Annotated in this window: 54 protein-coding genes (1 of these 54 running past the window's edge); 13 read left to right on the top strand and 41 right to left on the bottom strand. The window is 41.7% G+C overall.

All coding sequences use genetic code 11. The annotated features are described in order from the left end of the window. The 4 genes from WC743_RS22720 to WC743_RS22705 all read right to left on the bottom strand — a co-directional run. Positions 1–363 carry the 5' portion of a TlpA family protein disulfide reductase gene (locus WC743_RS22720; protein ID WP_373015853.1) on the bottom strand. 132 nt of this gene lie to the left of the window's left edge, so 363 of the gene's 495 nt are visible here — the first part of the coding sequence; it begins with the start codon at positions 361–363; its stop codon lies off the left edge, out of view. Between the two features lie 33 nt (positions 364–396). Next, positions 397–1,413, bottom strand: coding sequence for a Gfo/Idh/MocA family oxidoreductase (locus WC743_RS22715; RefSeq protein WP_373015852.1), 1,017 nt, complete (start codon positions 1,411–1,413; stop codon positions 397–399). 41 nt (positions 1,414–1,454) lie between these two features. Continuing rightward, complete coding sequence (locus WC743_RS22710) at positions 1,455–3,893, bottom strand: zinc-dependent metalloprotease (protein ID WP_373015851.1); 2,439 nt, start codon at positions 3,891–3,893, stop codon at positions 1,455–1,457. Positions 3,894–4,007: 114 nt separating this feature from the next. Beyond that, positions 4,008–4,589, bottom strand: coding sequence for a DUF4142 domain-containing protein (locus WC743_RS22705; RefSeq protein WP_373015850.1), 582 nt, complete (start codon positions 4,587–4,589; stop codon positions 4,008–4,010). 145 nt (positions 4,590–4,734) lie between these two features. Between WC743_RS22705 and gcvH the strand changes: the two genes are divergently transcribed. From gcvH to WC743_RS22680, 5 genes are all read left to right on the top strand, one after another. Further along, a complete protein-coding gene (gcvH, locus tag WC743_RS22700; protein WP_373015849.1) occupies positions 4,735–5,115 on the top strand; it encodes a glycine cleavage system protein GcvH in 381 nt (126 codons plus the stop codon). After that, positions 5,115–5,510: a VanZ family protein gene (locus tag WC743_RS22695; protein ID WP_373015848.1), complete on the top strand. Its 396-nt coding sequence runs from the start codon at positions 5,115–5,117 to the stop codon at positions 5,508–5,510. Before gcvH ends, WC743_RS22695 begins: the two co-directional genes overlap by 1 nt. 413 nt (positions 5,511–5,923) lie before the next feature. Further along, positions 5,924–6,139, top strand: a complete 216-nt coding sequence (locus tag WC743_RS22690; RefSeq protein ID WP_373015847.1) for a ferrous iron transport protein A — start codon at positions 5,924–5,926, stop codon at positions 6,137–6,139. Between the two features lie 11 nt (positions 6,140–6,150). Beyond that, positions 6,151–8,262 carry a ferrous iron transport protein B gene (feoB, locus tag WC743_RS22685; RefSeq protein ID WP_373015846.1) on the top strand — a complete coding sequence of 704 codons (2,112 nt, stop codon included), beginning with the start codon at positions 6,151–6,153 and terminating at the stop codon, positions 8,260–8,262. An 87-nt stretch (positions 8,263–8,349) separates the two neighbouring features. Continuing rightward, positions 8,350–8,964, top strand: a complete 615-nt coding sequence (locus tag WC743_RS22680) for a SprT-like domain-containing protein (RefSeq protein ID WP_373015845.1) — start codon at positions 8,350–8,352, stop codon at positions 8,962–8,964. Here the strand turns inward: WC743_RS22680 and WC743_RS22675 are convergent. From WC743_RS22675 to WC743_RS22665, 3 genes are read right to left on the bottom strand one after another with little or no spacing between them, the layout of a single operon-like run. Beyond that, positions 8,961–9,524 (bottom strand): zeta toxin family protein, encoded by a 564-nt coding sequence (locus WC743_RS22675; protein ID WP_373015844.1) that lies wholly within the window; start codon positions 9,522–9,524, stop codon positions 8,961–8,963. The two genes, WC743_RS22680 and WC743_RS22675, sit on opposite strands and share 4 nt — an antisense overlap. Beyond that, positions 9,524–9,778, bottom strand: coding sequence for a hypothetical protein (locus WC743_RS22670; RefSeq protein WP_373015843.1), 255 nt, complete (start codon positions 9,776–9,778; stop codon positions 9,524–9,526). The genes WC743_RS22675 and WC743_RS22670 overlap by 1 nt, the downstream gene beginning before the upstream one ends. A 12-nt stretch (positions 9,779–9,790) precedes the next feature. Then, on the bottom strand, positions 9,791–11,767 hold the full coding sequence (locus WC743_RS22665; protein WP_373015842.1) for a thiamine pyrophosphate-dependent enzyme: 1,977 nt from the start codon (positions 11,765–11,767) through the stop codon (positions 9,791–9,793). Positions 11,768–11,825: 58 nt separating this feature from the next. Between WC743_RS22665 and WC743_RS22660 the strand changes: the two genes are divergently transcribed. Next, positions 11,826–12,680 carry a DUF4198 domain-containing protein gene (locus tag WC743_RS22660; protein ID WP_373015841.1) on the top strand — a complete coding sequence of 285 codons (855 nt, stop codon included), beginning with the start codon at positions 11,826–11,828 and terminating at the stop codon, positions 12,678–12,680. Positions 12,681–12,723: 43 nt separating this feature from the next. Here WC743_RS22660 and WC743_RS22655 read toward each other — a convergent pair whose 3' ends face one another. The 13 genes from WC743_RS22655 to pdxA form a co-directional block, all read right to left on the bottom strand. Further along, positions 12,724–13,272 (bottom strand): dihydrofolate reductase family protein, encoded by a 549-nt coding sequence (locus WC743_RS22655; RefSeq protein ID WP_373015840.1) that lies wholly within the window; start codon positions 13,270–13,272, stop codon positions 12,724–12,726. Positions 13,273–13,282: 10 nt separating this feature from the next. After that, positions 13,283–14,668 carry a LutB/LldF family L-lactate oxidation iron-sulfur protein gene (locus WC743_RS22650; RefSeq protein ID WP_373015839.1) on the bottom strand — a complete coding sequence of 462 codons (1,386 nt, stop codon included), beginning with the start codon at positions 14,666–14,668 and terminating at the stop codon, positions 13,283–13,285. 867 nt (positions 14,669–15,535) lie between these two features. After that, positions 15,536–17,101, bottom strand: coding sequence for a M28 family peptidase (locus tag WC743_RS22645; RefSeq protein ID WP_373015838.1), 1,566 nt, complete (start codon positions 17,099–17,101; stop codon positions 15,536–15,538). An 18-nt stretch (positions 17,102–17,119) separates the two neighbouring features. Continuing rightward, on the bottom strand, positions 17,120–17,557 hold the full coding sequence (gene rpiB / locus WC743_RS22640; RefSeq protein WP_373015837.1) for a ribose 5-phosphate isomerase B: 438 nt from the start codon (positions 17,555–17,557) through the stop codon (positions 17,120–17,122). A 57-nt stretch (positions 17,558–17,614) separates the two neighbouring features. After that, the gene (tatC, locus tag WC743_RS22635) at positions 17,615–18,472 is read right to left on the bottom strand and encodes a twin-arginine translocase subunit TatC (protein WP_373015836.1); all 858 of its coding nucleotides are present in this window, start codon (positions 18,470–18,472) and stop codon (positions 17,615–17,617) included. An 81-nt stretch (positions 18,473–18,553) separates the two neighbouring features. Then, the gene (accC, locus tag WC743_RS22630; protein WP_373015835.1) at positions 18,554–19,888 is read right to left on the bottom strand and encodes an acetyl-CoA carboxylase biotin carboxylase subunit; all 1,335 of its coding nucleotides are present in this window, start codon (positions 19,886–19,888) and stop codon (positions 18,554–18,556) included. A gap of 90 nt (positions 19,889–19,978) precedes the next feature. Next, complete coding sequence (gene accB / locus WC743_RS22625; protein ID WP_373015834.1) at positions 19,979–20,440, bottom strand: acetyl-CoA carboxylase biotin carboxyl carrier protein; 462 nt, start codon at positions 20,438–20,440, stop codon at positions 19,979–19,981. Positions 20,441–20,605: 165 nt separating this feature from the next. Next, positions 20,606–21,595, bottom strand: coding sequence for a beta-ketoacyl-ACP synthase III (locus WC743_RS22620; RefSeq protein ID WP_373015833.1), 990 nt, complete (start codon positions 21,593–21,595; stop codon positions 20,606–20,608). A 4-nt stretch (positions 21,596–21,599) separates the two neighbouring features. Then, complete coding sequence (plsX, locus tag WC743_RS22615; RefSeq protein ID WP_373015832.1) at positions 21,600–22,538, bottom strand: phosphate acyltransferase PlsX; 939 nt, start codon at positions 22,536–22,538, stop codon at positions 21,600–21,602. 17 nt (positions 22,539–22,555) lie between these two features. Continuing rightward, the gene (rpmF, locus tag WC743_RS22610) at positions 22,556–22,747 is read right to left on the bottom strand and encodes a 50S ribosomal protein L32 (RefSeq protein WP_373015831.1); all 192 of its coding nucleotides are present in this window, start codon (positions 22,745–22,747) and stop codon (positions 22,556–22,558) included. 17 nt (positions 22,748–22,764) lie between these two features. Continuing rightward, the gene (locus WC743_RS22605; protein WP_373015830.1) at positions 22,765–23,286 is read right to left on the bottom strand and encodes a DUF177 domain-containing protein; all 522 of its coding nucleotides are present in this window, start codon (positions 23,284–23,286) and stop codon (positions 22,765–22,767) included. 178 nt (positions 23,287–23,464) lie between these two features. Beyond that, positions 23,465–24,649, bottom strand: coding sequence for a DUF5009 domain-containing protein (locus WC743_RS22600; RefSeq protein WP_373015829.1), 1,185 nt, complete (start codon positions 24,647–24,649; stop codon positions 23,465–23,467). A gap of 80 nt (positions 24,650–24,729) precedes the next feature. Continuing rightward, complete coding sequence (gene pdxA, locus WC743_RS22595) at positions 24,730–25,785, bottom strand: 4-hydroxythreonine-4-phosphate dehydrogenase PdxA (RefSeq protein ID WP_373015828.1); 1,056 nt, start codon at positions 25,783–25,785, stop codon at positions 24,730–24,732. A gap of 239 nt (positions 25,786–26,024) precedes the next feature. Here pdxA and rsmA point away from each other — a divergent pair, with 239 nt between their 5' ends. Further along, positions 26,025–26,804 (top strand): 16S rRNA (adenine(1518)-N(6)/adenine(1519)-N(6))-dimethyltransferase RsmA, encoded by a 780-nt coding sequence (rsmA, locus tag WC743_RS22590; RefSeq protein ID WP_373015827.1) that lies wholly within the window; start codon positions 26,025–26,027, stop codon positions 26,802–26,804. Here the strand turns inward: rsmA and WC743_RS22585 are convergent. From WC743_RS22585 to WC743_RS22565, 5 genes are all read right to left on the bottom strand, one after another. Beyond that, complete coding sequence (locus WC743_RS22585; protein ID WP_373015826.1) at positions 26,801–27,388, bottom strand: hypothetical protein; 588 nt, start codon at positions 27,386–27,388, stop codon at positions 26,801–26,803. The genes rsmA and WC743_RS22585 overlap by 4 nt on opposite strands. Positions 27,389–27,448: 60 nt before the next feature. Then, positions 27,449–28,009, bottom strand: coding sequence for a hypothetical protein (locus WC743_RS22580; protein ID WP_373015825.1), 561 nt, complete (start codon positions 28,007–28,009; stop codon positions 27,449–27,451). Between the two features lie 346 nt (positions 28,010–28,355). Continuing rightward, the gene (locus tag WC743_RS22575) at positions 28,356–28,715 is read right to left on the bottom strand and encodes a TM2 domain-containing protein (RefSeq protein ID WP_373015824.1); all 360 of its coding nucleotides are present in this window, start codon (positions 28,713–28,715) and stop codon (positions 28,356–28,358) included. A gap of 203 nt (positions 28,716–28,918) precedes the next feature. Then, on the bottom strand, positions 28,919–29,254 hold the full coding sequence (locus tag WC743_RS22570) for a DUF2752 domain-containing protein (RefSeq protein WP_373015823.1): 336 nt from the start codon (positions 29,252–29,254) through the stop codon (positions 28,919–28,921). After that, entirely contained in the window at positions 29,247–29,663 is a 417-nt protein-coding gene (locus WC743_RS22565) for a DUF4199 domain-containing protein (protein ID WP_373015822.1), read from the bottom strand. The genes WC743_RS22570 and WC743_RS22565 overlap by 8 nt, the downstream gene beginning before the upstream one ends. Positions 29,664–29,800: 137 nt before the next feature. Between WC743_RS22565 and mfd the strand changes: the two genes are divergently transcribed. Next, on the top strand, positions 29,801–33,151 hold the full coding sequence (gene mfd, locus WC743_RS22560; RefSeq protein WP_373015821.1) for a transcription-repair coupling factor: 3,351 nt from the start codon (positions 29,801–29,803) through the stop codon (positions 33,149–33,151). A gap of 135 nt (positions 33,152–33,286) precedes the next feature. On the opposite strand, the gene hpt is transcribed toward mfd, so the two are convergent. Next, positions 33,287–33,826: a hypoxanthine phosphoribosyltransferase gene (hpt, locus tag WC743_RS22555; protein ID WP_373015820.1), complete on the bottom strand. Its 540-nt coding sequence runs from the start codon at positions 33,824–33,826 to the stop codon at positions 33,287–33,289. A gap of 60 nt (positions 33,827–33,886) precedes the next feature. Between hpt and WC743_RS22550 the strand changes: the two genes are divergently transcribed. After that, complete coding sequence (locus tag WC743_RS22550; RefSeq protein WP_373015819.1) at positions 33,887–35,116, top strand: M16 family metallopeptidase; 1,230 nt, start codon at positions 33,887–33,889, stop codon at positions 35,114–35,116. 21 nt (positions 35,117–35,137) lie between these two features. After that, positions 35,138–35,710 carry a peptide deformylase gene (gene def / locus WC743_RS22545; RefSeq protein WP_373015818.1) on the top strand — a complete coding sequence of 191 codons (573 nt, stop codon included), beginning with the start codon at positions 35,138–35,140 and terminating at the stop codon, positions 35,708–35,710. A 137-nt stretch (positions 35,711–35,847) separates the two neighbouring features. Here the strand turns inward: def and WC743_RS22540 are convergent, their stop codons facing one another. The 4 genes from WC743_RS22540 to WC743_RS22525 form a co-directional block, all read right to left on the bottom strand. After that, positions 35,848–36,825, bottom strand: a complete 978-nt coding sequence (locus tag WC743_RS22540; protein ID WP_373015817.1) for an IS110 family transposase — start codon at positions 36,823–36,825, stop codon at positions 35,848–35,850. A gap of 411 nt (positions 36,826–37,236) precedes the next feature. After that, on the bottom strand, positions 37,237–37,872 hold the full coding sequence (locus tag WC743_RS22535; protein ID WP_373015816.1) for a hypothetical protein: 636 nt from the start codon (positions 37,870–37,872) through the stop codon (positions 37,237–37,239). 109 nt (positions 37,873–37,981) lie between these two features. Further along, on the bottom strand, positions 37,982–38,260 hold the full coding sequence (locus tag WC743_RS22530) for a NifU family protein (RefSeq protein WP_373015815.1): 279 nt from the start codon (positions 38,258–38,260) through the stop codon (positions 37,982–37,984). Between the two features lie 25 nt (positions 38,261–38,285). Further along, a complete protein-coding gene (locus tag WC743_RS22525) occupies positions 38,286–39,374 on the bottom strand; it encodes an Mrp/NBP35 family ATP-binding protein (protein ID WP_373015814.1) in 1,089 nt (362 codons plus the stop codon). A gap of 122 nt (positions 39,375–39,496) precedes the next feature. Here WC743_RS22525 and WC743_RS22520 point away from each other — a divergent pair, with 122 nt between their 5' ends. Together WC743_RS22520 and WC743_RS22515 are read left to right on the top strand one after the other, a co-directional pair. Beyond that, on the top strand, positions 39,497–41,752 hold the full coding sequence (locus WC743_RS22520) for a transglycosylase domain-containing protein (RefSeq protein WP_373015813.1): 2,256 nt from the start codon (positions 39,497–39,499) through the stop codon (positions 41,750–41,752). A gap of 236 nt (positions 41,753–41,988) precedes the next feature. After that, a complete protein-coding gene (locus WC743_RS22515) occupies positions 41,989–42,354 on the top strand; it encodes a PleD family two-component system response regulator (RefSeq protein ID WP_373015812.1) in 366 nt (121 codons plus the stop codon). Between the two features lie 96 nt (positions 42,355–42,450). Here WC743_RS22515 and WC743_RS22510 read toward each other — a convergent pair whose 3' ends face one another. Next, a complete protein-coding gene (locus WC743_RS22510; RefSeq protein ID WP_373015811.1) occupies positions 42,451–44,562 on the bottom strand; it encodes a M56 family metallopeptidase in 2,112 nt (703 codons plus the stop codon). Next, positions 44,559–44,921, bottom strand: a complete 363-nt coding sequence (locus WC743_RS22505) for a BlaI/MecI/CopY family transcriptional regulator (RefSeq protein ID WP_373015810.1) — start codon at positions 44,919–44,921, stop codon at positions 44,559–44,561. The genes WC743_RS22510 and WC743_RS22505 overlap by 4 nt, the downstream gene beginning before the upstream one ends. A 93-nt stretch (positions 44,922–45,014) precedes the next feature. Between WC743_RS22505 and WC743_RS22500 the strand changes: the two genes are divergently transcribed. Further along, positions 45,015–45,173, top strand: coding sequence for a hypothetical protein (locus WC743_RS22500; protein WP_373015809.1), 159 nt, complete (start codon positions 45,015–45,017; stop codon positions 45,171–45,173). 71 nt (positions 45,174–45,244) lie between these two features. On the opposite strand, the gene ligD is transcribed toward WC743_RS22500, so the two are convergent. The 9 genes from ligD to WC743_RS22455 form a co-directional block, all read right to left on the bottom strand. Continuing rightward, positions 45,245–47,980, bottom strand: coding sequence for a DNA ligase D (ligD, locus tag WC743_RS22495; RefSeq protein WP_373015808.1), 2,736 nt, complete (start codon positions 47,978–47,980; stop codon positions 45,245–45,247). A gap of 99 nt (positions 47,981–48,079) precedes the next feature. Next, positions 48,080–48,475 (bottom strand): VOC family protein, encoded by a 396-nt coding sequence (locus tag WC743_RS22490; RefSeq protein WP_373015807.1) that lies wholly within the window; start codon positions 48,473–48,475, stop codon positions 48,080–48,082. Between the two features lie 33 nt (positions 48,476–48,508). Next, positions 48,509–48,955, bottom strand: coding sequence for a nuclear transport factor 2 family protein (locus WC743_RS22485; protein ID WP_373015806.1), 447 nt, complete (start codon positions 48,953–48,955; stop codon positions 48,509–48,511). A 146-nt stretch (positions 48,956–49,101) separates the two neighbouring features. Then, positions 49,102–50,292, bottom strand: a complete 1,191-nt coding sequence (locus WC743_RS22480; RefSeq protein ID WP_373015805.1) for a threonine synthase — start codon at positions 50,290–50,292, stop codon at positions 49,102–49,104. Positions 50,293–50,356: 64 nt separating this feature from the next. Beyond that, the gene (locus tag WC743_RS22475) at positions 50,357–51,982 is read right to left on the bottom strand and encodes a M28 family peptidase (RefSeq protein ID WP_373015804.1); all 1,626 of its coding nucleotides are present in this window, start codon (positions 51,980–51,982) and stop codon (positions 50,357–50,359) included. A gap of 182 nt (positions 51,983–52,164) precedes the next feature. Next, positions 52,165–54,357: a PQQ-binding-like beta-propeller repeat protein gene (locus tag WC743_RS22470; protein ID WP_373015803.1), complete on the bottom strand. Its 2,193-nt coding sequence runs from the start codon at positions 54,355–54,357 to the stop codon at positions 52,165–52,167. A gap of 25 nt (positions 54,358–54,382) precedes the next feature. Beyond that, positions 54,383–55,522 (bottom strand): bile acid:sodium symporter family protein, encoded by a 1,140-nt coding sequence (locus WC743_RS22465; protein WP_373015802.1) that lies wholly within the window; start codon positions 55,520–55,522, stop codon positions 54,383–54,385. A 42-nt stretch (positions 55,523–55,564) separates the two neighbouring features. Next, entirely contained in the window at positions 55,565–56,500 is a 936-nt protein-coding gene (locus WC743_RS22460; protein ID WP_373015800.1) for an RraA family protein, read from the bottom strand. Positions 56,501–56,517: 17 nt separating this feature from the next. Next, positions 56,518–57,671, bottom strand: a 1,154-nt coding sequence (locus WC743_RS22455) for a mannonate dehydratase (RefSeq protein ID WP_373015799.1), incomplete at its 5' end; no start/stop codon positions are given.

Genomic DNA, 57,671 nt, shown 5'->3' with positions numbered 1-57,671 from the left:
ATACGTTGGGTACTCGGTACCAATTGTAACGTTTGGATATTTAGCCAGGTTATAAGTCTTCTTAAAATCTTTTAACAATTTTAAGTACGGATACTCGGTACGGGTAAACGCTATTAATACTACCTGCATCTTTTTTAGCTCATTCATCTTTGGTCTCAAATCATTCATTAAATGCTGGCAGTGGGCGCAATCCGGCGAAAAGTAAATGATCATTACCGGTTTATCCCTTTTCAGATCTGTATATGATTTGTAAACACTATCCGATGTCAATATCTTATACTGTGGAATAATTGGCGGTATATTTTGTGCCCTTGAGCAGCCTGCAACAATAATAAGGCTAAGTGCAAATAGTAGTCTTTTCATTTCTTTGAGTGTAAACATTGCTAATATAAATATTTAAGCCTCTAACATTTCTAACTGCCAGGCAATATGTTCTTCTGTTACAGGGAATAACGCATTATTGCGTATTGTATGATACACAGCATCAAATATTTGATTGTAATCTCCTTTATGTGATGGTACCGGCTCAATATTTTTTTCATTATCAATACCAACGGTTGTTAATATCCCCTCGTTTCCGGCTGGTTCAATGCCGTATCCGTCATCGGTTGGCATCATGCCTTTATCCAATTGTGCTTCCTGCACATCGCTGCGGTTTTTTATAAAGCTCCCCGTTGTGCCGTTTACAACAAAACCCGGGGTTTCGCCTGCTATTAATAATCCCGAAGTTAAATATACATTCAACTGGTTTGGATACATGAGGTGATAGTGAAAATAATCGGGCACTTCAGATCCTTCACGATAAATACCTGTTGTTTTATTGAATGATAATGGCCGGCCAAATAAAGCTATCGCGTTATCTATTAAATGCGCGCCCAAATCATACACCAATCCATTGGCAGGCATTTCCTTTGATTCTTTAAACGTTTTTACACCTATCGCGGCTTTATATCTATCTAACCTGAAAGAAACTTCTATCAGGTCACCCAACCGGCCACTTTCAATAACTTCTTTGGTTGAGAAAAATCCGCTGTCGTAACGGCGGTTATGGTATATCATTACGTGCTTGTTAAGCTCGCGGCCAATGTCAAATAATTGCTTAACCTCGGCAGATGTTGCTGTAGCCGGTTTTTCTATTAATACATGCTTACCCGCTTGCATTGCGCGTATAGCATACTCCAGGTGTGTATAGTTGGGGGTATTAACAATAATAAGTTCTATCTCTTCATCATTCAGCAATTCTTCTATTGAGTTGTAACTGATTATATCCGGATAGGTATTCGCAGCTTTTTTTTCATGGCGTTCAACAACGGCCTTTAAAGTAAAGCCTGGATTTGTATGAATGAATGGCGCATGAAAGATCCTGCCCGACATACCGTAGGCCATTAAGCCTGTAACTATTGGTTTTGACATATTATATTTGTTCTGCCTCCTTGCGGGAGAGTGTTTAATTATTAATAATCTATCTGGTCATCCGTCCCTATCGGCGAACCATCAGGCATGTTTAAAGGCGGAGCCGGTTGAAACTTGTCCGGTGTTTTTTCAAACAGGTTTATTTGCGATAAGCCAAACATAAGGTTTGCCTTTGTACTGCCTGTTGATGTCTTTGAGGCATCCTGCATGTATTTTTTCAACTCATCAATTTGCAACAGCGCTATGCTCCTTACATTTTCGGCCGCGTTAGTATTAGCCGCTAACGTTAACAACTGCTTTAAAGTTAAATTGTTCACCATGCGTTGCAGTTCGCCCTTATAACCGGCTGGTTGCGGCGCTTTCCAGGTTTGTGCAATTAGCTTATTTAAAACAGGTAATAAACCGGGCTGCGCGTTATCCCTTGATTGATATTCAATTAACCGCGCTGCACGCTGAGGCTGTAACATAAACGACAGCGTAGTGCCGGCAGCAGATTCCGCAGCGGCTATTGGGTCAAACGTTAAACCGGTTCTTGATTTGAAGGTTTCCCTGGTACGCGGGTAACCTGTAGCCCGTGGCGGTATCATGGCTATCAGTTTTTCGGGTAGTGCCAATGCATTTGGTTTTATGGTAGCTACTAAAGCATCAAAGGCTTTCCATTGCTCGGCAGGCGATACAAATTTAGTGATGGTTTGTCCATCATTCTTTAGGGCAAATGTATAGTATAAACCACCCAACACCTTTGAAGTGGCCTCTACCTGGTAGCGGTGCATCAGGTATACCGGCACCAATACTTCTTCAAGGGTTGCCATAGGCGCATCCTGCCTTATCGCTTTTGCAGAAAAATTATCCAGCACATGTTTACGTAAGATCATTAACCGGTTCAGTTCATCCGCAGCATTGTCGCCGCTATCCCACAAATGGGCAAACGGGTGGGCGCCTCCGGCAGCGCGGGCATCTGCGTCAGATATAAACTGGTAACCTTGCTTTATCGTTTCGGTAATAATTCCCTTTAAAGCATCATCTTCATTAACACCTTTTGCAAAATCCTGGTATCCGTAAAGTATCGCTCTTTTATCATATGCACCAATTTCGGCTTTATAAGCTTTGCTCAAATCAATGGTTCCGTCCGCATTCAGGCTAACTACCGGCGGCGGATAATCCATAACTGATGCCCGGTCTTTAACACTCGCTGCAAAATTATGCTGCAGACCAAGTGTGTGCCCAACCTCATGTGCAGATAACTGGCGCAAGCGGGCAATTGCCAGTTTCATCATTTTATCGCTTACCGGTTTGCCATCCTCATAAGGCTGCACCAAACCTTCGGCAATTAAAAAGTCCTGCCTGTCGCGCAGTGAGCCTAATGATACTTGTCCTTTAATGATCTCACCCGTACGAGGGTCAGTAATTGAACCGCCGTATGACCAGCCCCTTGTTGAACGGTGGATCCATTGGATGATATTATACCGGATATCCATCGGGTCGGCGTCTTCAGGTAAAAGCTTCACCTGGAAGGCGTTCTTGTAACCCGCTGCCTCAAATGCCTGGTTCCACCATGCAGCACCCTCTATCAGGGCACTGCGCACCGGCTCCGGCGCGCCACGGTCAACATAATAAACAATGGGCTTTACCGGCTCACTTATAGCTGCAGCAGGGTCTTTCTTTTCCAGTCGATGACGAACTAAAAACCTTTTTGTAATGGGTTCGTCAATTGGCGTGGCGTAATCCATATAGTCCATATTAAAGTACCCGGCACGCGGATCAAACTTGCGGAGCTTAAAGTTATTATCCGGAAGTTTTACAAATGAATGGTGCATACGCACAGTAACCGCGTTAGCGTCTGGCGTTACAGAATTTATTTCATTGCCCTTGCCTTTACCGGCTAAAGTTACAATGGCTTCAAATTCACTATTATCAGGAAAGCTTTTTGTATTGGGCAGATAGATAGCCGAACGGCTCTCATCGGCACTATAGCTGCCCTGATTATCGTTACTAAGCCTGTCGGCAATTTTGTGGCTATCGCGAAGCAAAAATGAAGTGATATCTATTAATGTTTTATCCCCTTCTGTAGCTACAGCAGTAAACCCGTATATGGCAGATTGTGCAAAGGCCTCCTCTACCGAACGGCGCTCATCAGCATTGTTGCTGTTGGCGCGGAAATTATAGTTAGGCTGTATCAATAATACCTTGGGGCCTATTTTTATGAATTTTACAATGCGGCTGTCGCCTATCTGCCCGCGGTCTAATCCCAAATCGTTTGATCCCACACCTGCCGGTAAGGAGTTTACGTAAAGGAATTCCTTATTAAACCCATCTATTTCCAGGAAAACTTTACCTAATTTATCGTCCCAGTAAAAATTAAAATAGCCGGAGTATTTAGCTAGCCCCTGTATTTTTGTTTGTATATTATCTGCTTTTTGGGCCTTGAGTAAGTGAGCGCAAAAAAGCATTAAAAATAGGAGCAGTACATGTTTTTTCATAAAGCTTAGGGTAAGTTTCCCTAAAAATATCGTTTTAAGCGGCCTTATGCAAATTCATTAAATAAAAAAGGGATAAGCGTTAACTTATCCCTTTTAAATAACATTATCCAAAGTTTATTTCATGCTTTTTTGGATAGCTTCAATTTTAGCCAAATGCGCTTTAACTACCGGTAAGGTTTTAGTGGCAAAAGCCATTAAATCTGTGTCTTTGCAGTTTTTAGAACCATCTTCTAACATGGCAGCGACTTTTTTATGCCCGTCAACCATCGCGTCAACATATGCTTCATCAAACGCTTTACCTGCTTTTGCAGATATATCTGCTGCCTTTTTCTGGTGTTCTTCATCGGGCGCTACGGGCAGGGTAATATTCTTAGTTTTAGCAATAGCCGCTAACTCTTCGTTAGCCTTACTGTGGTCCATAACCATCATACTGCCAAAATCTTTTACTTGCGGATTGGTAGCTTTTTCGGCTGCTATTTTACCTAATGCAACTTCGGCCATACCTGCATTAGCAACATCTGTTGCAAATTTTGCATCCTTTTCGTCAACCGCAATACCGGTGGCTCCTGTTGTGGTTGTGTCTTTAACAGCATTTACACTGTCTGCAGAATCTTTACTGTCTTTGGCTGCATTATTACAAGCCTGGAACGCTAACGCTGAAAGCGCTATCATTACCGCGAAACTTAATTTTTTCATCTGTAGGTTATTTTTTGGTTTTTATAGTTAACAAATTTTCTGTCTTTTGGTTTCGCCGGCTACCTTCTATGTATTAGTTTAAATTGATGCAATTATTGTTATACCTTAAACTTTTATTATTTTTGAACACATAAAATTTAACAATATGAATTTTCCTGCAGACTTAAAATATACAAGCGACCACGAGTGGATAAGAATTGAAGGCGATGAAGCTTACATTGGTATAACCGAATTTGCCCAGGGCGAGTTAGGCGACATTGTTTACATTGATATTAACACCGTAGGGCAGGAAGTTGCTAAAGAAGCTGTTTTTGGCACTGTTGAAGCTGTTAAAACGGTGTCTGACTTATTTATGCCGTTAAGCGGAACTATTTTAGAAGTTAATAAATTGCTGGATACACAGCCCGAGCTGGTAAACTCTGACCCATACGGCGATGGATGGATGGTGAAAATCAGCATTCAGAATATTGCGGATGCAGAGGGGCTTTTATCTGCCGATGCTTACAAAGGTGTAATTGGCGTTTAATGACCCCTAAATATAAATATTACGGGCCCGCTATATTGTGGGCCTTATTTATTTTAATAATTTGCTCCATACCAATGGGTAAGGCTGGCGAATCGCCCCGGTTTTTTCCGGGTTTTGATAAACTGGTACATTGCGGCCTTTTTGCCGTGCTGGCCGTTTTGTATTGTGCAGGGAGTATCAGAAGATGGAACACACGTACCATTCGTATTGAAATAGCTATAAAAAATACGATTGTGCTGATCAGTTATGGCGCTTTGATAGAAATGCTGCAAAAGTATTTTTTTACATGGCGCTCCGGCAATTGGGACGATCTTTTTGCTGATACAATAGGTGCTTGTATAGGTATATTTGGTGTATTAATAACCGCAAATGCTATTAACCGTGATGAAAACTAAACTTATTCTTTCGGGCTTATTTATAGCCGTTGTATTATCCTCATGCGGACTGTTTAAAAAGGACTGCAATTGCCCTCATTTTGGTAAAATAAATACCGCACAACAAACTTTGCATTCCGCAGCATGAAAATTGTTCCAAATACTTTAACTGAAAACTGCCTCCTCCCACCGGGGCGTTCACGTTCACGGCCGTGAACACCCGTTTGTATAAATAAATAGTTGATAAACAGGTAGTTGATAAATTAGCTACTGACAATATCGCGCCACCACATTTATGATTTGTAGCTGTTATATTTGCGTTTTTCCCAATCATATTAAAGTTTACAAACCACAGACGTCACTGATTAATTTAGCAGTCGTTCTTATTTGGATTTAATACAAATAAGGTTACATTTGTGTTCAAATTAATGCAAATGACGCTTTCACAGCTTGAAGTAGGAGAAATAGGTATAGTAAAAGAATTTACTGATCTTGAAATGTCTGTTAAATTGATGGAAATGGGCTGCCTTCCCGGTGAAGAAGTAAGGGTTTCACGCATAGCTCCGCTGGGTGATCCTATTGCTATCCACGTATCAGGCTACCAATTAAGCTTGCGTAAATTTGAAGCTTCAACCATAATTTTGCAGTAGTACTTTAGCCATTGAAAGCTGATATAAGGGTAGCGCTTATAGGCAATCCCAACACCGGTAAATCCACTCTCTTTAATGCCTTAACTGGCTTAAACCAAAAAATAGGAAATTTTCCGGGTGTTACTGTTGATAAAAAAATAGGCTATAGCCAACTACCTGATGGCCGCAAAGCCGAAATCATTGACCTTCCGGGTACTTATAGTTTATATCCTAAAAGCAAGGATGAATCCATTGTGTTTTCTGTACTGGCCGAAAAGTCTACAGAGCTTACACCAGATCTGATCGTTGTTATTTTAGATGCTACCAATCTGAAACGCAATTTGTTGCTTTACACGCAGGTTGCCGATCTTAAGATCCCGGTGATCATAGCCCTCAATATGATAGACCTGTCTAAAAAGTCGGGAATAACCATCAATATTGATCTGCTTGCTAAAAAACTGGGGGTACCGGTAATACCAATATCTGCCCGGAAGCTGGAAGGAATTACTGAGTTGAAAAGCGCGATATCTTTTGCCAATAAATTTGCCTTACAGCAGGATAGCATTGATATTAACGTTATAGCGCCCGAACTTATAGAAAGTATTAGTAGGGAAATAAATACCGACAACCCCTATTTTGCACTGCAACTGGCGCATCAGCATGAAAACATTGCTTTTTTGACCCCTGCAGAAAGCGACCGGATAGAAGAGCTGGAAAAAGAGCACTCTTTTCACTCACAAAAAGCACAGGCTGCCGAAACAATTGCACGTTATAGTTACATAAATGACGTGTTGTATGATACCGTTAAAACCCCTGCAACCGCACATGACGAAACCCACAGCAATAAAATAGATAAGGTTCTTACCCACCGGATATTTGGCTTTATTATTTTTCTGGGTGTATTGTTATTTATGTTCCAATCTATATTTGCCTGGTCAGAATATCCTATGTCGCTGATTGAGGACCTGTTTGTTTGGATGGAAGGCGGTTTACGAAATTTATTGCCCGGTGGCCCGTTAACCGACTTGCTGATTGATGGCGTAGTTGCCGGATTAAGCGGCGTTATGGTATTTATCCCTCAGATTGCTATATTATTCGCCTTTATTTCCATATTAGAAGATACCGGTTACATGTCACGCGTTACCTTCATGATGGACAAGATCATGCGCAAGGTGGGATTAAATGGTAAATCGGTAGTACCACTGATAGGTGGTTTTGCATGCGCGGTACCATCCATCATGAGCACCCGTACCATTGAGAACTGGAAGGACAGGATGATCACTATTATGGTAACGCCCTTAGTAGCTTGTTCGGCCCGTTTACCTGTTTATACCTTACTGATAGCGCTGGTTGTGCCCAACCGGAATGTGTGGTGGATCTTTAACCTGCAGGGCCTGGCCCTAACCGGTATGTACCTGCTGAGCCTGGTATCGGCAATAGTGGTAGCTTATGTAATGAAATATATATTAAAATCGCGCGAGCGGGGTTATTTTATAATGGAGCTGCCTGTTTACCGCATGCCAAGGTGGAACAATGTATTATTTTCCATGTATGAGCGTGCAAAAACATTTGTGCTGGAGGCCGGTAAGGTGATCATAGCGGTATCCATCATTCTGTGGGTGCTGTCATCCTATGGGCCGGGCAACCGCTTTGAAAATATTGACCAAAAATACCAGCAACCGCAATACACTAAAACCGTTAAACCAGACGATCTGAAACGGATCATATCTTCAGAAAAGCTTGAAAATTCATATGCCGGGGTTTTAGGCCACGTAATAGAACCGGTAATTAAACCCTTAGGGTTCGATTGGAAAATAGGCATCGCCTTAATAACTTCATTTGCAGCCCGCGAGGTATTTGTAGGCACCATGGCTACCATTTACAGTGTTGATGGCGATGCAGACAGGATAGAATCTGTACAGGAAAAAATGCGTAATGCTAAAAACCCGCAGGGGAAGCCGGTATTTAGCCTGGCTGTAGCCTTTTCACTAATGATGTTTTACGCCTTTGCCATGCAATGTGCCAGTACTGTTGCCGTTGTTTACCGCGAAACCAAAGACTGGCGCTGGCCTGCAGCCCAATTTGCTTACATGACCGTGCTTGCTTACGGGGCCGCTTTTTTGGTGTACAATCTTTTGAAGTAAAAGGCAAAAGGTTTTTATCGATTTCACTCCCCCTTTCAACTTTTAACTTTCTACTTTAAACCACTATATTTGACGCAGAGGTAAAAATTGGATAAAGTAAAAGTATTAGAAAAATATCTTCCGCCTGATGCGGCACCACTTATTGGCCGCTGGATAGACTACTTTAAATGCGAATTTAAAATTTCACGTAATCGTAACAGCAAATTTGGCGATTACCGTGCGCCGCATTCCGGCAAGGGGCACCGCATCTCGGTAAACTTTGACCTTAACCCCTACGCTTTTTTGGTGACCACCGTACACGAGTTTGCTCACCTGCATACCTGGAACGAGCATAAACAAAAAGCAAAGCCCCATGGCACTGAATGGAAAAGCAATTTTAAAAAAATGATGCAGCCCTTCTTTGAGAAAGAGGTTTTTCCGCCGGATGTAAAGCATGCAATTACCAGTTACTTAAATAACCCTGCGGCCTCCAGTTGTTCTGATCTTACGTTGTACCGCTCACTGCGTAAATACGATGCCCCAAAAGAGTCTGTACATACGGTAGAGAAACTACCTATTAAAGCTGTATTTAAGTTAAAAGACGGTCGCGTGTTCCGCAAGGAAGAAAAACTGCGCAAGCGTTATAAATGTGTGGAGATAAGCAGCAAGCGCATTTATTTATTTAGCCCCGTTGCTGAAGTGGAATTGGTAGAGGAGGGTTAAAATAATTCTTTATAAAAAGGATGGTTATCATGCTTGACATTAAGCCATGAAAGTTTCCCATTATTAAAAATTGCAACCCTTGAACGTTTTGAACCCGAATTATCAAAAAGATAGGCGCGGTCAAACAAGTTGATATGTTTAATTAAATTGGCTTTGCTTTTATCGTACCTTCTTATTAAATCTTCTAATTCAACATTGTGTCCCATATTTGTTTTTCGTTCTTCAACACGGATAACGTTATCTAATATTGATTGAAGGGCAACGTAATATAAAACAGTTTCATAACCCATTGACCTGGCTAATATTATATCACGGATTTCTGAATTCCCCGAAAAGGTTGTTTCAAAAGCAAGATCTGAGTTCTCTTCAATTGCAGTATGTCGCTTTTCTAATGCAACTCTTGCGGCTTTTACATGAAATTGGTAGCCGCCAAACTCATTTAAAGCGATGCTGTCCGGATTGATAACATCCGTTTTGATTCGGCCTCGTTGAATTAAATGTGAGGTAAGGGTTGTTTTGCCGGAGCCGTTAGGCCCCCCTACTACAACTACTGATGGCATTATAAAGCGTTTAAAGGCCTGATGGTTTCTTCCAGTAAACGAAGATCATCCGTTAGTTCCTTTTTTACGATGAACTTTGCACCACTTGTATACTCTTTTACAAAGAGGTTTCCTTCCATAGTTTCAGGATATTGTTCATCACGATAGAAAATGGGTATGCCTGCTTTAAGCATTTGTTCGGCCCCCCAGCCTGCACCCTCATCAATAACTCTCTGATTAGGGTCTTGCGCGTATATTTCTTCTAACGTCAGCATATGCTAAGATACTTAAAATTTCAATAAAGTGTCCATCATCTCTTCTAAACGGGCTTTTGCCATAAACTGGTCTTCAAGGGCTTTATTCATGGGGATGGCGGTATCCAAACTGGCGCAGCGCATAACCGGGGCATCTAAGTGCTGGAAGAAGTGCTCGCCAATGTAAGCCGCTATTTCACCACCAAAACCACTGGTTAAGGTGTCTTCATGCAGTATCATTATTTTTGATGTGTTCTTTACGGTCTTCTCAACCGCTTCTTTGTCCCATGGCTGCAGGCTGCGCAGGTCTAATATTTCAATAGAATATTCCGGGTGGTTCTCTGCATATTCCACAGCCCAGTGTACACCTAACCCGTAAGTAATTATACTGGCCCTGGTGCCCCGCTTAACTAAATTAGCCTTACCAATTTCTACATAATAATCATCATCGGGCACGTTGCCTGATATACTCCGGTACAAATACTTATGCTCAAAGTATATCACCGGGTTAGGGTCATCTATAGCGGCCATAAGCAGCCCCTTGGCATCATCCGGCGATGATGGGTAAACCACCTTCAGTCCCGGTGTTTTAGTGAACCACGCCTCGTTACTTTGCGAATGGAAAGGCCCTCCTCCTGAACCGCCGCCAGTGGGCATCCGTATTACTACATCAACGTGCTGCCCCCAGCGGTAATAGGTTTTGGCAAGGTTATTTACTACCTGGTTAAAGCCGCTGCTTACAAAATCGGCAAACTGCATTTCAACAATGGCCTTATAACCGTTTATAGAAAGCCCCATAGCAGCCCCTATAACGCCCGATTCACATATTGGTGTATTGCGCACCCGTTCTTTACCAAATTCATCTATAAAACCCTGCGTTATCTTAAATGCGCCACCATATTCAGCAATATCCTGGCCCATTATAACCAAATTACTATGCTTACGCATGCTTTGCCGCAACCCATCGCTTATGGCATCAATATATCTCTTGCTGGTTAACACATCAGACACCTCATACTGGGGCATATTATATAACCTGTACATACTGCTCACTTCTGTTTCAGCATACGGTATTATATCCGGTTCTTTGAAAACCTTTTCCACCTCAGCATCTATCAGGGTAGTGATCTCATTACGTAGTTCAGGAATCCATTCCGGCCTCAGCACCTGTTCATCCAGCAAAAACTTTTCAAAACAATCCAGCGGGTCTTTCTTTGCCCATTCATCAAACAAATGCTGCGGAACATATTTAGTGCCGGATGCCTCTTCGTGTCCACGCATGCGAAAAGTCATACACTCTATAAGTACCGGCCGCGGATTTTGGCGCAGATCTTTCGCCAGTTCATTTATAGTATGGTAAACCTCAAGAATATTATTACCATCAATACGCCGGCCCTCAATGCCATAACCTATGGCTTTATCAACAAGCGAGGCACAACGGTATTGCTCATTAACCGGGGTTGAAAGGCCGTAGCCGTTATTTTCAATCAGGAATATTACCGGCAGGTCCCAAACTGCGGCTATGTTTAAAGCCTCATGAAAATCGCCCTCACTGGTAGCACCCTCCCCTGTAAATACAAGTGTGACCTTTTTTCTATCGCTTAGCTTATCGGCAAGTGCAATACCATCGGCCAAAGCCATTTGTGGCCCCAGGTGAGATATCATCCCTATGATCTTGTATTCCTGCGTGCCGAAATGGAAAGAGCGGTCGCGGCCATTAGTAAAGCCGGATGCCTTACCCTGCCATTGCCCCATCAGGCGTGCAATAGGGATATTACGGGAGGTAAACACTCCCAGGTTGCGGTGCATGGGTAAAATATATTCGTCGGCATTCATGGCCATAGTAGCGCCAACAGCAATAGCTTCCTGGCCAATACCCGAGAACCATTTGCCAATACGGCCCTGTCGCAACAGGATCAACATTTTTTCTTCGATAAGTCGCGGCAGCAATAATTTCTTATAGAAACTAATCAAACCGTCATTATCTATCGTTTTCCTGTCAAAAATCATCGCATAAAGCTAAGAAGTTTTTAAAACTTTGTATGTTTGGACAATCATCACTATTACCATGAAGCACGCTTATCTTAAAATATCTATAGTGTTATCAGCAATAGTGCTTTTAGCATTTGCTCCTGATACATTCTTACTTCCCGAAAGCTTTTATTTACACAAGGGAGATAAGCTAAGCCTGCATGTTTTAACGGGCACTAACTTTGCTAAAGAAGGTGAAAATAAGTATAGTTCTGTAAATACGGTGAAATTCAATATTTACGAAGGTTCAAAAAAAACCGATCTAACCAAAATAGCCAAAGATAGCGCGGCACCGGTAATTAGTTACCCGCTAAACAACAACGGCTTGGGAATGATTGAAATGAACAGCAAAGCCGAAGTTAACGATGTACCCCGTGACCAGTTTGTAACCTATTTGGGCGAACAGGGTTTTGATAACCTGGCCGACAAGCTGAAAAACAGCAACAGCCTTTACTTTACCGAAAAAACGACCCGTTATTTAAAAACACTTTTTACAGTAGATAACCCAGGCGGTAACATTTACGAGAAGGTAATGAATAACGATTTTGAGATAACGCTTAAACAAAACCCTTACAAGAAAAGTTATGGCGAGGATATAACCGCATTAATAAATTACAAGGGGAAACCGCTAAAAAATAGTCCGGCTTATTTATACATTAAAACCGCATCTGGCAATGTGTACCCGCAAAAGTTTGATACTGATGCTGCAGGGCTCATCTATTTTACGCTGAGCCGCGATGGAATTTATATGATCCGCTGTGTACACATAGAAGAATCAACCAGTAAGGATGCTGATTACGAGACAACCAGCACATCATTCACTTTTGCCTTCAGTAACCAAAACGAAATGCCCAATACTTACAAGGAATTTGGTTTCGGCAACAAGCACTAAGCTTATGAGGTTAGTGCAAACTTGTTTTAACTGATCAATTGCCTTATAACAAGTTCGGCATTTCCATATCTAACTTTGGCTTGATTGTATAAGTTGCCTGCAATAAGCCTGTGGAATAGCTTTTATGATCAAGCAAAACAAGATCAACCCTGTCTTTTAGATCGTTGAACAAAGCCTTCCCCTCGCCTAATAGTATAGGGTGGATGGATAATAGTAACGTACTTAAAAGGTTTTTATTCATAAATGCGCTAACCATTTCAGCGCCGCCAAACAACCAGATGTTTTTACCAGGCTCTTTCATTACCCGGTCAACTACCTCATCAAATTGAGCCGACTTTACCACTTCCACATTGGGGTTGTGTTCTTGATTTGTTAAGGTATCTGAAAAAACGTAGATCTTTTTAACCGGGTACATACTGGTATCAGAACTTATAAGATCATAGCTTTTACGGCCTATAAAAATGGTATCTATGTTACTAAAAAAATCTTTCATCCCATAGTCCTGATCGGCAAGGCACCAATCATATTCGCCGTTTGGGCCTTCAATAAATCCATCAAGGCTTACAGCCACATTCAAAATAATTTTTCGCATAAGTTAGTAATTATCCTTCTGTTTTATCCCGCTCTTTCCATTGCTGGCTGAATGACTTCTCGGCTACATCCGGCATCTCTTTAAAATGGCCCCATGAGCTTTTGAAGAAAGTCCTCATGAAAAAGTTTTTTGCTTTCCCGCCAAAAAAATCGGTAAGGTTACGCTTAAGCATTCCTTTTTTCCATAGTGCCCATCCCCATTTTTCCTTTTTAGTAACCAGATCCTGGCGAACCGCATCGCGGCGGTTAAGCAACAGCATTTTATGGATGTCTATCTTAACAGGGCATACTTCGGTACATTTCCCACACAAGCTTGATGCATAACTTAGGTGTTTAAACTCTTCCATGCCGCGCATGTGAGGGGTTATAATAGAGCCAATAGGCCCACTGTAAGTCGTCTCATACGTATGGCCTCCAATGTTCTTATACACGGGGCAAACATTCAGGCAGGCACCGCAGCGGATACAATACAGGCTTTGCCGCTGTTCTTTTTGGGCAAGCAGGTTAGTACGGCCATTATCTAACAGCACCACATACATTTCTTCGGGGCCATCCGTTTCATTGGGTTGGCGCGGGCCGCTTAAAATGGTATTATAAACAGTCAAATTTTGCCCCGTACCATGGGTTGACAGCATTGGCCAAAACAGGTCAAGGTCGGTAATTGATGGGATCAACTTCTCAATACCAACAACCGTTATTTGTATTTTAGGAAACGACGTTGTTAAACGGGCATTCCCCTCATTTTCGCTGATGGCGATACTTCCGGTATCGGCAATAATAAAATTAGCACCGGTAACACCTACATCGGCTTTCAAATACTTCTCACGAAGCAGTTCCCGTGCTTTTTGGGTAAGCTGCTCGGGTGTGGCATCTATAGGGGTACCAAAACGCTCGTTAAACAGTTTGGCTATATCCTCTTTAGACAGGTGCATGGCCGGGGTAACAATATGATATGGCTTTTGCCCCAACAGTTGCACTATGTATTCGCCCAGGTCACTTTCTAATGATTCAATGTTGTTGCTCTCTAAAAATTCATTCAAATGAATTTCTTCGGTTGCCATTGATTTAGATTTGATGACCGTTTTAGCACCGGCTTTATTAATGATGTTCAGGATCTCGCGGTTAGCTTCTGCAGCATCATTAGCCCATATTACTTTACCGCCGCGCTTTTGGAAATTAGATTCAAACTCAGGCAAAAACTTGTCGAGGTTTTCCATCACTTTCCATTTAATGGCGTGACCTTTCTTCTTGGCGTTATCCAGGTTTATTATTCTTGCTAAACCCCGCTCAACAGCGTTATCATACTTATCAATATTGTAATTGATAATGCGGCGATGATCCATCTCGAACGCCTTTTGCTCTGAGGCTACCAAAAACTCTTCTGCGGCATTTACCATGTATGCGAAATTAAACAAACCAATTTAGTTTTTAACAATGAGTTAAAAATACAATGCTTAATTTTTAGAATATTAGGCAAATAGGCGATTTTCGGTGAGGACACCGAAAAAGAGAATATTCCTAATTTTTGGCAAGAACAGCGAGAAAGAGAGGATTCCTGATTTTCGGCGACATCATCAGAAAAAAGAATATTTCCGATTTCCGGCGACTTCATCAGAAAAAAGAATATTCCCCGGTGGCGGTGTCCTCACCCCCACTCTGTATTGAAATTTTATTATATATTATTGCCACTTTGCTAACCTAAAGTAAGTCGGCGATTTTCGGTGAGGATACCGAAAAAGAGAATATTCCTAATTTTCGGCAAGAACAGCGAAAAAGAGAGGATTCCTGATGTTCGGTGAGGACGCCGAAAAAAAGAATATATCCCGGTGGCGGTGTCCTCACCGCCACTCTGTATTACCTGATATGCAAGTAGGCGATTTTCGGTGAGGACACCGAAAAAGAGAATATTCCTGATTTTCGGCAAGAACAGCGAGAAAGAGAGGATTCCTGATTTTCGGCGACATCATCAGAAAAAAGAATATTTCCGATTTCCGGCGACTTCATCAGAAAAAAGAATATTCCCCGGTGGCGGTGTCCTCACCGCCACTCTGTATTGAAATTTATTTCTAAACAATAAAAGCGGCCGTAAGCCGCTTTTATTGTTTAGAATTAATGTATTATCACCACCTTGCAACCAAAAAGCAAGTCGGCGATTTTCGGTGAGGACACCGAAAAAAGAGAATGTTTCTGATTTTCGGTGAGAACACCGAAAAAGAGAATATCCGGATGGCGGTGCCCTCACCGCACTCTGTATTCCGTTATTATTACTTTGCAGGTGCCGGTGATTTGGCATCAACTGCAGGGCGGGTAGCACGGTTGGCCAGTTCCCAACCGGTATAAAATACCAGCTGTGCGCGTTTAGCCAACAGCGGGAAGTTAATTTTGCTAACCTCATCGCCAGGTTGGTGATAATCGGCATGTACACCGTTAAAATAAAATATAATAGGCACGCCGTAACGGGCAAAATTGTAATGATCTGAACGATAGTAAAAACGATTTGGATCATTGATATCATCATACTTGTAATCCAGTTTCAATTTAGTATAAGTATTATTAGCGTCCTCACCAATCTTATGCAAATCGCTGCTTAACATGGCAGAACCAATTGGATATACATAATTGGCAGAATCCGGGCTGTTCTTATACTCTTCTCCAACACGACCGATCATGTCTATGTTCAAATCGGCAATGGTGTTAGCCAGTGGGTAGATAGGATGATCGGTATAGTACTCAGATCCTAACAAACCTTTTTCTTCGCCAACGTTACCCAGGAACAATACACTACGTTTAGGGCCATGTCCGTCTTTTTTAGCCTGAGAAAATGCACGGGCTATTTCCAAAACACCGGTAGTACCTGATCCATCGTCATCAGCACCGTTGTTTACTTTATCAGCAGATCCGGGTTTGGTTAAACCAATATGATCATAGTGAGCAGAGAATACCAATACCTCGCTTTTTAGCTTAGGATCAGATCCTGGCATAAAGCCAACTACATTAACCGCTTTAACGTCTTTCTTTTCGGTATTAAATGCAATAGTAGCGGTTGATTTAATTACTGCAGTTTGTTTACCTGCTGCTGAAGCTGTTTTTAACTCATCATAAGTTTTACCTGTTGGCTTAACCAATGCATCGGCAACGGCTGTTGTAACGTTAAATAACGGTGCCAGTGCATTTGCTGCAGTTTCTTTCTTGATAGATAAGCTGCCAGTACCCTGGCTACCACCAAAACGCCTAAGTAAAGCGCCAAGTTCGCCGTTAGCCGCTAAAATAGCAGCCGGGTTTTTTGCGCGTAAAGCCTTAACAATAGCCGTACGTGCGTTTGACATGCGGTAGCTGGTGTTCGTTTTTTTACCTTCTTCCGGTTTATCTTCGTTTATCCATAAAACAATTTTCCCGGTAATATCCGTTCCGGCTAATTCAGCTTCGGTACCATAGCCTACAAACACGATATCTGTAGCAGCTATCTTTTTGTCTTCAAAAGAACCTTGCAGGAAAAAATCTTTCCATGCAGCAAATGCTTGTCCGTTTACGCTGAAGTCGGTTATTTTAAGTGAATTTTGAGTAAGAGGAACATCGAAAAAGTAAGTCCCGTTAACAGGTGCTTCCAAACCTAATTTCTTAAACTCGCCGGCTATGTAGTTAGCGGCCTTTTCTGCACCCGGTTTACCGGTTTCGCGTCCTTCAAACTCGTCTGATGCTAATATGCTCAAGTGTTTTTTGGCATCATCAGCAGTAATTAATTTTGCGTACTTAACTGCAGTGGCATTCTGTTGCGCACAGGCATTCATGGTGAAGCCCAATGCAGTTATCCATAATGGTAGTCTCTTCATTTATTTTAATTAAGGTTATTAACAACTTATTTTATCAACGCGCCTTTCGTGGCGGCCGCCTTCAAATTCTTCGCTCAAAAATATTTCAATAGTTTTTTTTGCCTCCTCAATGCTCATGTGGCGGGCAGGCAGGCAAAGTACATTGGCATTGTTATGCGTACGTGCGGGTATAGCCAATTCATGTTTCCAGCAAATGGCAGCACGAATATTCTGATGTTTATTGGCCGTCATAGCTACGCCGTTGGCGCTGCCGCAAAGCAGTATGCCAAAGTCAACATCGTGGTTCTCAACAGCTAAAGCTACCGGGTGGGCAAAATCCGGATAATCGGCAGATTCAGTTGAGTAGGTTCCAAAATCATGGAAAGTGATGTAACCATCAAACATGCCTAATATGGCTTGCTTATAATCGAACCCGGCATGGTCTGCACCTATGGCTATCTTCAATCCCTTTTTCATCAATTCAAATTTATAATATTTATAGATTGACGAAGGTAAAGATTTTGTTGGATTTGTCTAAGCAGCGTTCTCGCGGGCTAATTTTCTTCTCTCAACTACACCGGCAACCAGGATACCCACCTCGTAAAGGATAAAGAGCGGGATACTTACTACCGTCATGGTCATCATATCAGGCGTAGGAGTAACAACGGCAGCAATGATCAGGATAACTACAACCGCATATCGACGGGTTTCACGCATAAATTTTTGCGTTAGTATACCTAAAGAAGATAAGACATAAACGATTATAGGCAATTCAAATACAACCCCGGTTGCCAGCGTTAGGGTAGCTACCGATGATAAATAAGAATCGACAGAGAATTTATTTTCGATTGATGAACTAACAGTAAAACTCGACAGGAAATTGATTGACTCCGGTGTGATCACATAGTAACCAAACAAAACCCCTAATACAAATAAGCCTGTAGCATATGCAACAAAGCCCCTGGCAGCTTTGCGTTCTTTTTCGTGCAGTGCGGGCTTAATAAAACGCCAGATTTCCCATAATAAATAAGGGAACCCGGCAGTAATACCTACCAATAATGCCGAATTGATCATGAGCGTAAACTGCCCGGCCATTTCGGTATTAAGCAGGCTAATATTAATCTTGGTGATACAAAAACCGTCACGATGCAGCCAATCACCTAAACGGCATAACATACGATAAGTCCAGAAGTCGGGCTTGCTTGGGCCCATGATAATGGTATCGAATAAAAAATCGTAAAAGTAAAATGCTAACGAAGTAAAAATAACAATAGCAACTGCCGAGCGTACCAGGTGCCATCTTAAGGCTTCCAGGTGGTCAAAAAATGACATTTCGGCCTCCATGGTCTGGCCCTTTTCTTTGATCGCCTTTATTAATTTGTTCTCGCTCATTGCTTATGTTAAATATCACCCTCTGTGTTAACGACGGAATGTTATTTACGTTGTTTATAACCCGGAAAGTTTTCTTAAATTTTAATATTCAAAGGTTTCCATAAACTTGGTAGTAAAATTACCGGCCCTAAAGTTAGGATCTTTCAACAACTTTAAATGGAATGGAATGGTTGTTTTAACACCTTCAATAACAAATTCACTTAAGGCACGCTCCATTGTTGCTAAAGCCTCTTCGCGGGTTTGCGCCATACAAATTACCTTAGCTATCATTGAATCATAGTTAGGCGGTATTACATAGCCGCTATATACATGTGTATCTACACGTACACCATGGCCACCCGGCGAATGGAAGTTTGTTATTTTACCCGGTGAAGGGCGGAAGTTGTTTGCTGGGTCTTCGGCATTTATGCGGCACTCAATGGCATGCATGGTTGGCTCGTAGTTTTTACCTGAAATAGGTATACCCGCTGCAACTTTAATTTGTTCTTTTATCAGGTCGAAATTAATTACCTCTTCGGTAACCGGGTGCTCTACCTGGATACGGGTGTTCATTTCCATAAAGTAGAAGTTACGGTCTTTATCAACCAAAAACTCTACCGTACCGGCACCTTCGTATTTTACCGCTTTTGCACCTTTAATAGCAGCTTCGCCCATACGTTTACGCAGTTTATCTGTCATAAAAGGTGATGGTGCTTCTTCAACCAGCTTTTGGTGACGGCGTTGTATAGAACAATCACGTTCAGATAAATGGCAAACCTTACCATACTGATCGCCTACTACCTGTATCTCTATATGGCGTGGATCCTGTACATATTTTTCAAGGTATAGGCCATCGTTACCAAAGGCCGCGCCCGATTCGGCACGTGCGCTATCCCAGGCATTTTCAAACTCTTCGTCTTTCCAAACAATGCGCATACCACGGCCACCACCACCGGCGGTTGCCTTTAATATAACGGGGTAGCCAATTTTATTAGCGATGGTGATGCCTGATTTAATATCAGCTAACAAGCCTTCCGAACCCGGAACAATTGGCACGCCGGCCTTTTTCATGGTCTCTTTAGCCGAAGCTTTGTCGCCCATTTTATTTATCTGATCTGCGGTAGCACCAATAAACTTGATACCGTACTCGGCGCAAATGGCAGAGAACTTTGCATTTTCAGATAAAAAGCCATAACCCGGGTGTATAGCATCCGCATTGGTTAGCTCTGCAGCTGCAATAATGTTAGGGATATTTAAATAAGAATCGCGGCTTGGTGGCGGGCCAATACATACGGCCTCATCTGCAAAACGCACATGCAGGCTATCACGATCGGCGGTTGAGTATACAGCTATGGTTTTGATACCCATTTCCTTACAGGTGCGAATAATTCGCAGGGCAATTTCACCTCTGTTAGCTATTAATATTTTCTTAAACATGTCTGTTTTAGTTAGTGGTTGATTAGGTTAAGTGGTTGATTGAGCTTAAAAACCACTCACCAATAACCATTCAACTTAATCAACTAACAATTACTTGGGTTCAACTAAAAATAAAGGCTGGTCATATTCAACCGGTGATGCGTTATCAACCAATATTTTTACAATACGGCCTGATACTTCTGACTCTATCTCATTAAAAAGCTTCATGGCTTCAATAATGCAAAGTACACTACCTGGGGTAATTTCATCGCCTACGTTTACAAATAATGGTTTTTCTGGTGATGCTGAGCGGTAGAATGTACCAATCATGGGAGATTTAATGGTAACGTATTCTGTGGTATCAGCTATAGCGGCAACAGGGGCCAAAGATGGTAAAGCTGTAGGTTGTGGCGCAGATGCCGCTGCCAATGGTACCGGTACTGTAGCGTTTACATACGTTGGCGCGTCATTGGTTTTGATAGTGATCTTAAAGTTTTCTTGTTCAATAGAAACTTCGTTTACGCCCGATTTGGAAACAAAGCGTATAAGATCCTGAATCTGTTTAATATCCATAATAAGCGATAATTGGTTTTGGATAAAAGTATTTATAAATATGCAAATGTGCAGATATGCAAATGTGCAAATGATTTTTAATGAATTATATTATTTAACATGTACAATTTTAAGATGTTTTAAATTAAAATCTGCATATCTGCATATTTAAAATCTGCACATCTATTAATAGGCCCATTTTAAATAGATGGCCCCCCAGGTAAACCCACCGCCAAAGGCAGCTAAAATCAGGTTATCCCCTTTCTTAAATTTGCTTTCCCACTCCCATAAACATAATGGTATTGTACCATTGGTAGTATTACCGTAACGTTCAATATTTACAATAACTTTATCGGCGCTAACGCCTGTACGGTTAGCAGTAGCATCAATAATACGTTTGTTAGCCTGGTGTGGAACCAGCCATGCAATATCATCGGCAGTAAGGTTGTTACGCTCCATTACTTCGGCAGCAACATCAGCCATGTTGGTTACAGCAAATTTAAACACTGCCTGGCCTTCCTGATAAGCGTAGTGTTCTTTAGCAGCAACAGTTTCATGTGTTGCCGGGTTTATTGACCCGCCCGCTTTTTGGTATAATAAGTGTGAGCCGGAACCATCACTTTTTAAAATGGAATCCATTATGCCATAGCCCTCTGTATTAGGCTCTAACAATGCACAACCGCAGCCATCGCCAAATATAATACAGGTAGCGCGGTCTTCGTAATTTACTATTGACGACATTTTATCGCCACCAATTACCAGAACTTTTGAGTGTTTGCCACTCTCAATAAACTGTGCACCGGTAGCTAAACCAAACAAAAACCCAGAGCAAGCTGCCTGCAGGTCATATCCCCACGCGTTTGTAGCTCCTATTTTATGTGCAAGTATGTTAGCCGTAGCCGGGAAAGTAAGATCGGGGGTGGTTGTACAAAAAATGATCAGATCAATTTCTTCGGCAGAAATGCCTCGTTTCTTTAGCAGTCCCTCAACAGCGGGTACTGCCATGTCTGATGTACCAAGGCCTGCGCCTTTAAGTATTCTGCGCTCTTTGATGCCTGTACGGCTGGTTATCCACTCGTCATTAGTGTCAACCATTGTTTCAAGCTCCTGGTTAGTTAGCACATACTCGGGCACGTAACCATTTACAGCGGTAATAGCAGCATGAATTTTACTCATATTTTTACTGAAAAGCCTGTTTAATTTTATCTATAAGATTGGTCTCAATCATGTTCTTTGATAAAAGCACCATATTCTTTATAGCTTCCGGACTGGATATACCGTGACCAACAACAACCGGCGCGTTTACCCCAAGTATTGGGCTGCCGCCATATTGCTCATAGTTGAAACGGTCAAAAAACTCGTCGTTGAATTTCTTCTTTAACGAAATAACATAGAAAGATTCGGCAAGCTTAAGTATTACGTTACCCGTAAAACCATCGCATATCACTACATCGTTATTATCTTCAAAAAGGTCACGTCCTTCAATATTTCCAACAAAGTTAAACAAGTTGGAATCACGCATTAAAGGGTAAGTGGCCTGTAAAAGCAGGTTACCTTTTTCTTCTTCTTCGCCAATATTCATCAGCGCTATGCGAGGGTTATCAATGTGGTAAACAGATTCTGCCAACAAACTGCCTAATACGCCAAATTGCAGCAAAACATCGGGTTTACAATCGGCATTGGCGCCCACATCCAAAATAATACCCAAACCGCCTTTAAGTTTGGGTACAATAGCTGTCATTGCCGGTCGTATAACGCCGGGAATAGTTTTAACGCTGAACATAGCTCCAACCAGCATAGCCCCGGTGTTACCTGCTGATGAAAAAGCCTGGATGCTATTTTCCTTCAGCAATTTAAAACCAATTGCAATGCTTGAATCAGGTTTTTGAACTATCGCCTTTGTAGGGTGTTCGCCCATTCCAATCACTTCGGTTGTGTGTACAAACTCGAAATGATCGGGATTAAAATTATTTTCCTGAAGAATAGAAACCGTAGTGTCTTTATCGCCGATAAGCACAAGTTTTTGGTTGGCAGATAAAACTTTATAAGCTTCAATTGCCCCTAAAACTGTTGCCTTGGGGGCGTAATCACCGCCCATAATATCTAAGCCAATCTTCATTTCAGAAAATTAACTTATTATACTGCAACTGCCTTCTCGATAAGTACTTTACCGTTGAAGTATACATTACCATCAACAGTATAAGCTCTGTGTGGCAAGTGTACAGCACCAGTAGTTTGGCATGTAGTTAAGGTAGGAGCTACGGCTTTGTAATGCGTTCTGCGTTTATCTCTTCTTGATTTTGAAATTTTCCTTTTGGGATGTGGCATAATCCTGTTATTAAATGTTACTTAAATTTTTTAAGAGCGTCCCATCTTGGGTCTATTTTCTCTTCCTGTTCATCATTAGCCGATAACTTATTCAAATTATCAAGCATTTCCTCGTCGCACTGTTTCGTGCCGCCTTCATTACTGCATAATGCAACAAATGGTAAGGCAACATTTACGTATTCATATATCAGCCCGGCAATATTGATCTCGTGATCGTTTTTGCCAAGTGTAATAATCTCATCATCTTCGCCCATTTCCTCTTCGCTGAACCTGGCAATCTGCTGTTCATGAATATCCATCGGTTGCTGGTATTCTGATAAGCATTTATCACAAGTGGCACTTATGGTACCTATGATATCAAAGTTTAAAATAAGCATGGTCTCTTGTTTTTCAAGTTCAACCTTACAAATAAGATTGGCCTTCTTAACCAGCGAATATTCAAACTCGTTAAAAAAATCATCCTTTATTTCGTATTCAAAATAATGCTTACCCAGCTTTAAGCCGGTAAATGGGATTGAATATGTCCTTAGCGATTTCAATGAGCAACAATTAGCCCGCAAATGTAGGTAAATTTACTAAAACTGGAAAGTGTTTTTTTTAAATAGAAAATGAGTTATAAACAATGGAGAATAAGGGGAGTTAAGAGTCAGGAATCAAGAGACAAGATATAAACGCATCCATCTTGATTCCCGGCTCTAATTTCTTGACTCTCTTCCCTCATATCTTAAGCCTTATGTTAATTTTTTGGAGCAATCCCGTTAGCCATACTATTACAAAAGAGAACAAAAAGCATCTGATAAGCCCCCCGGTTCCCTGGTCAAGATAAGCCGGGTAGGCAAAGTCTGTCATTTGATATAGCGGATAAACTAAAAAAGGGATCAGATAACACATAAAAGTACCGGTACCTGCCGGCTCTATTATCTTAAACCAGCTGTACTTTTGTTTTGTATCTACTACAAAAACAAACGCCGCGTATATTACCAGGCTTATGCCGGTACATATCAAAACCCATGAAGGGGTATCTCGTGCTTTTGATATGCCACCGCTAAAATAACGAACAATAAAGCCAAGGTTAAATAATATGATAGCCATTAGTATCATAGCCACCCAAAGCATTTTAAGCTCGTTATTCTGCCTAAGTCTTATATACAGCGCCGATACAAACACGCCCGCCATGGTAAAAGCCTGCATAGCTCCGTTGCCGGCAATCCACACATATTTTTGTATCCCGCTTAAAAAATTAAGCATCCCAAAGTGGAAATCAATATTAAAGAACATGAAAAACAGCCAGGCAGCGGCTTGCACCCATAATACACCGTTGGAGTAATAATAAATGAAAGCACAAAGCAGGTATGCCCAGCCAATGAGCCCCAGTATGCCCCACCAGGTTAAATGCAGCCACGGATGCCCGGGATCTGAGCTTTTGTACAGTATGCACATAGCTATCAGTAAAACAACCCCAAAGCCCTGTAACAGGTACCGGCCAATGAGCGATGTCCATTTGCTGTAATCTAAAAAAATGAAAAAGAAACTAAAGGTGGCCAGACTATCCCACACTGGTTTTGGCAAAAGGGTGTTGGCGTCATCATAAGTTTCCATATTGGCATGAAAAAATCCAATAAATACCAGCGCGAATGACCGGGTGATAATACGCATTGGAATTTTGGCGTCTTCCTTTTTAAGGCGCCTTTCAAAAGCATAGGGTATAGATAAACCTACGATGAATAAAAATGCCGGGAAAATTGTATCGGCCAATCCTAAAGCGTCGGCGGTTACAGCTGCATGTTTAAGCCATTGAGGGGTATTTGGCACACCATCCAAATCGTTCACGAATATCATCAGGAACATGGTAACCGCACGAAACGCATCAATTGACCTAATGCGGTTAATTAAATTACTCATTAAACAGGGAAATGGATTTTAGAGACAAATGTTTTAAATAAACGGTAATTTTTTAAAAACAGTATCTCAAATGGTGCTTTTTAGTCCCTGTCGCGGCTTAGTTTTGTGAATATCAGTGGATTTTCGTTCAGTTCTGCAGTCTCTTTTCTGTGCCTGATAATGTGTAATGCCGTAAATAATGCTTCTCTGAAAGAGATCTCTGATGCAAGGTTTTTACCGGCAATATCATATGCTGTACCATGGTCTGGCGAGGTACGTACAAAGCTTAGCCCGGCAGTATAGTTTACGCCCGATTCAAACGCTATTTGTTTAAAAGGGATCAGCCCCTGGTCATGGTACATGGCCAGTACAGCATCAAACTGCAGGTAAGTCCCGTTGGCAAAAAAGCCATCGGCGGGGTACGGGCCAAATGCCAGCACATCATTATTCCTTGCTTCTTCAATTGCAGGGATAATAGTATCTTTTTCTTCGTTACCGATAAGCCCGTTATCACTCGCATGCGGATTTAATCCCAGTACCGCAATTTTTGGTTTACGGATCCAGAAATCGTCATGCAAGCTGGCGTTCATCAGTTTAAGTTTTTCAACAATTTTTTCGGTAGTAATGCTTTCAGATACTTTTGAAATTGGGATATGCCCGGTTACTACACCTACCCGAAGGGTATCACTCACCAAAAACATTAATGATTCCGGCTTGCTATCCCTGTGCTGTAAGTATTCGGTATGGCCAGGAAAATTGAACTCCTCGTTTTGGATATTATCTTTGTTTATAGGAGCGGTTACCAGCCCGTCAATATCGCCGTTCAACAGGTCATCGGTAGCCCGTTGCAGTGATATATAAGCATATTTACCCCCATCGGCAGTTACCTGACCAGGCTCAATACGCACATCCTCTTCCCAGCAGTTAATCATATTGGCCCGCTTTATCACCACTTGCGACGGATGGTTAATAACATTAAAGTTAAGTTCGCCTATATCTGTTGAGCGGCGATGGAATGATGCCACTTTGGTATGCCCGTATACAATTGGGGTACAATATTCGTATATTTTAGGATCTGCCAGGGTTTTAATGATTATTTCTAATCCAATACCATTAACATCCCCTATACTTATTCCTATTTTAGGTTTATCGCTCATATATTTATTATTTCGCCGGCAGAATTGCTCTACAGGTTATATGTTGGTTCCACCAATTCAGTTAATTCATAATTGCTTTACAGCTGCTTTTTCATGAATCGCAGTAACCGGTTTATTATAATTGCTTTACGCTTTTGGCTTTGAGCCCTAAGCTTATAACTGCAAATTAAAAGATTTTCAGTTTATAATTCCTGATTAAAGCACAAATATGTCTTAATTTGCTTAAATAAAAATTGATAATGACGTTAGTAAGGGCAAAAAAGCATTTAGGTCAGCATTTTCTTACTGATAAAAACATAGCCTCAAAAATTGTTGACAGCCTGCGCCCTGCCGGCAAATATAAACAGGTACTTGAAGTTGGCCCCGGAATGGGCATCCTCTCTGATTTCCTGCTGCAAAAAACCGACTACGAAACATTTTTGATTGATATAGATACCGAATCATACAATTACTTAAAAAAGAGATATCCTAATTTAGGTCCGCGGCTGCTTAATGCCGATTTTTTAGAGCTGGACTTTAAAGCCACATTTAACGACAGCCTGGCGGTGATAGGTAATTTCCCATACAACATATCATCTCAAATACTTTTTAAGATATTGGATAACCGCCAGCAGGTGCCAGAGGTGGTAGGAATGTTTCAAAAAGAAGTGGCTGAACGTTGCGCATCAAAACCCGGCAGCAAAGAGTATGGGATACTAAGCGTTTTTTTGCAGGCTTATTACAAGGTTGAATATTTATTTACAGTAAAAGCCGGTGTATTTAATCCGCCGCCAAAGGTGCTATCTGCAGTGATCAGGCTAACCCGAAATGATAACCAGGAGCTGGGTTGTGATGAGAAATTATTTTGGCAGGTAGTAAAGGCCGGCTTTAACCAGCGCCGCAAAACATTGCGGAACGCATTGTCATCACTTATCAATAAAGAAAAAATGGTTGACGACAAAACACTTGACCTGCGGGCCGAGCGCCTGAGTGTTGCTGATTTTGTGAAGCTGACCAATGATATTGTAGCTAACCGTTAAGCGGTTTTAACTTTTATCAGCTTATTCTTTATACTCTCGGCGGTTAATAACATTTTGCCGGCAATCAGCATACCTATGTGGATTACCATTGACATTGAAATGTATCCTGTAAACTCTATTTGCCTTAACCACTTATACCTTATTTTCGAGTGGATTTCTAAATGATGGCTTTTAATATCGGCTAAGTTGAGGTTATCTATATCTTCTTCCCGCATTCCATCACTCATATAATACAGGTTCTTACTTCGGCAACCGCGATAAAAAGCACTTATAACTTTTTTAGGATTTAATATAAAACCTGTAGATAAGGCAAAAAGATTCATAACAGATATTAACGGTTTGCGGCAACTTCTTGAACCTAACTCCCAGGCGCTTATTTCACTTTCGCCAACACGATCTATGCCATAGCCCGACATGACATGGTGCATATCATGAAATTTCAGATACTTTTTCCGGGCATTAATATTGGGTACAGGCGCTAAAATGCAACCTACGTAAACCCTTACACAATGCGATTCAAAATCTTGGGTAAGATTAAGTCTGTTAAATTTATAAAACCCTATTAATGCTTCTTTAACTGTCATTTATGTAAAATAGCACAAAGCCGGCACTAAACCAAAATTAACAGCAAAAGACTATCTTGATTAACTTATAGGGATAATAATCGTCGCGTTTGGGTACAACTCCTTAACCTTGTCGGCCATACGCTTTACAAACAAATAATTAGCTGTCCCGCCAATTACAGCGCCCACAACCGGTATCAATCTTTCGGCGGTACGTACACCAAAGGTAAGCAGTAACTTTTCGGCAATACCTTCCATCATGGTTTTGGTCATAGCCACACCGGCTTCTACCTTAAAGGAGGTTGCCACAAGGCTCATAAATTCTTCAAATCCAATCCTGTAACTACCTTTATTATAATACATAATAGCCATGGTAACCCTAAACTGCTGTGTTATAAGGTTCACAAAATCAACAGGCATACCAACTACCATAGTAATAATGCCGCCTGAGCCGGATATAGCGCCCGAGCCTGCTGCCAGGTATGCACATTGGTTAATAAACTTATCAAGCCCCATGGTGTCAACACCTTTCTTTATGTTGAACTGATCTATGTGGTCAAATATCTGCCTAAAGCCATCCCGGGATAGCTTTTCGGTAAATTCTTTTATACTGGTGCGTGTTTTTTTAAACGGAATTATCATTGTATAATGTTATACGCTATGCATTGCTATTTACGTGCCAGTTTTAATTTATGCATCCCAATAATGGCTAAAAAGCCGTGGGTGAGTAACGGAAGCTTAAAACGACAAAGATCAAAACGACGGGTAATATTTTCTTTGGCGCAGATCGATTTTGCCGATCTTCCAACTCTTACCTCGTTTTGATCTTTATTAAAAAAAGCTTGTTTATATCATCGAACGTTTAAGTCTTTTTGCTCTGATTGTTTTAAGGTCGCTCATTATAATACTCATTAGTTCTTTGTCGAAACGGGACACTAATTTGCTTGTAACTGATTTTTTATACGTTTTCATAGTTTAGGTATTTTAATTAAGCGCTCATTTTAGCTATCTGGAAGCTTTCGAAAGCCATTTTTTTGTTGTATTCCAGTGCAATTGATACATGGTTTATCAAATCAACAATAGTACCTATGAAGCAAAAGCCTACTGTAAAAAAGTAAAATATACCTAAAACTACCTGCCCTGTAATAAACCTTTGTATACCCGCAAAGCCAAGAAAGCCAAGCAGTGTAAATATCAAAATATCTTGCGGGCTTTTCCTTTTACCAGAGTAGGCTAAAAAAAAGCTTTGTTTCTGTGTATCAGTAAGATCATTGGTTGCCTGATGTAAAAATGCCATTTCTTCAGTTGTAATGCCGGATAATGACATATAAGGATTGTAAGTGTCCATTTTTTTTGCGTTTAGTTTGTGATTGATGATGTAAAACTAATATCGCATTAAAAAAATACCAATACAATATAGGCAGCCTATAATAATACATCGGTAAATGAGCTTGTTTATTCGGCGAAATCCGGTTGGTTTTGCCATTTATTATTGAAATTGGGCTTTACAATTACTCCTTCGCTGAGGATATCCCCGGAGGCAATAAATTTTCATCTATCTCCAAGGTGAGCGGAGCGCTCCTTTCCATTGTTTAATAAATTCTCATACCTCTTACTCATAAAAATAAGTGTATAAATACGATAGAGCAAAACAATTACAACGGGTATCCCCAGCCAGTGCGCATGAAAAGAGTTTTTAATATCACCGTGGAAGAGGTAAGAAATTGAATGCCCTAAACCGCAGCCGGGGCACCATTTTATGCCCATCATTTTTAAAGGGCATAAACTAAAATGGCTTTCATCTGCCGGGTTTGTAAGCGCCAGGCATATCAAAGCCACTATCCAAAAGGTTAATTCAAAGTATCTCGAAAAAAGCTTTTTAATCAACTTTGTTTGATTTGGTTGTAAGCAATAAAGATACACCAAATGCAAAAATAACACCAACAAGTAAAGCACCGAATATGCGCCCGCTAAAGCTTTGAAAACTGGTATCGTTACCAGCCAACACATAATTAACATATAATATTACCGAAAAAATGGCCAATGCACCACCTACCAGTAATATTTTAAAGCTTTGTATAAGCGCCTCTAAAAAGCCCATTTGCCCTTTAAGTTCTCCGTCGCGAAAGTTTTTAACTCCAAAATATAGCCCTATAAGTGGTATAAATATAGAAGCGTATTCAATAGGGGCAACTTTGCTGTCAGACAAATCACTAACTGTTGTACGTATTACTACAAAAAGCCATATGGCGCTTAAAACTCCTATTAGCAGGCCGTAAATTACTGAATTCTTCATGTTGTATAAAGTTTGGTAAATATGTCTATCGTGGAAATATCATTTAAAAGTAAACAAGAGGCTAAATTGTTTGCTATAATTTTTGATAATTAATTGGCGGGCATTAAAAACCCATTTTTACCTATATTTGCATCGATTTGAACATCCGTGACATATTAGAGCGATACAAGGCTGACGAACGGGTAAAGGCTCTGGCGCAAGCGCTTAATGCCGGCAAAAATCCAAGGATACAGCTGCGAGGTTTAGTCGGATCAGGGGATGCGGCCATGGCGGCAGCATTGTATTTTTTGCAGCACAAGCACATGATATTTGTACTGCCCGAACGTGAAGAAGCAGCCTATTTCCTGGCAGATCTGGAAAACCTTACGGGCAAGGATGTTTTGCTTTTCCCGTCATCATATCGCAAACCTTTTGAGTTTACCCAGCCCGACAGCAGTAATGTGCTTGCCCGGGCAGAAGTATTAAATGAGCTTAACCATTCATCCGAGTATGGCCAGCTAATTGTTACTTACCCCGAAGCTATAGCCGAAAAGGTAATAGACCGGGCATCGTTAGAGAAAAACACCCTTGAAATTGCAGTAAGGAACAAACTAAGCATTGATTTTATCAGTGAGTTTTTGGTTGAATATGATTTTGACCGGGTAGATTTTGTTTACGAGCCGGGGCAATTTTCTGTTCGTGGAGGTATAGTAGATATCTTCTCCTTCTCGCATGACCTGCCCTACCGCATAGAATTCTTTGGTGATTTTATTGAATCGATACGCACGTTTGAGATAGAAAGTCAGCTTTCTGTTGAACAGGTAAAGAACATTACCATTGTTCCTAATGTACAATCGAAGTTTTTAACCGAGAATAATATTTCCCTGCTGGAATATGTAGAGCCCGACTCGCATATTTGGATAAAAGATGTACAATTTACGCTGGATATTATCCAAACCGGATACAAGAAAGCCACTCAACTTTGGAAAGCTTTATCCGCAGAAGATAAGACCCAAAACCCCGACTGGATAGACCCCAAATTTAGCTTTACTGATGAGAAGCTGATAGCCGACCAGCTGCGCGATTTCCCGTTGGTAGAGTTTGGCAAGCAGTTCTTTTACCAGGCAGATACAGCTATTAACTTTGATATGCGCCCGCAGCCGTCTTTTAATAAAGATTTTAGCCTGCTCATACATAACTTTAAAGCTAATGAGGCTGAAAAGATAGAGAACTATATTTTAACCGATAGCGCCCGGCAGGTAGAGCGGCTTTATGCCATTTTAGATGATCTGGACAAGACGGTTAAATTTACTCCTGTAAGCATTTCTATCCGCGAAGGCTTTATTGATAAGGAGCAGAAATTAGCCTGCTATACTGATCACCAAATATTTGACCGGTATTACAAATACAAGCTCAAGAAGGGTTATCAGCGCTCACAAGCTATTACGCTTAAAGAGCTCCGCGACCTGAAACCCGGTGACTTCATCACCCACATTGACCACGGTATAGGCAAGTACGCCGGCCTGGAGAAAGTGGAAGTGAACGATAAGGTGCAGGAAATGATCCGCCTGGTATATGCAGACAACGACCTGCTGTATGTGAATATTAACTCACTGAACCGCATTAGTAAATATAGCGGCAAAGAAGGCGCACAGCCCCGCATGAATAAGCTGGGTACCGATACCTGGGAAAGGCTGAAGAAAACAACAAAAAAAAAAGTTAAAGATATTGCCCGCGATCTGATCAAGCTTTACGCTGTACGTAAGGCGCAGGATGGTAATGCTTTTTCGCCGGATAGTTATCTGCAAACCGAGCTGGAAGCATCTTTCCTTTATGAGGATACCCCCGACCAGGAAAAAGCCACTACCGATTTTAAGAAAGATATGGAATCGCCGCACCCTATGGACCGCTTAATTTGCGGCGATGTGGGCTTTGGTAAAACCGAGATAGCCGTGCGTGCGGCTTTTAAGGCCGTAGCAGATAGCAAGCAAGTGGCTATATTGGTCCCTACCACCATTTTAGCTGCCCAGCATTACAAAACATTCAGCGACCGGCTAAAGGGGTTCCCATGCAATATTGATTACGTAAACCGCTTTAAAAGCAGTAAGCAGATAAAAGACACACTTGGTAAATTAAAAGAAGGCAAGGTAGATATCATCATTGGCACGCACCGTTTGGTAAGCAAAGATGTTAAGTTTAAAGATCTGGGGCTGATGATAATTGACGAGGAGCAAAAGTTTGGCGTATCTACCAAAGAGAAGCTAAAACAAATGCGCGCCAATGTAGATACCCTTACGCTTACCGCTACCCCTATTCCACGCACACTGCATTTTTCGTTGATGGGCGCACGCGACCTTTCCATTATATCTACCCCGCCGCCAAACCGGCAGCCGGTAGTTACCGAACTGCATGTATTTAACGATACGCTGATAAAAGAAGCCGTTGAGCACGAAATTGAACGCGACGGGCAGGTATTTTTTATCCATAACCGTGTGGCCGACCTGCCACAACTGGGAGGCATGATCCATAAACTGGTTCCGAAAGCCCGCATAGGTATTGCACACGGCCAGTTAGAGGGCGATGCTTTGGAAGATGTAATGCTGAAATTTGTAAACCACGAGTATGATGTACTGGTGGCAACTACTATTATTGAGGCTGGTTTGGATATCCCTAATGCCAATACTATCATCATTAATCACGCCCACATGTTTGGCCTGAGCGATCTGCACCAGATGCGCGGCCGTGTTGGGCGAAGCAATAAAAAGGCTTATTGTTATTTGCTGAGTCCGCCTTTATCTACCCTAACCAACGAGGCCCGCAAGCGCCTTAGCGCGATAGAAGAATTTAGCGATCTGGGCAGTGGCTTTAACGTAGCCATGCGTGATCTGGACATCCGCGGCAGCGGTAACCTGTTAGGCGCCGAGCAAAGCGGTTTCATTGCCGAAATTGGCTTTGATATGTATCATAAGATCTTAGATGAGGCCATACAGGAGTTGAAAGAAGACGAGTTTAAAGGGGTTTTTCCGGATGATAAACCTAAGCCATACATATCCTTTACCCAAATTGATACCGACCAGGAAATATTGATCCCGGATGAATATGTGACCAGTATAGCCGAGCGTTACAATCTGTATACCGAGCTTTCCAAAGTGGAGAACGAAACAGAACTGGAAGCATTTAAACAACAACTGCATGACCGCTTTGGCCCTATTCCAGAACAGGTAAATGATTTGTTGAACTCCGTACGTCTGCAATGGCTGGGTAAGGCTATAGGATTTGAAAAGGTATCGTTAAAAAAGAATGTACTGCGTGGCTATTTTATTACAAACCAGCAATCATCCTATTTCGAAACTGATGCTTTTAAAGAAGTGCTCAATTTTGTACAACGCAACCCACGAAAAACGAATTTAAAAGAAGTAAAAAACACCCTGCGATTGAGCATTGAAGGGGTTCACTCTATAAATCAGGCAGTTGATTTTATGACTGAGATAGCGTGGCAACCGGTTTAGGTTGCTTTTAAATTAGGCTTTTATGTAGTTGCCTAAGCTGATACCGCCAAGCGCGTCATTGCTTCGTTCCTCGCAATGACGCGCATGGTAACAATACACTCGTGTCGTTGAGCCCAACTGGAAAAAATTCCTCACCTATCCAATCTTTCTATAAATCCCTTTTAAATTCCTGCCTAATTCCTTGTAATCTAAACCATAGCCTACAACAAATTCATTTGGGATCTGGAAGGCAACGTATCTTAATTCTTCAATGCTGTACTCAATAGCATCGGGTTTTAAAAGCAGGGAGCATACGGTGATTGATGCCGGTTGGCGAACCATTAGTTTTTCTATGAGATATTTAATGGTATTGCCGCTGTCAATAATATCTTCTATCAAAATAATATCCCGGCCTATAATATCAATGGTCAGGTCAAAATCGTCACGGATCTGGCGCGTGCTTGATAAACCGCCGAAGTAGGATGCCAGTTTTACAAAGGTTACCTCGCAGGGCACTACAATTTCTTTTACCAGGTCGGCTATGAATAAAAAGCTGCCGTTAAGCACGCCTATGAATACGGGTTCTTTATCCTCAAAATCGGTGTTTATTTGCTGCGCCACTTCAACAACGCGCTGCTGTATTTGCTCGTGCGATATAAGTGGTTCAAACTCAAGGTCGGCGATTTGTAATTTCATAATGTAAACATACATAATGACAATCAAATTGCCCGTTTAAACGTTATCTTTGAATATTGCATGACAGATCACCACGTTCACAGGTTGCCAAACGGCATCCGGATACTATTTAAACACTTCCCATCGCCTATTACACATTGCTGCTTTGTGCTTAATGCCGGCTCACGCGACGAGCTGCCCGGTAAAGAAGGCCTGGCCCACTTTATAGAGCACCTGCTGTTTAAAGAGACCGAAAGGCGCAACACTCCCCAGATACTGAACCGCCTGGAGCTGGTAGGTGCCGATTTAAACGCTTATACCACCAAAGAGTACACCTGCATCCACGCATCGCTTTTAAAACAGCACTTGGAGCGCACGGTAGATTTGTTTGAAGATATCCTGTTCCACTCTACCTTCCCGGAGGAAGAAATGGAAAAAGAACGCGGTGTTATCCTGGATGAGATCGCATCCTATCAGGACCAGCCGGAAGAAGCTATACAGGATGATTTTGAAGAACTGCTGTTTGCAGGCCATCCGATAGGTAAAAACATTTTGGGAACACCAGAATCTGTGGCAGCATTAAGTGGCAATGATATTAAACAGTTCACCCTTGCCAATAACAACACCCACCAAATGGTATTTGCCGTTTATGGCGATTATGATTTTAATAAGCTGATTAAGCTTTGCGAAAAGTATTTTGGCAACGTTACCGAAAATAATAAACAGAAAAACCGGATAGCGCCTGATATTATTAAAAGCGCTTATCATGCTATAAAAAAACCTATCGCGCAAACCCACTGTGTTTTAGGTGGCCGGGCCTATCCATCGGCACATAAAAATAAATATGGCTTGTTACTGCTCAATAACGTTTTGGGTGGCATGGGCATGAGTAACCGGTTAAACCTGGAGATCCGCGAGAAGTATGGCATTGCTTATACTATTGAAAGTAATTATACATCCTTAACCGATACGGGCATATTCTCTATTTACTTTGGCACCGATGCCGGGAAGGCCGAAAAAGCCTTAAAACTGGTGCATAAAGAATTAAAGAAGCTTAGGGATAATAAACTGGGTACGGTTCAGCTAAAACAGGCGAAAGAAAAATTTATTGGGCAGATAGCCCTGGCCGAAGAAAACCGGATGAATTTGATCATATCTATGGCTAAAAGCCTGCTTGATTTTGACCATATTGATACGCTGGAAGATATTTTTAATAAGATAAATGAGGTAACTGCCGAAGATCTGTTAGAAATAAGCAATGAAATATTTGATAATGACCGTATGATAACCTTATTATTTGAGCCTAAATAATAAAACTATTACTTTTGTATAATGAAATATCCTATTGTAGCATACGGCGACCCGGTATTAAGGCGCAAGGCCCCCTCTATTGAGCCCGATGAGTATCCGCATATTAAAGAATTAATTGATAATATGTTTGATACCATGTACGGTGCCCATGGTGTAGGTTTAGCAGCCCCGCAGATAGGTATGTCAATGCGGTTATTTATTGTTGATGTTAGTCCGTTTGATGATGAAGAGCCCGAGCTGAAAGGATTTAAAAAAGCGTTTATTAACGCCTGTATTTTAGAAGAGACCGGCGAAGAGTGGTCTTTTAATGAGGGTTGCCTAAGTATCCCTGATATCCGTGAAGATGTGTCCCGCAAGCCGGTTATCAAAATGTCATACTACGACGAGAACTGGAAACACTACGAAGAAACCTTTAAAGGAATGGCCGCCCGTGTTATACAACATGAGTATGACCACATAGAAGGCAAGCTATTTACCGACAAGTTGAGCCCATTACGCAAACGCCTGATAGAAAAAAAATTGAACGATATTTCAAAAGGTTCCGTTGATGTTGATTACCGGATGAAATTCCCCGCCGCTAAAAAAGGACGGTAAGAAGAGAAGCAAGAAGACAAGAACTAAACAGACTGTCATGCTGAATTTATTTCAGCATCTCTCGGGACTGGTTGGCGACTTGCAGTGTTGTATATCTTGCTTGAGAGGTGCTGAAATAAATTCAGCATGAACTGTGTTTAAAAGCAAATAATATTTGAATAATTTTCATTGTATTTTGTTTGTTGTTTAGCGATGGCAAAGGCTTGTTCTAATAGTTTATTGGCAACGGCTATTAAAGCCAGTTTCTTTGCTTTACCTTTTGATAACAGGCGCTGATAAAGTTCCCGACAGGCTTTGTTACACCTGGATGCGCTCCATGAACATACATACAGTGTTGCTCTTATCCGTGACATACCCATCTTGCAGATCCTGGCCTTGCCCTTAACACTGCTGCCTGATTCAAATATCCTTGGACAGATGCCGATATAAGAACTCAGTTTTCTATAATCATCAAACCGGGTAAATCCTCCACTCAGAACGGTTAACATCATCGCCGTTTTCCTGCCTACTCCCGGTATGCTTTCCAGATCAGCCAGCATATCTGAATAATGTACCTTTGCGATCTGCTCCATTTGTTTTTTTAACTTCTTGATCAGTTTGGCTTTATGGAGCAACTCTCCGCTGATCTCTTTTCTCAATTCCTTTATCAGCATACCGCTGCTATTAAAGCTTTCCAACTGGTTGCTTAGAGCCGTGTGCTCCGTTTGCAACCTTGTCATCAAAGCCTCTATTTGCTGTAAGGTAAGGACATGCTGCTCCGGCCTTTGCCATAAAACAGGCTGTTCCATTCTGCCATACTCAGCGATTATTTTTGCATCTTTCTTATCTGTCTTTGCACGCGACATCCGCATCTGGCTAAAACGACGAATAACTAATGGGTTAATAACACTTACTGCTAAACCTTCATCACGAAGAAAACAGGCCAGCTGAAGATAATAAGGTCCGGATGCTTCCATTACCACCCGGCTACCCAAAGGCAGCGCCTTTAATAAAGCTTTAAAACCATTCCGGTCATTGCTGAACTTGTGATAAATGTAATGGCCTGCCTGAAGGAACGCTACATCAAAGAACGATTTTGAAATGTCAATGCCTGTGTAATTTGTCTGAGTTTGCATAACTTTGTTTAAGAGATAATAAAAAGTAGAAGAAATCTTGCTTAACGGCTTATCAATCCTACATTCAGGCTCTCTTGGCCTAATGAACTGTTCAAGCTCGAAAGCAAAGGGGTAAAGGGATTAGCATGCTGAACGGCTTCCTACAGCCAATGACAAAGCTTAATCTTTTCTCTTTACCCTTTTTCTTCTCCAATAAAATTATTCTTATTCCTGTTGTAAACAACCTCTATGCAAACATAGGATGACATATTTGGTTATATGGGTCCTGCTGAGCTTGTCGAAGCATAGCGAGGTGGGCCTTTGCGCACGTCCTTCGACAAGCTCAGGATGACCCCGGCAAATGTCATTTCCCCTTCAGATGCCAAACGGATTTTTAAATTCAGCATGACGCGATACAATAAATAAAAACAACTAATTCGAAGTTCCCCGGCTCTTATCGCCATCAGCAATTTGCTTGATGAGGCTGCCCCATGCTAATGGGTTCAATAGCGGGTTGGTAATGGAGTGCGAATTTACAATGTTGTTATGAAACTGGTTAGCATTGGCAGATTGTATTTCATGCCCATCTCTTGCCAAAGTATTTTGTGAAGCAAACAATGCTGCTCTGCTTATATTTTTCCGGGCTATTTCAAGGTCATCATCCGCTAACTTTGCCGATACAAAGTCTTTTCTGAACTCATCTGTAGTAGCCCAGGGGAACAAACGCACAACCGGTAAATTGTTGATCTGCGGCTTTATCATTATCCGCGCGGTATAGCTTTTACTGGTAACATTGGCTGGTATAACAACGGTTACCGGCGCATAACCAACAGCGGTAAAGCGTAGGGTATCCTGCTCATGCACTACAAAAGAAAAATAGCCTTTGTAATTGGCTGAGTTAACAGTCCCTTTATTATTAAGATTAGTAATGTTTACAAAAGGAACTATCACATTGGTGCTATCGGCATTATATACCACGCCGGTAAATTGCACCAGCGGGCTTTCCTTTTTTTGTGCAAAAACGGAGAGTGATGCAAATAAAAACAATATGCCTATTAACTTTTTCATTAATTAAACCCGTAGTGATACTACTTGCGCCGTTTAATTTTGTTTTAAACAAGCTCACAAAAATACATTATTGAAATAACTCAATATGTAATTTAACAAATCTTAACAACTATCTTAAATTCTCAGGAAGCACGGCATTGGGGTCATCAATATCCGTTAGGTTTATTGCTTCAATACCCATAATTTCCGGTACTGCTTTTAATATAGCTTGTTCAATGCCTGCTTTAAGCGTCATGATACTCATGGGGCAAGAGCCGCATGAACCCAATAGCTTTAACCTAACTATTTTTTCAGGCGTAATTTCTTCTACAGAAACGTTTCCGCCATCTGCCTCTAAATAAGGGCGAATGGTATCTAACGCTGCTTCTACCTGATCTGTTAAACTCATTTTATTCAATTATATAGTAAAGTTATTAATTATTTACCACATTTCTATTATCTGCCACTTCTGCATTGCTTATAGAAACCTGTTGAGCTACCCGCCTGGCCATTTCCATAAAAGCCGAATTCATTACCCCGTTTTCTTCAAGTACAATTGGCCTGCCCGCATCTCCCGAGTCGCTAATACCCTTTATTAACGGTATTTCTCCTAAAAATGGTACATCAAGCGTTTGTGCAAGTTTGTGGCCGCCGCCTTGTCCAAATATGTAATATTTATTGTCGGGCAGCTCTGCAGGGGTGAAGTATGACATGTTCTCAACTATACCCAATATCGGCACATTAATAGCATTCATCATAAACATGCCTATACCCTTTTTAGCATCGGCCAGGGCTACTTTTTGCGGCGTGGTTACAATTACCGCCCCCGTAACCGGGAAACTTTGCGTAACGGTAATATGTATATCGCCTGTACCGGGAGGCAAGTCTACCACCAGGTAATCCAGTTCGCCCCAGTCGGCATCATTAAACAATTGCTTTACCGCTGTTGATACCATTGGCCCGCGCCACGGCACCGGTTGGTTAGGATCTGTAAAGAAACCTATTGACAATAATTTGATGCCATATTTCTCAATTGGTTCAATGCGGGTTTTACCATCAACCTGGCTGGCTTTTGGGCGTTCGCCCTCTAACCCAAACATAATTGGGATGGACGGACCATAAATATCAGCATCTATCAACCCAACCTTGGCGCCCGTTTTTGAAAGCGCCAGCGCCAGGTTTACTGATACTGTAGACTTACCAACCCCACCTTTGCCCGATGCTACTGCAATTATATTTTTAACGCCCGGCACGCCGGTGTTTTTTTGCGATGTAACCCTCGATGTCATATTAACCGTAACCTCAATCTCTTTGCTTATGAAGTGGCCAATGGCATTACGGCAGGCATTCTCAATCAGCGCCTTTAACGGGCATGCAGGGGTAGTTAATACTACCGAGAAGCTTAATTTATTGCCGCTTATTTGTACGTCCTGTATCATGTTTAGGGTTACCAGGTCTTTTTTAAGATCCGGTTCTTCCACATTGCTCAGGGCTTGTAATACTTGTTCTTTAGTGATATCCATATTTATTTCATCGCAAAAATACGAAAACAGGTAGCTGCTTGCGTTTGTTAAGAAAACAATTTGCTGCAACCATCCGTTTGCACCACATCATATTTAGTTTAGTTTTGGAGTAAATTTCAGAAATGCGCCGTATCAACCCCAAATATATTCGTATTGCAGGTATAACTGCCGCTATCATTGTAGTCATTGTGTTAATAGGCGGCTATATTGCCTATTCAAAACGCGAAACACTACTGCAAAAAGCTATTTACAAAGCTAAAGCAAAAGCAAAAAGGGATTATAATTTAGATGTAAAAATAGGTTCGGCACATTTTACCGGCCTAAGCAGCGTTGCATTTTCAGATATATCCGTTGTTCCTTACCAGCGCGACAGCCTGTTTTCGGTTAAAAAGTTTAATGTTAGCGTAAAGATCTTCCCATTGATTTTTGGGACCATTAAATTAGCTGACGTTACCCTGCAAAACGGGCACCTGAATTTAACCAGTGTTAAAGGGGTTAAAAATTTCGATTTTCTGTTCAAAAAGAAAAAAGACACCACACAAACCAGCAGTAAGGTTGATTTGTCTGAACTATCCAATAATCTTATCAACGAGGTATTATACAAGATCCCTGATAACCTTTCATTAACAAACTTTTTAATAAGCTTTAGAGATGATAGTACACGTTTAAACATGCTGGCCCAATCGGCCATTATTAAAAGCGGCAACCTGGCATCAACTATTAAAGTAGATGATGGCGCCGCGCAATCTACCTGGCATTTTGATGGTAAAATGCACCCATCAGATAAGAATATAGACGTTCGCCTGTATGCCGATGGTAAAAAGGTGGAGTTACCTATCCTCCAAAAAAAGTTTAAGGTTATACTGAATTTTGACACGCTTACCACCAGACTTACCAGGGTTACAAATGGTCACGGTGAAACTAAAATATACAGTTACTTATCTGTACGTAACTTGCTGGTGAACCACCCGGGGCTTTCAACAACTGATATTATTATACCATCCGGGGCCATTGATGCTAATTTTTTTGTGGGCGAAAATTATCTTTCGCTTGATAGTTCATCTGTTATCCATCTAAAAAAAATAACCGCAAACCCATATATAAAATACACGCTTAAGCCTGTTAAGATATATGAACTAAAGGTGCACACCGGCTGGCTTAACGCGCAAGACATTTTTGACTCATTCCCTACCGGAATGTTTGAATCATTAGATGGTATACAGGTTGCGGGTAAATTGAGCTATAATCTTAACCTGTTTTATAATTCGTCACAATTAAACGACCTGCAATTTGATTCCCGGTTGGATAAAGACAATTTCCGCATTATTAAATATGGCAAAACCGACCTGAGTAAGCTAAACAGCACATTCGTTTATACACCCTATGAAAGAGGCAAGCCAATGCCACCACATACTATAGGGCCTAAAAACCCTGATTTTGTTCCCCTGGAAAATATATCTCCCAACCTTCGTAACGCGGTTATGACTGCCGAGGACCCCTCTTTTTATACCAACAGGGGCTTTGTGGAAGAATCTATCAGGAAATCTATTATTACAGATATTAAGGACAAAAAATTTAAACGCGGCGGCAGCACCATATCCATGCAGCTGGTAAAAAACGCTTTTTTGAGCCGCAACAAAACTTTATCGCGCAAGATAGAGGAGATATTGATTGTATGGCTGATAGAGAACAACCGTATTATGAGCAAGAACCGCATGCTGGAGGTTTACTTTAACATTATTGAATGGGGCCGCGGTATATATGGTGTTGGTGAAGCAGCAAGATATTACTTTGGCAAAGAACCGTCTGATCTAAGCATTGGGGAGGCTATTTTCCTGGCAAGCATTGTGCCTAATCCAAAGGCCGGAATTTATGCGTTTCAGGCGGACGGCAGTTTGCGGCCCGGGTTGCACGGTTATTTTAACCTGATAGGCCGTTTAATGGCCGGTAAGGGCTTAACCCCGCGCGATACGAGTGCATATGGGTTTTATGAAGTGCGATTGAGAGAGGGGCTGCGCAGGCAAATTGCGCCTATAGATACCGCCACGGCCGATAGCTTGATGCTACAACCAGACGATGAAGGAATGGGTGTGGCGCCGATATTTGAAGAGCCTAAACGCCCTAACTTTTTAGAACGCTTATTTGGCAAAAGAGATACTACTCCTGCCGCTAAAGCCGAAGAAAAGGTGAAAGAAACTAATGACATGATCAAACAGCGGATAAAACAGGAAATATCTGCCTTAAAAGAAGACTATAAGCGCCGTGTTGACAATGTGGATACCGCCGGTAAAACTAAAAAGGAAATAAAAGACGAGAAAAAACGGCTTAAACAAGAGGGTAAGGATAAAGAGAAAGAGCTGAAGGCTAAGATGCCATAATTATAATTTATTTAAACCTCAGAAGGCACAAAGATTGATCGGTATCAATATCTTGTGCCTTTTTTGCGTAGCTACTCTTTAGTAAGCACTTAAAGCACCCTGAAAAAAGTTTCAATGCGCGCTTTGCTTTCTCTTTGACTGCCCTCATGTGAGATCAAACAACATTTTAATATACTATCTGAACTAAAAACCAAAAACGGCACGAGCTTTGCATAACTTATTGAAATACAATAGTTATGCCTAAGAAGATATTAATAGTTGACGATAACGACCTCATAGTTGAGGTGATGAGTTATATACTTGTCAATTGCGGCTATGATGTATCTACACTAAGCAGCGGAGAAGAAGTTATTAACCAGGTGAACATTACCCACCCCGATCTGGTTATACTTGATGCCATACTTCCGGGTATGGATGGCCGAGACATTTGCAAAATATTAAAGCTGAATAAAACTACTCACGATATGCCGATAATTATGTGCTCCTCATATGATGAAATTGGCAAATCACTCAACCAAACGGGTGCCCCTGATGATTTTTTAAGTAAGCCATTTGATATGACTACCCTGCTTGATAAGGTTGAGCACCAGTTGGCCGCATGACCATGGCCTGCAATAGTTACCAACAACATAATTCACTAAATAGAAGCGGGCTCCTTTTACAAGGAGCCCGCTTTATTATGCCTGATTAAAACCTTATTAAAACGCGCTCTTCAAGGTGATGTACTTATTTATATCTAACGACTTAAAGCCTTTTCCTTTCATTTCGGTGATATACTCGGGCGTTACACCAACCGCCTTTAATGAGGTAGCCTGGTCTAAGGTAATATCATCAAAACCAATAGCTTTAAATCCTTTTATAAACTCGGGCGTAACGCCTAATGCTTTTAGTCCGCTTGCTTTATCAATACTGATGTCTTTAAACCCTGCATTTTTAAATCCATTTAAATATGCAGGCGTAATGCCTAACGCTTTTAAAGATACCAGGTCCTGCTTTGGAATACTGTAGCCTGCATCTTTAAAGCTCTGAATAAATTCGGGCGTTACACCAACTGCTTTCATGCCAATTAAGTCGTCACTGCTCAGGTTGCTATAGCCTGCTTTTTTTAATCCGTTAACATATGCATCATCAACACTCAAAGCTTTAAAAGCTATCATATTATCTTCGGTGTCATCATTGTTCTTATTTGCACCACCCTTTTTTTGAGCTACAGCACCACCTCTTGCTTTTTTAAAGTTAGCAATGTACTGGCCACCTATCCCCTGCGCCTTAAAGCTTACCAGTTTTTCAAAAGAAACTTTTGGATAACCCGCTTTACGGATCTCACTGATAAATGCACCGTTAATGCCCATTGCCTTGCCGGTAATAAGCTCTTGCAAGGTTATATTAGGGAACCCGTTCTGTTTTAACGATTTAATATACGGTTCATCAACCTTAAGCGCTTTTGTAGCTACCAGATCGTCCTTAGAAATATTCTTATAGCCGTTGTTATGCAGCATATTTACATATGCTCTGTTTAAATTGATCGCAAAAAACGCCAGAGGGTCGTACTTGGCTATATTAGTAATTCCCTGGCTTTTCAGATAGGTGTTAAATTGGGGGTTAGCTACAAATTTATATTTGCCCTTGCCTGTATTGCCATCAAACCTCCCGGTAAAAAACATGGTACCGGCTTCCCTTGTCAGTTTAAACTCGCCGGTTTGTCCCTTAGGCAGGGCAGATAATTCACTTAACAGGAAGTTTTCGCCCATACTCGTATTGCTGCTGTTATCTTCGCTTGTCAGTTTTAAATCGATATAATTACCTTTAATTGTTCCTGTCCAGTTACCTTCATTTCTGTTATCATCGCCATTATCACTGTTTATAGTGCTAACCGATTGGCTAAGTGCTGCCACAGGCTGGTTAAGCGCACATACCAGGAAACCCATTAAAGGCACCATGAAAAAGTATTTCCACATGGTATGGATATTTGATTTTTTTGCGTTCATCATAACTATTCGTTTTTTTAAGAGTGATTGATTATAGTTGGTTGTAATACGTAATGATAAATGTGGTACAGAAACTTTTAACAGGCTTAACTGGTATGTTTCGCGTTCTACATCTTTATTGTTAAGCACTTCGCTATCTGTCAGGAACTCCAGATTATTCTCTACCTCCTTGCGGTAAAGCCAGGCAAATGGATTAAACCATTGAAACACCAAAACCAGTTCGGCCAGTAACAGATCAAAGCTGTGTCCCTGTTTAATATGGATCTTTTCATGAAGCAGTATCTGGCTATAAGTATCCCAGTCATACTTTGCCGGGTTAATAAAAATGTAATTGCCAAATGAGCAGGGTGCTTTATCGCCGTCGAGCTCTACAATACGGAACTGGCCATCCCGGATATATGGGTTCTTGTAAGCCTGGCGTACGAGCACAATTACCTGCAACAAAAAGTTTAACCCAAAGGCTGCAACGCCGCACCAGTAAAAATAGAATGCCCACTTGATCAGGCGGTCGGTTAACGGAATCTGCGGTTCGTTGGTTTTAACCAAAGCACTTACTGCCGGCACAGCGGTTTTTACATCTGCCTGCGGCGAAACCTTAAGCTTGTTTAAATCAAGTTTTGTAGCACCCACCGAAAGCGGCTCGCTGTTCCTCATTGCCCATTGCTGCGGTACACGAATTAGCGGCAGAACAAATACTAGCGCTAAACAAGCAAGCAAAACCATGCGGTTTAGCTGGTAAAATGTTTCTTTTTGCAGTAACAGCTTGTAAAACAACCAGCACACGGTCATTAATAAAGCAACATGCAATACATATGGTATCATTTTTTTGAGGTTTTAATCATGTTTAATATCTCTTCCAACTCCCGCTCTGATATTTTTTGTTCTTTTGCGAAAAAAGCCAGCATGCTGGGATACGAATCATCAAAATACTGGCTTACTATATCTTTCATGGCGTGCTTCTGATATTCTTCCCTCGAAATTTTGGGGTAGTAATTATAAATGTTGCCCATCGTCTCGTGACCTAAAAAGCCTTTCTCCTCCAGTATCTTAACCATAGTTGCTACTGAGTTATAATGCGGCTTGGGTTCGGGCATTTCCGGGATGATCTCTTTGATGAAAGCTTTTTCCAGTTTCCAAAACACCTGCATTATTTGTTCTTCGCGCTTAGCCAGTTTTTGCATAAAAATTAATTATTAAACAAGTTTACTACTAATCAATTAGTATTACAACTAATCGATTAGTATTTCATTTAAAACAGTAGTAAGTATTTGATTATGAGACCGATAATTTTCTTTGCTAATTTTCTATCACAGGAGAATGATATTTGCCGGGTCATCCTGAGCTTGTCGAAGGACGTGCGCAAAGGCCCTCTCGCAGTGTGGTTCGACAAGCTTACCATGACAAGACAAGCTCAGCATGACCCATATAACTAAATAGCTAACCGTTTGAAGCATCTGTTCGCTAATAGATCCTTCGCTCTCGCTCAGGATGACAAGTTCTCTTTTTATTTGAAAATACTCTGCGCTTTTTTAATGGTTTTTTCCAGGTCAATCCCTTTATTTAATACCCCTTTAAACAGGTCACCTTCCTTTTTGAGGCGCGCAATGGAATTATTAATGGTGAAATGTTTCATAGTCAAACCAGCCTTTACCTCATCCCAATGCAGCGGCATAGAAACAGTCGCGCCTGGTTTTGGCCTCAGCGAATATGGCCCTGCAATAGTTGCCCCCGGGCGGTTCTGTAAAAAGTCGAGATACATTTTACCGTCGCGATTTTTGACCATCCTTTCAAGCGTGGTATACTCCGGAATTTGCTGATGAACGATGTTTACTACTAACCTGGCAAACATTTGCGACTGGTCATAATCGTATTTAGCGCCAAGAGGGATATAAATATGCATCCCCGTTGAGCCGGATGTTTTACAAAAAGCCGGCACATCAACAGCATCCAATACTTTCTTTACCTCAAGCGCTGCCGATATTACCTGATCGAACGTGTTTTTATCGGGGTCGAGGTCAATTACACAATAGTCGGGGTTATCCGGAGATTGCACCCGGCTAAACCAGGGGTTCATCTCAATGCAACCCAAAGAAGCCATCCACAAAAGGGTTGCTTCGTCATGCCCCACTAAATAATCCTTATCCTCACCATCGTTTGTAGTGTATGGGAACGTTTTCACCCAATCTGGTGATTTGCCTTTAACGTCCTTTTGGTAAAAGCTTGGGCCATGTATCCCGTTAGGGAAACGGTTTAATGATTGCGGGCGATCTTTTAAATAAGGCAAAATATACTCTGCCACCTGGTAATAATAGTTGAACATGTCCCGCTTGGTAATGCCATCTTCGGGCCAGTAAACTTTACTGAGGTGGGTAAACTTCAGGTCGTGCCCGCAGATTTTTTTTACCTGGGTTTCTTCTTTGGGGTTAAGCAGCGTTCGCTTGGCCGATTCTTTTGGAGCGTTCACCAATTTATGTTTAGTAGGTTCTTCTTCCGTATGCTTTTCTACTTCTTCAACAATTTCAGTTGTATCGGCTTCCGTTTCCCGGACTACTTCTTTAGCTTTTTTATCTATCCGCATTCCCTCAAATGATGGGTGGCGGAATACGCCATCGCTGGTTACCTCGGCAAAGCTTACTTCGCAAACCAGTTCGGGCTTTAGCCAGGTTGCTTTTGCTTTTGGCGGATTTGGACGGAACCTTGATGGTTTATTAACATCCGGCTCGCTGGTGAACGGCACTTTATCAATTATCAACGGCTTAAACAATGCCATCATTTCTTTTTGCAGCTTGTCAGAAAAACCCGTACCAACCTTGCCTACATATTGAAACCGGCCATCCTCAAAAACACCTAATAAAAGCGAACTGAATTGCTTGGCAGTTCCTTCATTTTTGGTGTAGCCTCCAATAACTACTTCCTGCCTTTTATTGATCTTTATTTTAAGCCACTCTTTTGAGCGGTTATTTGATACGTATATACTACTCGCCTTTTTAGCCATTATACCTTCAAGCCCTATCTTACCGGCGGCTTCAAAAAATTCCATTCCGTTAGCTTTAAATACCTGGCTCAGGCGCACTCTGTCGTCATCAGTTGGCAAAACTTCTTTTAATATGGCCTGGCGCTCTATCAATGGCAAACCCATCAGGTCTTTGCCATCGTACCATAAAATATCAAAAACGTATAGCACCAATCGGCCATCTGCCTCGCTGCGCCAGTTTTGCAGCGCCCCAAAATTAGATACGCCTTTATCCGTTAGCACCAGTATTTCGCCATCAATCACGGCGTTAATTTTCCAGCTTTCAAGTAGTTCTTTAATCGGGTAATATTTCTCGTTAAAATCTTTGTTATTCCTCGACAGCAACTGCACATCGCCATTATTTATAAATCCCAAAGTGCGATAACCATCCCATTTCACTTCGTAAACCCAGTCCGGGTCATCAAATGGTTCATTTACCAGGGTAGCCAGCATGGGTTTTATACCGGTTGGGATTGCCCCTTTGGGCGCTTTTTTCAATATAGTTGCCGCATCTAACTGGTTATCATCTCCGGCGTCACCGGCCATATCGGCTATTTCTTCAGCTGGTTCATGAAGTGTTTTTTTTGAGGATTTTTTAGGCTCTCCCTTTTCTACATCTTCTTCATGACCATTCTGCCAAACTTTCTCGCCGGTTTTCTCCATCTTTTCGATGGTTTTGCCGGAGAGTACGGATTTATCCTTTTTGGTAATATCCGCAGCAGATGCAAAATCGTCTTTATGTTTAATGAGCAGCCATCCGTTGTCGCCCATGCCCTGGGTTTTTACAAGAGCGTATTCACCCTGCAGTTTTTCACCATGGAGTTTTATTTTAAGTGAGCCTTCTTTTAATTGCTTTAACAAGTGCTTTTCCTGTGCCTTCTTGCCTTTTATTTCTTCTATTGGCTCATATGTTCCTTCATCCCAAACTATGACGGTTCCGCCACCGTATTCTCCCTGCGGGATAATGCCCTCAAAATTTCGATAATCAAACGGATGGTCTTCTACCATCATGGCCAACCGTTTATTTTTAGGATCGGTTGATGGGCCCTTGGGTACGGCCCAGCTTTTTAATACGCCTTCCATCTCCAACCTAAAATCATAATGCAGGCGCGATGCATCGTGCTTTTGCACCACAAACATCAGCTTATCGTTATCCTTGCTTTTTCCTGCTTTGGGTTCGGCGGTTTTTGTAAAATCCCGCTTCCCGGCATATTTCTCCAGGCTCATAGTGGTAAATGTTAGTTGTAAATTAACATATGGCCTGTAATATGGTTTTACAAAACCGAGCCGCATAATGGCTATACGGCTCGGTTTTAATTATTTATCTTACTCTGAACCCAGCTCAAGAACAGATAAGATATTCCCTGCCGGATCTTTAAACCAGGCAATTTTTGGCCCGCCACTGCGGTTTATATTATCATCATCTGTTTTCAGGTATTCGCTGTCATAGCTTTCAAACTTTACCCCTTTGGCCTTTAGTCCTTTTACGGTTTCCTCAATATTTGTCACCGGGAAATTTAGAATAGTAAAGGTGGCTGGTTCATGGTTGGGTTTTGGGTACACCATTATGTTATTACTATTCCCGTTTATATGAATGGTTAACAACCCACCCATTTCTTCCATCTTATCTATCTGTAGGCCAAGTGTTTCTTCATAAAACTGTTTGGCTTTGTCGATATCATTTACCGAAAATCCGCTGAATGCTTTTGATTCTTTTAACATGATATTAAATTTATATGGTTTGTATTGGGTTAATTATGGTTGCAGGTCAAAGATCACCTTGCCGGTTTCCATATCTATCGGGTCTGAAATATGCTCATGGGTAATGAGCCATTTACCGCCGATATTTTTGTAAAAATTAGTAGCACGGTACCACATATCCATCTCTTCGCCCCGGATGCTTACACCTTTGGTTCGGGTAAGGCAATGGCTATGGGCCAAATCGCCGCAACCGTCAATTTCTACATCGGCTACTTCCTGGTTAATATGGCCTTTGTAATTAGCAAACCAACTTTGCAGGCGCTTTTTTATGGTATTAACGCCTACGCTTCTTAAAGGTGGAGCTAAATCAAACGAAACAACATTGGGCGCGTAATGATCCAACACCCCCTGCTCATTCTTTTCATAGATAGCTTGTATCTTACTGTTTATTGATGCTAAAATTTCCTGCTTATCTACCTGTTCGCATTCTGCAATTTTCATAATTGTTCCTCCGGTTCAATTTGGTGATTAATGTTATGCTGATATACAGATACAAAAATGCAGCCAATAAATTGATAATGAAGGGTGTAAACACGACGGGTTAAGGGGCGTATCGCGCCATTACAAACAGATAGATAGAGGGTTGTTTAGATGTCGATATTCTCCAGGTACTTATACCCGCTGCCTGTATTGATCATCAGCACCTGTTCTCCCGGCTGTATCCATTGCAATGCTTTTAGTTTCTTATACGCCTGCCAAAGCGCGGCCCCTTCAGGAGCTATAAGCATGCCTTCGTTACGGGCTATTTCTTTTATGGCAGCGCTCATTTCGTTATCGCTTATGGTTAAAGCCGCGCCTTTACTATCGCGAAGCACTTTAAGAATTATTTTATCGGCATAAGGCTTAGGCACACGCAAACCGTTGGCAATAGTAAAACCACCGTCGGCAAATTCAGAATTATGATGACCGCCATTAAAAGCGGTAACAATGCCATTGCAACTTTCAGATTGTACGGCTACCATTCTTGGGCGTTTGCTGCCTATCCAGCCTAATTGCTCCAATTCGTCAAATGCTTTCCAAATGCCAATTAAGCCTGTGCCGCCACCGGTGGGGTATAATATCACATCGGGTAGTTGCCAGTTAAACTGTTCGGCAATTTCAAAGCCAAGTGTTTTTTTGCCTTCCAGGCGATAAGGTTCTTTCAGCGTAGAGATCTGGAACCAGTTGTTCGCTATCGCATGTTCATTTACCAGTTTGCCGCAGTCGCTGATGTTTCCGTCTATCTCCACCAGTTCAGCACCATATAAACGGCATTCATCTTTAAAAATTTGAGGGGTTAGCTTAGGCATGTAAACAATGGCTTTGATACCGGCACGTGCCGCATAGGCCGCCAAGGCTCCCCCCGCATTTCCGGCGGTTGGTGTTGCTATTGCTTGTATCCCTATTTCTTTAGCCTTTGATACTGCCGCGCTTATTCCGCGGGCTTTGAATGAGCCTGTTGGGTTGCCGGATTCATCCTTCCAGAAAACTTCATTGCCTTCTGCGAATTGCTTCAGGTTTTCCAGCGGGATTATTGGCGTTAAACCCTCACCAAGGGTAACAATATTTTTAATGTGGATAACCGGCAGCAATTCATGGTAACGCCACATGTTCGCCGGCCTATCTTTCAGAATGGACTTATCCAGGTATTGAGTAAGATCATAATTAGCAAACAAAGTACTTTTGCAGGCATCATTTAAACAAACCGTATTACTTACGGCCGCATCATATTCCGCGCCGCATTCCGGGCATTTTAAATTGATCAATAATGATCCTCTCTCTAACTCAATATTATTCATTATAGCTTTGTGCTTACCCAATTAATACGATGAAAATTTACTTCGGTTGTGTTGTTTTCCCTATTTATTTTGTTTCGAATATATCGCCTTTATTCCAGGTGGGCCTTGCAGTATCTTGTGCAACAAGGTAACCTATTAAAAAGTTTAGCTGCGCATACTTCTTACCCGCTTCAAAGTCAAACATTCCGTTAATGTCATCCTGTGGCTTATGGTAGTACTTTGCGCGCCATGGGCCTACAATATCATTCAGGTTGTTTTTACCATCGGCGGTTTTGCTGCCATATTTTATGTGTAAGGCCGGTATACCCTGCACAACAAAGCTATACTGATCGCTGCGGGTAAAGCGTGCCTGCGCGGGTTCCGGATCGGGCTCAACAGCCAAATCAAAATATCCTGCAGCCTGGGCAACCTGGTTGGCTAAAGACGAATGTTCGGCCCCTAAGGCGGTAACGGATAATAAAGGCGCTATAATAGTAGGCATATCGGTATTAACATCGGCCACTAAGCTTTTACCCGGCACGGTTGGGTGCTTGGCAAAATAGCCCGAGCCCAGGTCGCCCAGCTCCTCACCTGTCATCAGCACAAACAATATGGAACGTTTTGGTTTAACTTTAATACCGCTGTATATTTTGGCTATACTTATTACACTTGCCACGCCCGATGCATTGTCATGGGCGCCGTTGTAAATAGAATCACCCTGCACCGGCATGCCAATACCCAAATGATCAAGATGGGCGCTATGTACAACATATTCTTTTTTTAACTTACTATCAGATCCGTCTACTTTGCCAACAACATTATAGCTTAAAATATCCTGATAAGTTGAACTGTAACCAATATTTACACCACCATTTATTGCAAATGAAGTGGGTTGCCCGGCCTTAAGCTTCGCCGGAATTTGTTGTAAATCTTGTCCTGATTGCCTCACCAATGCATTAAACAGCGAATAGCTCAATGCGCCATAAACGCTAAGCTCTTTAGAGTAGTAAGTGCGGGATATTGATACATCGCCTTTATCATCCATTATACTGTAAACACCACGACTTACATTTCCCATACGCGCGGTAGAATCTGCATTGCCGATCATTACACCTACAGCGCCGTGTTCTGCAGCCACTTTTAAAATTTGCGTAGAGTTCATAACATGAGCGGCTACTGATGAAGAAAATTTTTGTGGCGAACCGCGCATTACTATTACAATTTTACCTTTTACATCCATACCGGCATAATCGTCATAGCCCAGTGCTGGCTCACTAATACCGTATCCGGCAAAAACCAACCCGGCAGAAAGTTTAACAGTATCAACCACAGGGTTCGGATAAATAACGAAACTGCGGGGTGGCGCTGCAATACTTGTTGGGCCGGTTATAGCAAGTGCGGAATTTTTTATAAACGCTTTACGAAGCCTTACTTTTTGCAGCCAGGTACCATTTTCTCCGGCGGGTTTAACATTCACGGCTTTAAGCTGGGCTATCACATAATCAACCGCCATTTGGTAACCTTCGCTGCCAGGCGCCCGGCCTTTTAATTTATCATCGGCAAGGTAAGTGATATCAGCTTTGATTTTATCGGCACTAACCTCGCTTAAAGCCTGTTTAACTTCCGGACTTAATTGCACCTGCTGTGCAAAAACGGATTTGCCCAGTAATGCAAAAGGAACGATCAATAACGACTTGCAAATTTTTATCATGATATTATGGCTTAGTGAGGCAATGTATTAACTACGCCATTCATCAACAAGTTTTTAGCGATAATGTTACCTATGATGATGATCTTTAGTTAAAATCAACAAATTGCCTATTTAAGCCATATGTACAAATGGGTTGTAGCATGCTGTCATATTTTACCCACCTTTATTGTTTGCCTTACTGCTTAAGGCAGCGCGAATGCAATAAATGATCCGCCTGGCTTTAAATTATACCTTGTACCACCCGCGGCTATTACCACATACTGCTTGCCATCAATAGCATACGTAATAGGAGTTGCAAAACCACCGGCAGGCAATTTATGTTGCCATATAATCTTTCCGTTATCCTTATCAAAAGCACGTATCATTTCATCTTCGGTAGCGGCAATAAATACCAGGCCACCTGCTGTAACAACCATACCGCCATGGTTTTCTGTACCGGTTGGCTTGATCCCTTTACGGGTTAATTTTTCATGTTCGCCCAGAGGTACTTTCCACACATATTCACCGGTATTTAAATTGATAGCATTTAATGTACCCCATGGTGGTTTTATAGCGGGATAACCGCCTGGGCCCCTGAATTGTAAGAACCCGTTACTAACATACGGAGATTCATAAGGGAACTTTGTCTCTGTTCCTTGCCCGGCATTTTTGCCATTCCGGGCCATTGTTGGCTCCGGAACATTGTGCGGTGCGCTGGATGCCGAAGTTTTAGTATCGGTATTTAATAGAAACTTAATGATGTTGTTGCGGTCCCGGTAAGAAACATGCCTGAATGAAGGCATGCGTCCGTTTCCTGATGCAATGATATTTTCAATTTTATCCTTACTCAATTTTTTACCGATGTTAAGCAAGCTTGGATAGTCCGCGCCACCGCCTTTGCGATCGGCACCGTGGCAAACAGCGCAATTCTTAATGAACAAGGCCTTCCCTTTAGAGGAGGCATTATTGTTGTACTCGGCCAGGTCCATCATTTTAAGGTCCCATGGCATATTATTACCATTAACATATAAAATGCCATCAGGGTCTGTAGCCTGGCCTCCCCACTCTGCTCCCCCGCCTATGCCAAACACAATAGTTCCTTGTTTGCTTGGCGGCATAAACTTGTTTCCACGGCGAGTAGTCAGATAGCGGTTGAGGGCAAACTGATGATCCTCCGGAGTTAGATCGGTTAAGTCTTTTTCTGTAATATATTGCGTTGAAAATGGCGCCGGTTTGCTGGGATAAGGCTGTGTAGGCCATGGCTGCTCTCCCTTCAGTGTGCTATCTGTTGGCACGGGTTTTTCAGTAACAGGGAATAGTGGTTTGCCGCTATCACGATCAAGCACATAAACGAGCCCGTCTTTTCCGGATACGGCCACAGCATCAACACTTTTACCATTATGTTTAACCGTTAGCAGGTTAGGGGGCGCGGGGATATCCCTATCCCATAAATCGTGATGGATGGTTTGAAAATGCCATTTACGCTTACCCGTTTCGGCATCCAGCGCAAGTACACAATTTGCAAACAGATTAGTACCGGGACGCGTGGCACCATAATAATCAACAGAGGGCGATCCTGTACCTAAATAGACTGTTCCCCGTTTCTCATCAAGCGTAAGACCAGACCAGTTATTAGCGCCTCCCATATATTTATAAGCACCCGGCGGCCAGGTATCATACCCATATTCGCCCGGTAATGGGATGGTATGAAAAACCCATTTTAATTTACCCGTAACCACATCAAATGCCCGGACCGGACCAGGGGCTGCATCGCCGCTCTCAGTAGCCATAGTGCCCATGATATATATGTTTTTATAAACAACACCGGGGGTAGTTTGGGTAACATATTGCTGATGGACATCATGATCTAACCCTTCTCCAAGACCGGTATAAAGGTCTACTTTACCATGGTCGCCAAAGCCATCAATCAGCTTACCTGTTAATGCATCCAACGCATAAATAAATTTGCCGGCTGTATATATGATCCGTTTATCATTCCCGCTTTCCCAATAGGTAACCCCTCTGCTGGGATGATACATAGGGTCTGCATTTTTAAAGGGATCAAACCGCCATATCTCTTTACCGCTTTTCGCCTCTACAGCAAACGCTTTTAGCCGGGGAGAAACACCATACAAAATACCATTTACCACTATAGGCTGGCATTGCATGTTAACCGGCCTTTTGGTTGTATCCTTATTATCGCCGGTTTCATAAACCCAGGCAACTTTTAACTGGTTAACGTTGCTTTTGTTAATTTGATCAAGGGGCGAATACCGGCTGCCAAAATTGTTCCCGCCATATTTAGGCCAGTCGGTGTTTTTTATCTCCTCCTTATGATTATTGCATCCATAACAAAACCATGCGCACAAAGCGATCATTGATATAACAGGTTTCATGCATCTAAATGGTTAGGTATGGTATTTAGTTTGGAGCAATTACTTCTGCCTGATGACCGATTGCTGTACTGTTATTATCGTCTTTATTCACAGGGGGCCTTCTGTGCCACCAGGAGGCCAGTATTGATCCGGTTACGTTCATTAACGGGCCAAATACAGCCGGAGCCAGGCCAACGGTAGCCATTTTACCCATCTCTTTAGCTAAACCAGATGCTAAACCGCCGTTTTGCATTCCTACTTCAATAGCAATAGTCCGGCAATCGCGCTCGCTCATCTTAAATAACCTGCCAGACCAATAGCCCAAAAAGTAGCCGGATAAATTGTGTATCAAAACCAATAATATCAAAGCGGGGCCAATGGTTAACAAACTATTACGACCGGCAGCGGTGATAATTACAATAATGAATGCAATACCCACCATTGATACCAGCGGCATAGCTTTATCAAGCCATTTGGCTTTACCCGTTAAAAACTTATTGAACAACAAGCCCGCTGTTATAGGAATTATCACCATTTTAATAATATCCCACATCATACTAAGTATATCTATCTGTACAAAAGCACCGGCTAAAACCTTCATTAAAACAGGCGTCATTAATGGCGCTATTAATGTTGATATAGCTGTAATAGTTATGGAAAGCGCGAGGTTGGCTTTTGCCAGATATGAAATAACATTAGATGCCATACCATTAGGCGAACAACCTATCAGGATAATACCGGCAGCAATTTCTGGCGGGAAGCCACTTAGGCTTGCTAATGTATACCCAACCAACGGCATTATTAAAAAGTGACTAAACACACCAATAAACACCCCTTTTGGCATTTTAACAACCCCAACAAAGTCATGAAAGCTCATGGATGTACCCATCCCAAACATTATGATTTGAATAAGCGGGGTAATAAGTTTTGCAAACTTAAACCCATTAAGTTCTAAAAAATGCTGCGGATAGTATAATGCGGTAGTTACAGCTGCAAAAATAGATATGGTGTATACAAAGCCCTTTAGCAGCTCGTTCCCGCGGAACGATATTGCCAGTGCTGCGAAAAAAGCAATAAACAATGGGCCTGCATGAGCGATATTACCGCTTATAATCATAGCAAGGCAACCTATTAAACATACAATAGCAATTACCATTGCAATTTTATATACGGTAATACTTTTCATTTCATCAATTATAATTGGATGGGTATGATAAATTCCTTTAGGTTAGTAATTGCGCTCTTTTAAATAATCATCCAGCTCTTTTTTTGTCATTGGTAGTTTACCGGGATAATGGTTAATCCAATTCAAGAAATCTTTTTTGATGTCATCTGTCCACTTGCTATCAATTTGCCCTGCTAAGTATTTCTTTTCGCGCAGGCGCTGATGTCCAAATTCATCTCTCAGCTTAGTTACTTCTGATGTTAAAACCAGATCTTCAACCAGGTAAGCAGGAATAAAAACAACGCCATATTTTTTAGCCAAAACGATATCACCAGGCAATACAGTGGCCCGGCCAACACGTATTGGGGCATTTATAGTAGTAAGCATCATTTGTTTGATGTAGGAAGGGTCGCTTGCTTTAATCCAGCCGTTAAAACCTTTTATTTCGCTTAAGCCTTCTACATCACGTACTGAGCCGTAAAAGATAACCCCTCTGCGCGACTTGGCATATATAGAGTTACCCAGGTTATCGCCAATAAGGGTACCGTCAGCAACTTTGCCATAACCATCGGCTACGTAAACATCGCCATCAGTTAAAATATCTATCGGCCATGAATTTGTGCCGCCTTGTTGCCCGCGTCCTTCTGCTTTACCCTGCTCTTGCACCACCGTGATCAGATCCGGGCGCGATGGCATATATTGTGCCGTTACAACACGGCCAACCATAGCGCTATCCTGGTTAATGATCATCCAATCACCTTCAAACTGATTAGCATAACCTTTGTTGGATAATACACCCCAGGCTTCTTCTAACGAAATGCTCTTAAGACGAGCTAATATAGCATCTGATACTTTTGGCCGCCCATCGGCAAAGCGTTCGCCTTTCCATTGTGCGGTTAAAGCTTTAATGTACTCTGGAGATGAACCCACCCTTTGCGCATTGGCAAATAAGCTGCCCATCATTAATGCGGCAATAAATGCAATTCTTTTATTCATCATAAATTGGTTTTTAGGTTTTATGCCTTGGTTTTGTTTCTTACTACAGCATCCATTAGTCCTCTAATATAGCCTATTGCGTATAAAATACCTATAGTACTGTACCCCGGAAATGAATTGCTATCGCCGGCCATAGTAGGTACGTGATCCGGGCGTAACGGCCCTTTAAACCCAATATCATAATAGGCTTCCATAGCTTTATACATATCAATTTGCCCTTCATCATGGAAAGTTTCTTCAAACTTGAACTTGCCGCCCCGCACGTTTCTGAAGTGTACAAAATGGATCTTTTCTTTACCGAAATGGTGTACCGTTTTTGGTATATCAACCCCCATTAAAGAGAAATTTCCCTGGCACATGGTAATACCATTATTAGGACTTGGATATAACTTTAACATCCTGTCGAAATTGGGTACGGTGGTCATGATGCGTGATATGCCTTTAATGCTATCAACCTGCGGGTCGTCCGGGTGCATTGCAAGTTTAATACCTGCCTTTTCGGCTTCTGGCACTACAGCTTTTAAGAAATACTCCAGGTTTTTCCATAAAGTTTCTTTTGAAACTTCACCGTATTTAGTTAAGGGTGCATTCTTTATATCCTCATAATCAAATGCGGTAACTAAAGCACCACCTCTGCCCGGCTTATCCATACTGGTGCGAAACCAGCTAACAACCGGCATCCAGTTATAGCAAATGGTATCAATCCCCGCTTTCGACAAGTTCTTCATGAAGGTGATAAAGTTGGCTATCTCTTCATCACGGCCTTCTAAACCTAATTTGGTTTTTTCGCCCAATGCAGGCGGGCCTTCAATTACCCGCAACTTTAAACCTACTTTGTCCCAGGCATCTACAGTAGCCTTTATAGCATCATAATCCCAAGGTTTAGCATTGGGGCCAATTAGCTTGGTATTTATACCGCCAACAGCACCCAACACATCCATTTGTTTGGTTAAAGCTATTTTACGCTCTTCCATACCGGCAAAGTATGCTTCGCACATTTGCATACCGGCATCACGTGCATAGGCAGCCTGTGCTTTAGCTTCCAGCGTTTTTTGATGAACCACATCACGTACATCTGCAGCCGAAACAATAGTTCCGCCTACAGATAGAGCTGCCGCCAGTGAAGCACTCTTTTTAATAAAATCCCTTCGATTCTCATTCATAACTTTCGTTT

Origin of the sequence: Mucilaginibacter sp. (assembly GCF_041660805.1) — a bacterium.
GTDB lineage: Bacteria > Bacteroidota > Bacteroidia > Sphingobacteriales > Sphingobacteriaceae > Mucilaginibacter.
The sequence above is the reverse complement of the archived record's forward strand: the minus strand, read 5'-3'. Positions and strand labels throughout refer to the sequence as shown.

What these genes read in the sequence shown, in the direction of transcription:
- WC743_RS22715 (WP_373015852.1), bottom strand. Translation starts at nt 1,413, where the DNA reads ATGTCAAAACCAATAGTTACAGGCTTAATGGCCTACGGTATGTCGGGC.
- WC743_RS22710 (WP_373015851.1), bottom strand. Translation starts at nt 3,893, where the DNA reads ATGAAAAAACATGTACTGCTCCTATTTTTAATGCTTTTTTGCGCTCAC.
- WC743_RS22705 (WP_373015850.1), bottom strand. Translation starts at nt 4,589, where the DNA reads ATGAAAAAATTAAGTTTCGCGGTAATGATAGCGCTTTCAGCGTTAGCG.
- gcvH (WP_373015849.1), top strand. Translation starts at nt 4,735, where the DNA reads ATGAATTTTCCTGCAGACTTAAAATATACAAGCGACCACGAGTGGATA.
- WC743_RS22695 (WP_373015848.1), top strand. Translation starts at nt 5,115, where the DNA reads ATGACCCCTAAATATAAATATTACGGGCCCGCTATATTGTGGGCCTTA.
- WC743_RS22690 (WP_373015847.1), top strand. Translation starts at nt 5,924, where the DNA reads ATGACGCTTTCACAGCTTGAAGTAGGAGAAATAGGTATAGTAAAAGAA.
- WC743_RS22675 (WP_373015844.1), bottom strand. Translation starts at nt 9,524, where the DNA reads ATGCCATCAGTAGTTGTAGTAGGGGGGCCTAACGGCTCCGGCAAAACA.
- WC743_RS22670 (WP_373015843.1), bottom strand. Translation starts at nt 9,778, where the DNA reads ATGCTGACGTTAGAAGAAATATACGCGCAAGACCCTAATCAGAGAGTT.
- WC743_RS22665 (WP_373015842.1), bottom strand. Translation starts at nt 11,767, where the DNA reads ATGATTTTTGACAGGAAAACGATAGATAATGACGGTTTGATTAGTTTC.
- WC743_RS22660 (WP_373015841.1), top strand. Translation starts at nt 11,826, where the DNA reads ATGAAGCACGCTTATCTTAAAATATCTATAGTGTTATCAGCAATAGTG.
- WC743_RS22655 (WP_373015840.1), bottom strand. Translation starts at nt 13,272, where the DNA reads ATGCGAAAAATTATTTTGAATGTGGCTGTAAGCCTTGATGGATTTATT.
- WC743_RS22650 (WP_373015839.1), bottom strand. Translation starts at nt 14,668, where the DNA reads ATGGTAAATGCCGCAGAAGAGTTTTTGGTAGCCTCAGAGCAAAAGGCG.
- WC743_RS22645 (WP_373015838.1), bottom strand. Translation starts at nt 17,101, where the DNA reads ATGAAGAGACTACCATTATGGATAACTGCATTGGGCTTCACCATGAAT.
- rpiB (WP_373015837.1), bottom strand. Translation starts at nt 17,557, where the DNA reads ATGAAAAAGGGATTGAAGATAGCCATAGGTGCAGACCATGCCGGGTTC.
- tatC (WP_373015836.1), bottom strand. Translation starts at nt 18,472, where the DNA reads ATGAGCGAGAACAAATTAATAAAGGCGATCAAAGAAAAGGGCCAGACC.
- accC (WP_373015835.1), bottom strand. Translation starts at nt 19,888, where the DNA reads ATGTTTAAGAAAATATTAATAGCTAACAGAGGTGAAATTGCCCTGCGA.
- accB (WP_373015834.1), bottom strand. Translation starts at nt 20,440, where the DNA reads ATGGATATTAAACAGATTCAGGATCTTATACGCTTTGTTTCCAAATCG.
- WC743_RS22620 (WP_373015833.1), bottom strand. Translation starts at nt 21,595, where the DNA reads ATGAGTAAAATTCATGCTGCTATTACCGCTGTAAATGGTTACGTGCCC.
- plsX (WP_373015832.1), bottom strand. Translation starts at nt 22,538, where the DNA reads ATGAAGATTGGCTTAGATATTATGGGCGGTGATTACGCCCCCAAGGCA.
- rpmF (WP_373015831.1), bottom strand. Translation starts at nt 22,747, where the DNA reads ATGCCACATCCCAAAAGGAAAATTTCAAAATCAAGAAGAGATAAACGC.
- WC743_RS22600 (WP_373015829.1), bottom strand. Translation starts at nt 24,649, where the DNA reads ATGAGTAATTTAATTAACCGCATTAGGTCAATTGATGCGTTTCGTGCG.
- pdxA (WP_373015828.1), bottom strand. Translation starts at nt 25,785, where the DNA reads ATGAGCGATAAACCTAAAATAGGAATAAGTATAGGGGATGTTAATGGT.
- rsmA (WP_373015827.1), top strand. Translation starts at nt 26,025, where the DNA reads ATGACGTTAGTAAGGGCAAAAAAGCATTTAGGTCAGCATTTTCTTACT.
- WC743_RS22585 (WP_373015826.1), bottom strand. Translation starts at nt 27,388, where the DNA reads ATGACAGTTAAAGAAGCATTAATAGGGTTTTATAAATTTAACAGACTT.
- WC743_RS22580 (WP_373015825.1), bottom strand. Translation starts at nt 28,009, where the DNA reads ATGATAATTCCGTTTAAAAAAACACGCACCAGTATAAAAGAATTTACC.
- WC743_RS22575 (WP_373015824.1), bottom strand. Translation starts at nt 28,715, where the DNA reads ATGGACACTTACAATCCTTATATGTCATTATCCGGCATTACAACTGAA.
- WC743_RS22565 (WP_373015822.1), bottom strand. Translation starts at nt 29,663, where the DNA reads ATGAAGAATTCAGTAATTTACGGCCTGCTAATAGGAGTTTTAAGCGCC.
- hpt (WP_373015820.1), bottom strand. Translation starts at nt 33,826, where the DNA reads ATGAAATTACAAATCGCCGACCTTGAGTTTGAACCACTTATATCGCAC.
- WC743_RS22550 (WP_373015819.1), top strand. Translation starts at nt 33,887, where the DNA reads ATGACAGATCACCACGTTCACAGGTTGCCAAACGGCATCCGGATACTA.
- def (WP_373015818.1), top strand. Translation starts at nt 35,138, where the DNA reads ATGAAATATCCTATTGTAGCATACGGCGACCCGGTATTAAGGCGCAAG.
- WC743_RS22540 (WP_373015817.1), bottom strand. Translation starts at nt 36,825, where the DNA reads ATGCAAACTCAGACAAATTACACAGGCATTGACATTTCAAAATCGTTC.
- WC743_RS22535 (WP_373015816.1), bottom strand. Translation starts at nt 37,872, where the DNA reads ATGAAAAAGTTAATAGGCATATTGTTTTTATTTGCATCACTCTCCGTT.
- WC743_RS22530 (WP_373015815.1), bottom strand. Translation starts at nt 38,260, where the DNA reads ATGAGTTTAACAGATCAGGTAGAAGCAGCGTTAGATACCATTCGCCCT.
- WC743_RS22525 (WP_373015814.1), bottom strand. Translation starts at nt 39,374, where the DNA reads ATGGATATCACTAAAGAACAAGTATTACAAGCCCTGAGCAATGTGGAA.
- WC743_RS22520 (WP_373015813.1), top strand. Translation starts at nt 39,497, where the DNA reads ATGCGCCGTATCAACCCCAAATATATTCGTATTGCAGGTATAACTGCC.
- WC743_RS22515 (WP_373015812.1), top strand. Translation starts at nt 41,989, where the DNA reads ATGCCTAAGAAGATATTAATAGTTGACGATAACGACCTCATAGTTGAG.
- WC743_RS22510 (WP_373015811.1), bottom strand. Translation starts at nt 44,562, where the DNA reads ATGATACCATATGTATTGCATGTTGCTTTATTAATGACCGTGTGCTGG.
- WC743_RS22505 (WP_373015810.1), bottom strand. Translation starts at nt 44,921, where the DNA reads ATGCAAAAACTGGCTAAGCGCGAAGAACAAATAATGCAGGTGTTTTGG.
- WC743_RS22500 (WP_373015809.1), top strand. Translation starts at nt 45,015, where the DNA reads ATGAGACCGATAATTTTCTTTGCTAATTTTCTATCACAGGAGAATGAT.
- ligD (WP_373015808.1), bottom strand. Translation starts at nt 47,980, where the DNA reads ATGAGCCTGGAGAAATATGCCGGGAAGCGGGATTTTACAAAAACCGCC.
- WC743_RS22490 (WP_373015807.1), bottom strand. Translation starts at nt 48,475, where the DNA reads ATGTTAAAAGAATCAAAAGCATTCAGCGGATTTTCGGTAAATGATATC.
- WC743_RS22485 (WP_373015806.1), bottom strand. Translation starts at nt 48,955, where the DNA reads ATGAAAATTGCAGAATGCGAACAGGTAGATAAGCAGGAAATTTTAGCA.
- WC743_RS22480 (WP_373015805.1), bottom strand. Translation starts at nt 50,292, where the DNA reads ATGAATAATATTGAGTTAGAGAGAGGATCATTATTGATCAATTTAAAA.
- WC743_RS22475 (WP_373015804.1), bottom strand. Translation starts at nt 51,982, where the DNA reads ATGATAAAAATTTGCAAGTCGTTATTGATCGTTCCTTTTGCATTACTG.
- WC743_RS22470 (WP_373015803.1), bottom strand. Translation starts at nt 54,357, where the DNA reads ATGAAACCTGTTATATCAATGATCGCTTTGTGCGCATGGTTTTGTTAT.
- WC743_RS22465 (WP_373015802.1), bottom strand. Translation starts at nt 55,522, where the DNA reads ATGAAAAGTATTACCGTATATAAAATTGCAATGGTAATTGCTATTGTA.
- WC743_RS22460 (WP_373015800.1), bottom strand. Translation starts at nt 56,500, where the DNA reads ATGATGAATAAAAGAATTGCATTTATTGCCGCATTAATGATGGGCAGC.